The organism is Mycobacterium asiaticum DSM 44297 (genome assembly GCF_000613245.1).
In the GTDB taxonomy this organism is placed as follows: domain Bacteria; phylum Actinomycetota; class Actinomycetes; order Mycobacteriales; family Mycobacteriaceae; genus Mycobacterium; species Mycobacterium asiaticum.
This window is the reverse complement of sequence record NZ_HG964938.1, coordinates 932,198-989,868: the sequence shown is the minus strand read 5'-3', so window position 1 is coordinate 989,868 and position 57,671 is coordinate 932,198. Positions and strand designations below refer to the sequence as shown.

Genomic DNA, 57,671 nt, shown 5'->3' with positions numbered 1-57,671 from the left:
GCCGTGCAGATCGTCGGGGCGCTGCTGGTGATGTCGTTGCTGATCACACCGGCGGCCGCGGCCGCGCGCGTGATCACCGCGCCCCCGTTGGCGATAGCAACATCGGTGCTGTTCGCCGAGGTCGCCGCGGTCGGCGGGATCGTGCTGTCCCTCGCGCCGGGAGTTCCCGTCTCGGTTTTTGTGGCCACCATTTCGTTTGTCATCTACCTGTTTTGCTGGATGCTGGGGAAATACCGCGTGTCGCGGCACTAAGCTGGAGAGTCGGTAGGGGAACCGCCAGCTCGTGAGGGTGGGGAGGAAATCACGTGCGCCAGCGAATCGTCGCGATCGCCGCGCTGGCCGGCGCCTGCTTGCTCGCCGCCGGCTGCACGGATGTGGTGGACGGCAGCGCGCTTGCCGGCGAGAAAGCCGGCCTGGCTAACCAGCGGCCCGTTCCCGTCAACGCCCTGGAGGGGCTGTTGCTGGACTCCAGCCAGATCAACAGCGCGTTGGGCGCCACCTCGATGAAGGTTTGGTTTCCTGCCAAGGGGATGTGGGACTGGAGCAAGAACGTGTCCGACAAGGATTGCCTGGCCGTTGACGGTGCCGCCCAGGACAAGGTCTATGCGGGCACCGGGTGGACCGCCATGCGCGGACAGCGCCTCGACGACAGCATCGACGACTCCAAGAAGCGCAAGCACTACGCCATCCAAGCGGTGGTGGCATTCCCGAATGCCCAAGACGCCAGCAACTTTTACCGGGCTTCCGTCCAGAGCTGGAAGGCCTGCTCGAACCGTAGATTCAACGACGTCAGCCCGACTCAGCCCGACACCATCTGGTCGGTGGGCGACGTGACCGACGACAATGGCATTCTGACCAGCTCGCAAACCCAGGAAGCCGGCAACGGCTGGGCCTGCCAGCGGGCCCTGACGGTGCGCAACAACCTTGCGATCGACATCGTGGCGTGCTCCTACGACCAAATGGGCTCGGCCGCAGTCGAGATCGCCAACAAGATCGCGGGCAACATCGCGAAGCTATAAGCCCGTGGCAAGGGCCTGACCCCAATTGCCCACCTGCTCCTCCCGCCGCCAGCGGCGCGCATCCTCGGCGGGCCTAAGCTGAACCAGTGGCACGTATCGATCTCAACGCCGACCTCGGCGAGGGGTTCGGCGTCTGGCGACTGGGCGACGATGACGCGATGCTCGATATCGTCACCAGCGCCAACGTGGCATGCGGCTTTCATGCCGGTGACCCGTCCGGACTGTTGCGGGTATGCCGTTCGGCCGCCGACCGCGGCGTACGTATCGGCGCCCAGGTCAGTTACCGGGACCTGGCGGGCTTCGGTCGCCGCTTCATCGACGTCGCGGGCGAGGATCTGCTCGCTGACGTCATATACCAGATCGGTGCACTACAGGCGCTGGCGCAGGCGGCCGGTTCGGTGGTGTCCTATGTCAAACCCCATGGCGCGCTGTACAACACGATCGTGAACAACCATGAGCAGGCCGCCGCGGTCGCCGAGGCGGTGGACAGCGTCGACGCCGCGCTGCCGGTACTCGGCATGACAGGATCGGCCTTCTTCGAGGAAGCAGAGCGCCTGGGCCTACGCACCGTCGCCGAAGCTTTCGCCGACCGCGCCTACCGGCCCGACGGAAGCTTGGTCTCCCGTCGTGAACCGAATGCGGTGCTGCACGATCCGAGGACGATCGCGCAGCGGGTGGTGCGCATGGTGTCCGACGGACAGGTCACCGCGATCGATGGGACCACAATCCCGATAAGCCTGAAATCCATTTGCGTGCACGGTGATTCGCCGGGCGCCGTGGATATCGCCCGCACGGTGCGTGCTGAACTAGAAGCCGCCGGCGTCGAGCTCGGAGCGTTCTGCTGATGCGGCTGAAACTCGGTCGCCCGGACCTCGCACGCTATGCCGATCGCTTCAATGTCCCAGTGGCAAGCGCAGATTCACCGCTTTCGGTGACATGGATGGGTGTGGCGACGCTGCTGGTCGACGACGGATCATCCCCACCACTGCTGACCGACGGCTATTTCTCCCGTCCGGGCTTAGCCCAAGTGGCGGCAGGCAAGGTGGCGCCGTCGGCGGCCCGGGTCGACGGTTGTCTGGCGCGGGCCAAGCTATCTCGGCTTTCCGCGGTGATTCCCGTGCACACCCACATCGACCATGTGCTGGATTCGCCGCTGGTCGCCGAACGCACCGGCGCCCCACTGGTCGGCGGGGAGTCGGCGGCCAATGTGGGACGCGGACACGGGTTGCCGGAGGACCGACTTGTCGTGGTGGTATCTGGTACGCCAATGACGTTGGGCGCCTTCGAGGTGACGCTCCTCGAGTCACACCATTGCCCGCCGGACCGCTTCCCCGGGGTGATCAGCGCACCGGTCCGCCCGCCGGTGAAGGCCTCGGCCTACCGCTGCGGCGAGTCCTGGTCGACGCTGATCCACCATCGCCCATCAGACCGGCGACTGCTGATCCAAGGCAGCGCCGGCTACATCACCGGGGCGCTGGCGGGTATACGCGCCGACGCCGTCTATCTCAGCGTGGGACAACTGGGCCTGCAGCCTCGGTCCTATATCGTCGAGTACTGGAACGAGACCGTACGAGCGGTGGGAGCACGGCGCGTGGTCCTCGTACATTGGGACGACTTCTTCCGCCCGCTGTCAAAGCCGTTGCGGGCCTTGCCCTATGCCGGGGACGACCTGGATGTCTCCATCCGGGTGCTGGACGAGTTGGCCGCCGAGGACGGGATTGTGGTGCAGATGCCGACGGTCTGGCAGCGCGAGGACCCCTGGGCCTGACACGTTGATACTGACCCTTTCGCTGGTACTGCTGGCTGTCGTCCTCGGCTTCGCGGTCGCGCGCCCACGGGGCTGGCCGGAGGCTGCGGCGGCCGTTCCCGCGGCGGCCATCCTGATTGCGACCGGGGCGATCTCCACGCACCAGGCCGGGGCCCAGATCGCGGGGCTCGGCCGGGTGGTCGGTTTTCTGGGCGCGGTGCTGGTGCTGGCAAAGCTGTGCGACGACGAGGGATTGTTCGAGGCGGCCGGTGCGGCAATGGCGCGCGGCAGCTCCGGGTCGCACGGGCTGTTGCGCCAGGTATTCGTCATCTCCGGAGTCATCACCGCGGTACTCAGCCTGGACGCGACGGTCGTGCTGCTGACCCCGGTGGTACTGGTCACCGTGCGCCAGTTACGCACTGCGGCCCCGCCGTACGCGTATGCCACGGCGCATCTGGCCAACTCGGCGTCGCTGCTGCTTCCGGTGTCGAATCTGACCAACCTGCTGGTCTTTCGCAGTGCGCACATCTCATTTGTCAAGTTCACGCTGGTCATGGCGTTACCGTGGCTGTCCGCGATAGCCGCGGTGTACATCGTCTTCCGGTGGTTCTTCGCCCGCGACCTGCGCACCCAGCCCGACCGCACCGACCTTGGTCCGCCCCCGACTCCCCCAATATTCGTGCTGGTGGTGGTCGGGCTGACCCTGGCCGGGTTCGCCGTCGCCGAATGGCTGGACGTCGCCCCGGCGTGGGCGGCGCTGGCCGGCGCTTCGGTGTTGGCGGTACGCAGTCTGCGCCGCCGGCACACCTCCCTGGCCGAGATCGTGCGCTCGGCGAACGTGCCGTTCCTGGTGTTCGTCCCTGCGCTGGGCATCGTCGTACAAGCGGTGATGCTCAACGGGATGACCGCCAAGATGTCGTCGCTGGTGCCTTCCGGAACCGGCCTGCCGGCCCTGCTGGGGATCGCCGCCCTGGCCGCGGTGCTGGCCAACGTGGTGAACAACCTGCCCGCGACGCTGGTGTTGGTGCCGCTGGTCGCGGCCAGCGGACCCCCGGCCGTACTGGCCACGCTGATCGGGGTCAACATCGGCCCCAACCTGACCTACGTCGGTTCGCTGTCGAATCTGCTGTGGCGCCGGGTGCTGCGCCAGCACAACGTCGCACCGAGCGTGGGCGAATACACCCGCCTGGGTTTGTGCACCGTGCCCGCGGCTCTGGTGATTGCGGTCGTCGCGCTCTGGGTGAGCTGGCGTGTCGTTGGCACCTAACCCTGGCCGCGCCAGCTAACGGCGGCGCTGGCGGGCGATCTCGGCCAGCACCACGCCCGCGGCCACCGCGGCGTTCAGCGACTCGGTCTTGCCGGCCATCGGGATGGACACCACGTGGTCACAGTTCTCGCGTACCAGCCGCGACAAGCCCTTGCCCTCCGAACCGACCACCATCACCAGCGGGTCGGTGCCGTCAAGATCGTCCAGCGCGGTGTCACCGCCGGCGTCCAGTCCGATCACCTGCAGCCCGCGGTCGGCCCAATCCTTAAGCGTCCGTGTCAGATTGGTCGCCCGCGCCACCGGAATCCGGGCAGCTGCCCCGGCGCTGGTACGCCATGCCACCGCGGTCACCGAGGCGGAGCGGCGCTGCGGGATCACCACGCCGTGGCCACCGAACGCCGCCACCGACCGCACGATCGCGCCGAGGTTGCGCGGGTCGGAGATGTTGTCCAGCGCGACGAGCAGCGCGGGCGGTGACTCGATGGCGTCGGCAACCAAATCGTCGGGGTGAGCGTAGTTGTACGGCGGAACCTGCAGCGCGATCCCCTGATGCAGGTGATTGGCCGTCATCCGGTCCAGATCACTGCGCGGCACCTCGAGGATGGCGATACCCGAATCGGCCGCGCGTGCAACGGATTCCGTGAGCCGCTCGTCGGCGTCAGTGCCCAGCGCAACGTAGAGAGCGGTTGCCGGCACACCGGCGCGCAGACATTCCAGCACCGGGTTGCGCCCGAGCACGGTTTCGGCTTCCTCGACGCGCTTGGTCGGCCGGCGCGGCTGCTGTGCACCGGCCCGCTTGGCGGCCGGATGATTGGGACGCAGGTGTGCGGGCGGGGTGGGGCCGCGCCCTTCCAGGCCGCGCCTGCGTTGGCCGCCCGAGCCGACCTTGGGCCCCTTCTTGGTGCCGGCTTTGCGTATCGCCCCGCGGCGCTGGGAGTTTCCGGCCATCTACTTGCCGTCGCCGCCCAACGTCCACTGCGGGCCGTCGGCGGTGTCGGTGACCTCAATGCCGGCCTGCTTCAGCCGGTCCCGGATCTCGTCGGCCAGCGCCCAGTTGCGCTGCTCGCGAGCCTTCTGCCGATTCTGAATCTCCGCTTGCACCAACACATCTACGGCAGCCAGCGCGGCCGATGTCTCGTCGCGGGTTTCCCACCGTTCGTCCAGCGGGTCGCAGCCCAGGATCCCCATCATGGCGCGGATGGAGCCGGCACTTTGCAGCGCGGCCTCGTGATCGCCGGCGTCGAGGGCCCGGTTGCCGTCGGCTCGGGCCTGGTGGATCTCGGCCAACGCGACCGGCACCGACAAGTCATCGTCGAGCGCCTCGGCGAAGCGCGGCGTCCACTGCCCGGGCAGGACGGCACCCACCCGGCGGCGCACGCGGTGCAGAAACTCTTCGACGCCGACGTAGGCCTTGACCGCGTCCTGCAACGCGGCCTCGGAGAACTCCAGCATCGACCGGTAGTGCGCGCTGCCCAGGTAGTACCGCAGTTCGGCCGGCCGGACCCGCTGCAGCATGGCCGGAATGGCCACGACGTTGCCGAGCGACTTGCTCATCTTTTCGCCGCCCATCGTCACCCAGCCGTTGTGCAGCCATAACTGGGCGAACCCGTCGCCGGCCGCGCGACTTTGCGCGATCTCGTTCTCGTGGTGCGGGAAGATCAGATCCATCCCGCCGCAGTGGATGTCGAACTCGGGTCCCAGGTAGGTGCGGGCCATGGCCGAGCATTCGATGTGCCAGCCCGGCCGCCCGCGGCCCCACGGCGATGGCCACGACGGTTCACCGGGCTTCTCGCCCTTCCACAGGGTGAAGTCGCGCTGATCACGCTTGCCGGTGGCCACGCCTTCGCCCTGGTGGACATCGTCGATTCGATGGCCGGACAGCTGGCCGTAGTCCGGATAGCTGAGCACATCGAAGTAGACGTCGCCCGCGGCGGCATAGGCGTGCCCTTTTTCGATCAGCCGTTCCATTAATTCGATCATCTGGGTGATATGGCCGGTGGCCCGGGGCTCTGCCGACGGCGGCAGCACATCCAGCGCGTCGTAGGCGGCCGTGAAGGCACGCTCGTGGGTCGCGGCCCACTCCCACCACGGCCGTCCCGCCGCGGCCGCCTTGGCCAGGATCTTGTCTTCGATGTCGGTGACGTTGCGGATGAACGCCACGTCGTAACCGCGCGCGATCAACCAGCGGCGGAGGATGTCGAAGGCCACGCCGCTGCGGACATGCCCGATGTGCGGCAGCCCCTGCGGGGTGGCGCCGCATTGGTAAATGGAGACGTGCCCGGCACGCAGCGGCACGAAGTCACGGACGACACCGGTCGCCGTGTCATGTAGCCGCAGGCGGGCACGATCGGTCACGACGTGCCAGCTTACTGCCTCAGCCATACGGCCCTGCCCCGCGCGGGTGCTATCGCAGCGAAACCACCAACGCCGTGGCGATCGCGGCCAGGCCCTCACCTCGCCCGGTCAGGCCCAGGCCGTCGGTGGTGGTTGCCGCCACCGAGACCGGCGCGTTCAGCAAGCGGGAAAGCACCGCCTGCGCCTCGTAGCGCCGCCAGCCGATCTTCGGCCGGTTGCCGATCACCTGCACCGCGGCGTTCCCCACCCGGTACCCGTGTTCGGCGAGGAGCCCAACAACGTGCCGCAGCATGTCGGCGCCGCTGACGGCCTCCCAGCGCGGATCGTCGACCCCGAAAACGCCACCGATGTCGCCTAGCCCGGCGGCGGACAGCACGGCGTCACACAGCGCGTGGATGGCGACGTCGCCGTCGGAATGGCCCGAACACCCATCGGCACTGGGGAACAGCAGACCCACCAACCAGCACGGCCGACCCGGTTCGATCGGATGCACGTCAACACCCAGGCCCACGCGGGGCAGCTCCATCACTGGCGCACTATAGCGTTGGCCAGCAACAGGTCCAGTGGAGTCGTGATTTTGAACGCCAGGGGATCACCGTCGACCACGTGAACCTGGCCGCCGATCTGCTCGACCAGCGACGCATCGTCGGTGAACTCGGCGGTCCCGGCGCGTTGATACGCGCGCAACAGCATGTCGGTGGCAAAGCCCTGTGGGGTCTGCACCGCACGCAGGCCGGCCCGCTCCGGGGTGCCCAGCACCACTCCGTTTGCGTCGACGGCCTTGACGGTGTCCGACACCGCGACTCCGGGCACGACCGCCTGGTGACCGGCCCGCAACGCCGCCACCACCCGCACCACCAGGGCCGGTGGCGTCAGCGCGCGGGCGGCGTCGTGAACCAGCACGAACTCGGGTGCGCCCGCCGCTGACTCGGTGACCGCGGCCAGGGCCTTGCTCACCGACTCCGAACGGCTGGCGCCGCCGGCCACGATGGTGGCGATATGGCCCAGGATGAGCTTGGCTTCGTCGGTGCGACCCGGCGGCACCGCCACGACTACGGCGTCGACCACACCGGAATCACGCAGACCCGTCACGGCCCGCTCGACCAGCGAGTGCCCTTCGAGCTGATAGAACGCCTTGGGGACGCCGGCAGATAGTCGCTGGCCCGACCCTGCGGCCGGGACCACCGCGACTACATTGCCGTTACCCGCGCCCACCTAAGCGTCTCGGGCTATTCAGGAAGCGGCGGCCAGCACCTCGTCCAGAATGGTCGACGCCTTGGCGTCGTCAGTGCTTTCGGCCAACGCCAGCTCACCGACCAGGATCTGACGTGCCTTGGCCAGCATGCGCTTCTCGCCCGCGGACAGACCGCGCTCCTGGTCGCGACGCCACAGGTCGCGCACAACCTCGGCGACCTTGTTCACGTCACCCGAGGCGAGCTTCTCCAAGTTGGCCTTGTACCGACGCGACCAGTTGGTGGGTTCTTCGGTGTGCGGAGCGCGCAGGACCTGGAAAACCTTATCGAGGCCTTCCTGGCCAACGACATCGCGAACACCGACGTACTCGGCGTTGTCAGCGGGCACTCGAACGGTCAGGTCGCCCTGCGCAACTTTCAAGACGAGATACTCTTTTTGCTCCCCTTTGATGGTTCGAGTCTCAATCGCCTCGACTAACGCAGCACCGTGGTGTGGGTAGACAACGGTGTCACCGACCTTGAAGATCATCTGATTCGAGCCCCTTTCGTTAATTAAGTCTAACACGCGGGCCCGACGCGTGCGGATCAACGGTGCAGGTCAGAGGCACGTGACGCCCAGAATGGGGGTTGACAGGCGGGCCCAGACATGCAGGGGGTGATGGTTTCTCGTGCGTCCGGACCCTTGGGCACGAGCCCGAAAGCGTCTCTAAGAATAGCCCTTCGGCAACCCCGGATTTCACCCGGGATCACGTCGCGACGACCGCCGGTCGACATCGGGTAGCCCGCCGCTACCGTCCGCGGCACCGTGCTACTACTCTGCATAGTTGAATCCGATGGGCCCGAGCAGGAGGCATTGAGTGAAGCGCTTGAACATCCGCCTGCCATTCCGCCTGGCCAGGATCACCGCCTGGCTGGCCGCCGCGATTGTGGCCGTGCTGGCGCTCAGTGGTTGCGGAACCGGTCAGATCTCGCAGACCGCGGCGCAAGAGCCCGCGGTCAACGGCAACCGGGTCACCATCAAGAACGTCGTGCTGCGCGACATCCGGATCCAGGCCAAGCAGACCGGCGACTTCCTGCAGCCGGGCCGCACCGTGGACCTGGTTCTGGTGGCGGTGAACAACAACTCCGACACCGGCGACCGTCTGACCGGCATCACCAGCGACATCGGCAACGTGACGCTGTCCGGGGACGCGAAGCTGCCGGCCGGCGGGATGCTGTTCATCGGAACCCCCGACGGTCAGGCTGTCGCGCCGGGCCCAGCCCCGTCCACCGGCGCCGCCAAGGCGACCGTCGCCCTGAGCAAGCCGATCACCAACGGCCTGACCTACAACTTCACGTTCAAGTTCGAGAAGGCCGGCGAGGCCACCGTGGATGTGCCCATCTCGGCCGGGGTGGCGCAACCGGGCGAGCACTCCAACCACGCCTGAGCGCACCTGGCGGCGTTTCCTTCCAGGGATCTGTCGGTACCTGTCGATACGGTCACGGTTGTGGCCAACGCGCGTTCGCAGTATCGGTGCTCGGAATGCCGCCATCTCAGCGCCAAGTGGGTAGGACGCTGCCTGGAGTGTGGTTCCTGGGGGACCGTGGAAGAGGTTGCCGTGCTGGCCGCTGTCGGCAACGGCAGACGCTCGGCGGCTACCGGGTCGCCGGCGGTGCCGATCAGCGCCGTGGAGCCGAATAAGAGCCGGCATCGCCGCAGTGGCGTCGACGAGCTGGACCGGGTTCTGGGCGGGGGTGTGGTTCCCGGCTCGGTGACGCTGCTGGCGGGCGAACCCGGGGTCGGCAAATCGACGCTGCTGCTCGAGGTCGCGCACCGCTGGGCGCAGCAGGGCCAACGCGCGCTGTACATCTCCGGCGAGGAATCCGCCGGGCAAATCCGGCTGCGGGCCGACCGGATCGGGTGCGCCGGTGACGATGTCTACCTGGCCGCCGAATCCGACCTGCACACCGTGTTGCACCACATCGAGACCGTGCGGCCCGCGCTGGTCATCGTCGACTCGGTGCAGACCATGTCCACCAGCGAGGCCGACGGCGTCGCCGGTGGGGTCACCCAGGTGCGTGCGGTGACGGCCGCGTTGACCGCCGCGGCCAAGGCAAACGGTGTCGCGATGATTCTGGTCGGGCACGTCACAAAGGACGGCGCCATCGCCGGGCCCCGATCGCTGGAGCACCTCGTCGACGTGGTGCTGCATTTCGAAGGTGACCGCAACGGCGCGCTACGGATGGTCCGCGGGATCAAGAACCGGTTCGGCGCCGCGGACGAGGTGGGATGTTTCCTGTTGCACGACAACGGAATCGAAGGTGTCGCCGACCCGTCCAACCTGTTCCTGGACCAGCGCCCGGCACCGGTTCCGGGCACTGCGATCACCGTAACCCTGGACGGGAAGAGGCCGCTGATCGGCGAAGTCCAAGCGTTGCTGGCCACCCCCAACGGCGGCTCACCACGGCGGGCGGTCAGCGGCATCGACCACGCGAGGGCCGCGATGATCACGGCGGTGCTGGAAAAGCATGCCCGGCTGGGGTTGGGCGCCAACGACATTTACCTGTCGACCGTGGGCGGCATGCGCTTGACCGACCCGTCGTCGGACCTCGCGGTGGCGGTCGCCCTGGCCTCGGCGGACACCAACCTGCCGCTGCCCACCACCGCGGTGATGATCGGCGAAGTTGGGCTGGCGGGCGATCTACGGCGGGTGCACGGGATGGAGCGACGGCTGGCCGAAGCGGCCCGGCAGGGCTTCACCATCGCCCTGGTGCCACCGGGCTGCAAGTCGATTCCGGCGGGCCTGCGGGCCCTGTGCGCATCCACCATCGTCGAGGCGTTGCATCACATGATCAACATCGCCGAGCATCACGCCCGGGCGCCCGCGACTCTGCATGCCGTGAATAACTCGCACTAGAGTCCCCACCGAACCACCCGCCATAGCAGAATGCTGGCTGTGACTCGTCCGACCCTGCGTGAGGCTGTCGCCCGCCTGGCTCCCGGTACCGGGCTGCGCGACGGCCTGGAGCGCATCCTGCGCGGCCGTACTGGTGCCCTGATCGTGCTCGGTCACGACGAGAATGTCGAGGCGATCTGTGACGGCGGTTTCTCCCTCGACGTCCGCTACGCACCGACCAGGCTGCGCGAGCTGTGCAAGATGGACGGCGCGGTGGTGCTGTCCACCGACGGCAGCCGCATCGTGCGGGCCAATGTGCAGCTCGTTCCGGACCCTTCGATCCCCACCGACGAATCGGGAACCCGGCACCGCTCGGCGGAGCGGGCCGCGATCCAAACCGGTTACCCGGTGATCTCGGTCAGCCATTCGATGAACATCGTGACCGTCTACGTGTGCGGTGAGCGCCATGTCCTGACCGACTCCGCGACCATCCTGTCGCGGGCCAACCAGGCGATCGCCACCTTGGAGCGCTATAAGACCCGGCTGGACGAGGTCAGCCGCCAACTGTCCCGGGCCGAGATCGAGGACTTCGTCACGCTGCGCGACGTCCTGACCGTGGTGCAGCGGCTGGAACTGGTCCGCCGCATCGGCCTGGCCATCGACTACGACGCGGTGGAGCTGGGCACCGACGGGCGCCAGCTGCGCCTGCAGTTGGAAGAATTGCTAGGCGGCAACGACACCGCTAGGGAACTGATCGTGCGGGACTATCACGCCAATCCCGAGCCGCCGTCCCAGGACCAGATCGTGGCGACGCTGGACGAATTGGACGCGCTGTCGGACACCGAGTTACTGGACTTCACCTCGCTGGCCAAGGTGCTCGGTTATCCGACGACGGCCGAAGCGCAGGATTCGGCGCTCAGCCCGCGCGGCTACCGCGCGATGGCCGGTATCCCCCGCTTGCAGTTCGCCCATGTCGACCTGCTGGTGCGGGCGTTCGGAACGCTGCAGGGCCTGTTGGCGGCCAGCGCCAATGACCTGCAATCGGTCGAGGGTATCGGCGCCATGTGGGCGCGGCACGTTCGCGAGGGTCTGTCCCAGCTGGCCGAGTCGACCATCACCGACCAGTAGTTAGCCGCCCTGGACGGGAGGCGCCTCCGGCGGGGGCGCCTGCGCGGGCCCCGGTGCGGGCACCGGGCCGGGCGGTTGCGGCGGCTGGTTCAGCACGAATGGAACCGACAGGGACCGCAGGTTGCCCAGCTGCACAACCAGGTTGTAGGTCCCCGGCCCGATTGCCGGCCGCGGCAGCGGGCATTTGGGTGCCGAACCCATGCCCGTCCAGGTCACCGCGGTGGTCACCTGCTCGCCCGGGGTGAACGTCTTCACCAGGGTTTCGTTGGACGGCGCGCAGTCCAGGTTGGACCACAGCCGCTTGTTGTCCAGCGAGTACACGTATGCCGCCAGCACCGCGGCGCCGACGTCGCGTTTGCACGAAACCAGCCCGATGTTGGTGACAACCATCGTGAATTTCGGCTGGTCACCGATGTAGTACTGCGGTGAGTTGGTCAGGCCCTTGACCGCCAGCGTCGAATCCGGGCAGTCGTCGCCATCCTTGAGCACGGGCGGCGGTTGCACGGCGGCGGTCGGGGTGGGGGACTCGGGGTTCACAATGCCGGGCGGCGCCCCCGGCGCGGGCGCTTCGGTCTGCCCCGCCGGCTGCGGCCCCGGCGGCGCTTGCGGGGCATTCGAGCCCGGATGGCCTTGCGCGGAGGCAGGCTTGTCGGCGGGTTTGGCCCCGGCGTTACTGCTTACGAAGGCGATGACGGTGGCGACGGCGATCCCGATCACGACGACCGCGATGCCCAGGGCAAGCCCCCTGCGCCGCCAATAAATCTCAGTAGGTAGCGGGCCCCGCGGTTCTAGATCCAGCACATTTACACGGTAGGGCCAGGTCACGCCGTCTTGGTTGACCCCGGTCGGCGTGTCGCGGGGTTTGCTGGGCCGCCGAGTGGCCTATTCGCCGATGTCGCCGATGTGGTCGACCAGCTCGGCCTTGCCGTCCGCGAGCTTGTAGGTGACGCCGGCGAGCGCCAGGTCCCCCGCGTCGACCCCGTCCGAGATGGCCGATGAACGGGACACCAGTTGCGCCAGCGTCTCGCTCACATGCCGCGCCTCGAACTCGTCCACCCTGCTCAGGCCGTCGCGGCGGCCCGCCAGCACCGACGGCACCACCCGTTCCACCACGTCGCGTACGAACCCGCCGGGAATCGCACCCTCGTCGATGGCGCTGATGGTGGCCTTAACGGCGCCGCAGCTGTTGTGGCCGAGGACGACAATCAGCGGGACTTTGAGAACGGTGACCGCGTACTCGATGGAGCCCAGCACCGCCGAATCGATCGCCTGCCCAGCGGTACGGACCACGAACACGTCCCCGAGACCCTGGTCGAAGATGAGCTCGGCGGCCACCCGGCTGTCCGAGCAGCCGAAGATGACCGCAGTCGGCTTTTGCCCGTTGGCCAGGCTGGCGCGGTGCTCCACGCTCTGGCTCGGGTGCGCCGGCTGGCCGGCCACGAACCGCTCGTTACCCTCTTTGAGTGCTTTCCACGCCGATACCGGGTTGCTATTGGGCATGCCTGACATTGTGCCGCACCGGCCGGTGACTGGCGCGCTCCACATACCAGTCACAGATCTTTTGGACTGGTATCGCCGATCCCAACGCGACCTGCCCTGGCGCCAACCCGGGGTCAGCGCGTGGCAGATCCTGGTCAGCGAATTCATGCTTCAGCAGACGCCGGTCGCTCGGGTGCTGCCGATCTGGACCGATTGGGTAGGCCGATGGCCGACACCCTCGGACACGGCCGCCGCCAGCGCCGCCGACGTGCTGCGGGCCTGGGGCAAACTCGGTTACCCGCGCCGGGCCAAACGCCTGCATGAATGCGCCATCGTGATCGCGCGCGAGCACAACGACGTGGTGCCCGACGACGTCGACGTCCTGCTGACCCTGCCCGGTATCGGCAGCTACACCGCGCGGGCGATCGCCTGCTTCGCGTACCAGCACCGGGTGCCGGTGGTGGACACCAATGTGCGTCGGGTGGTGGCCCGCGCCGTGCACGGCCGTGCCGATGCCGGCAACCCATCGGCCACCCGTGACCACGCCGACGTCGAAGCACTGCTGCCCGACGACGAGTCGGCGCCGCAATTTTCGGTGGCGTTGATGGAACTGGGCGCGACGGTATGCACGGCCCGGTCGCCGCGGTGCGGTTTGTGCCCGCTGGACGGCTGCGCCTGGCGGCAGGCCGGATATCCGCCGGCGACAGGTCCGGCCCGGCGGGTGCAGACCTACGCCGGAACAGATCGCCAAGTGCGCGGACGACTACTGGATGTGTTGCGCGACAACGCTGCACCGGTGACTCGCGCGCAACTGGACGTCGCGTGGCTGACCGATACCGCGCAGCGCGACCGGGCGCTGTTTTCGCTGCTCGATGATGGCCTGGTGACGCAGACCGCGGACGGCCGGTTCGCGCTGGCCGGCGAAGGGTAGCCGGTCACGCTGTGGTTGCCGCCAGGAAGGCTTCCACCGCTTTACGGTACAACTCCGGGGCGTCGTCGTGAATTAGATGACCGGCGCCGGGGACATTCAAAAAATCTGTGACGCAGTCATTTTCGGCCATGCGGCGCATCTGTCCCGGTGGGGTTACCGAGTTTCCGGCCTCGATGAGCAGGGTCGGCGCACGTACCGCTTGCCACTGCGCCCAGTAGTCGCGGGTGCCCCATTCGGCGGCGATCTCAATCCAACGAGCGGTGTGGCCGTGCAGCCGCCAGCCCGTCTCGGTGCGGTCGAACGCCTCCAGGAAGTACTGTCCCGCGACCGGTCCAAACTCCGCGAAAACCCTTTCACTGGAATTGAATTCGACGGGCAGAGCGTGCAGCCAGGGCTCCCAGGGGCCCGTGGTTCGGCCGACGAAGTCCGGGGCCATGTCCTCCACCACCAGCGCTGTCACCAGATCCGGGCGCTCGGCCGCCAGACACCAGGAATGCAGACCACCCATTGAATGCCCGATGAGCGTTACCGGCACCCTCAAGGCGCCGACCGCCTCGCCGAGGTCGGCTACGAAGCGCTCAGTGCTGATCGGGTAGGGATCGTCGACATCGCGGCCGCGGTGCCAAGGCGCGTCGTAGGTGTAGACCGCGCCGATCCGGGTGAGCCAGGGCAGCTGACGTGACCAGGTGGTCCCGCGGCCCATCAGTCCGTGCACCAGAACCAGCGGCCTGCCGCGTCCACCGCGATGGGTCAGCAGATCCGAGGGCATGCCGGGCACGGTAACCTAGCCCCATGCCAGTGGTGAAGATCAACGCAATCGAGGTGCCGCCCGACGCTGGCCCTGAGCTGGAGAAGCGGTTCGCGCATCGCGCGCACGCGGTCGAGAACTCGCCCGGGTTCCTCGGCTTTCAGCTGCTGCGTCCGGTCAAGGGCGAGGACCGGTACTTCGTGGTGACGCACTGGGAGTCCGACGAGGCTTTCCAGGCTTGGGCGAGCGGGCCCGCCATTCAGGCGCATGCTGGTCAGCGTGCCAATCCGGTGGCCACCGGTGCTTCGCTCTTGGAATTCGAGGTCGTGCTCGACGTTGCTGGGAACACTTCGGCGCAATAGCCGGCGTGCGGCGCGGCGCCGTGTGGTGGCCCTGAGCGCCGCCGCCGCGCTGGTCGTCACGCTTACTTCGAGTTGCTCGTCCTCGCCAACCCCATCGGCCAATGCGGCCAATGCCGGGCAGCGGATCGACACCACCACACCGCCGGGTCTGCGGGCTCAGCAGACCATGGACATGCTGAATTCCGATTGGCCGATCGGGCCGGTGGGCGTACGCACCCTGGCAGCGGCGGATCAGGTGGAATCGGTCGAAGCCACCATGGAGACGCTGTGGTGGGATCGCCCGTTCAGGTTGAGTGGGATCTACGTCGGCGCCAACGTCGCGACATTGCAGCTTGTCTCCTCCTACGGCGCGCGCCAGGACATCCGCATCCACACCAATGACCTGGGTGAGGTGGACCGGTTCGAACTGGAGACCCAGCCGCCGCCCCCGATCAACTCGTGGCACGACATCGAGGCGGTGCTGAACACCACCGGCGCCCGCTACTCGTATCAGGTCGCCAAGGTCGACAACGGCAAGTGTGATCCGGTAGCCGGCGCCAATGCCGACGTATCTTTACCGCTGGCTTCCATTTTCAAGCTTTACGTGCTGCACGCCCTGGCGGGTGCGATTCAGCGTGGGACGGTGTCCTGGGACGACCAGCTGACGGTCACCGAGAAGAGCAAAGCGGTCGGCTCGTCGGGCCTGGAACTCGCCCCCGGCGAACAGGTTTCGATTCGTACCGCGGCCGAGAAGATGATTGCCACCAGCGACAACATGGCCACCGACCTGCTGATCGGCAAGCTGGGGACCCGGGCCATCGAAGAGGCTCTGGCCACCGCCGGCCACCATGACCCGGCCAGCATGACACCGTTCCCGACCATGTACGAGCTGTTTTCGGTCGGTTGGGGCCAGCCCGATCTGCGGGAGCGTTGGAAGCACGCCACGCAACAAGAGCGAGCGGCGCTGCTGGAGCAGGCGAATTCCACTCCGTATCAACCTGATCCGACCCGGGCGCACACTCCCGCGTCCAACTACGGCGCGGAATGGTATGGAAATGCGCAGGATATCTGCCGAGTGCATGTGGCGCTGCAGGCCGACGCCGTCGGCCGGGCTGCGCCGGTCCGCCAAATCCTCTCGGCCGTATCCGGGATTCAGCTGGACCGTCAAGTGTGGCCGTATATCGGCGCGAAAGCCGGTGGCCTACCGGGGGATTTGACATTCAGCTGGTACGCGGTCGACAAGACCGGACAGCCGTACGTGGTCAGCTTCCAGCTGAACTGGCCGCGTGATCACGGGCCGACGGTGACCAGCTGGATGTTGAAGGTCGCGAAGCAGGCCTTCGCGATGGTGGCTCCGCGCTAGGGCTGCATCAGTTCGTCGAAGCGCGTGAGCGCGCGACCGACGTCCGCCTCGTCGAAGACTTCGCATCGGCTGATCTTGTTGTCGTCGAACTTCAGCAGTGCCACTTCCCGCCACTCGGCGTCCAGACCGTCTCGCGATGTCGCATGAACCACGTGGGTGACCACCGCTCCCGAGGCGCTCAGTCGATGCACCGCCTCGACGCGGATTGTCGCCTGCGGCACGAGGTCCCAGACGGCGCGCAGCGACCGGCCAAGGTCACCCTTTTGCACCGCAACCAGCGGTCGATGGTCGACATCCGCCCAGTCTGCTGTCGTCTCGGGGAGTTCGTGCCGATTGAGCGCGGCGTACCCACTCATAACGAGCGACCAGGTGTGCGCGTACTCGGCCGCTTCGCCCGCAAGGTACCGGGCGTCGAGTTCTGCGATCGCGCGGTCGATGTCATCGACGTCGAACAGGAAGCGTTTCGCGAGCCGGCCCTCGGCGTCGACCTCGGCAATGCCCAGCATCTCGCTGTGGAATGCCTCTGGCCGCGGGTCTCGTCCTGTCAGGACGAAATGGCACAGCGCCAGACGCTGTGCGCGTGTCGCGACGACCGTCACCGCTGCCTTCTTGGTTCCGGTGGCCACTATCGCCTGCATATCGGCGATTTCGGCATCTTTACCGTGACGGACACCGGCGTTGACGATCCGCCGTCGATCGTCGGAGCAGATGTCGTCGGTCACTGAGGTACCCAACGCTACCCAGTCGTGTGCGGCGACATGAGCCCAGAAGCGCTCGGTCATCGAGCTCGCCAAGTTTTGCAGCCGAGGCGTCTGTCGCGCCTGTTCCTCGAACCGCCCGATCGCGAGGTCGACGTCCGCTTCGTCGAAGATCTCGCAACGGCTGATGAGGTCGCCCTCGACGGCGATCAGATTGATTCCGCGAAACTCGACCTCCGCACCGTCCTGTGACTTCCCATGGCCGTACCAGGTGATGACTGCTCCGAGATCGGTGAGCCGATGCACTGTCTCGATGCAGAAGGCGCCGTTGGACAAGTCACCGCCCGCAAACGCGATGCCTCGCCGGTGGTCGATATTGACCCAGTCTGGCGTCGTCGGGAACAGCTCGCTTCGGCTCAGAGTGGCGCAAGCTCTTGCGATGGTCGACCAGGTGCGCGCATGCGGCGCCGCTTCGCCGGCAAGGTAGCGCGCGTCGAGTTCCGCCCGCGCGGCATCGATGTCGTCACCGTCAAACCAAACCCGCGAAATGATGCGCGCGTCCTCGTTGATTTCGACGACGCACAGTGCGTCGGTATGGAATTCCTCGACTTGATCGGCCCAACGCCATTGGGACCGACTAAGGACCAAGCGCTCGCCGCGAGTTGCAAGCGGAGATGGCTTGGTGAACGTGATTCCGAGTTCTGCACTTGCCCTTAGGTTTTCGATCGCGATGTCGCGCCCCTGCCGGGTCCCGGCGTTCACAATGGGTCGGCGGTCGTCGCTGTAGTATTCGTCAGCCAGGACCGCGCTGAATCCCGCCCAGTCGCGCGCCGCAAAACACGCATAGCCCCGCTCATCGGCCCGGCTTGCCGCATTCTCCAATCGCCGCGTCTGCCGCTGCAATTCATCAAATTGGGCCAGCGCCGCGTCCCGGTCTGACTCGTCGAACATCTCGAACCGGGTGACCAGGTCGCCCTCGACGGTGATGATGTCGACTCCGCGCCATTCGGCGTCGAAGCCCTGTCCGGACGTTCCGTCGGCCACCCAGGTGACGACGGCTCCGAGGTCGCTGAGTTGATCTACTGTTTCGAAGTAGACCCTTCGGTTCGGGGTGAGTTCCCAGGAGGCTTGGATGTAGGCGATCACCTCACCCGGCGGGAAGGCCGTACCCCGCCGGTGGTCAATATTCACCCAGTCCGGTGTAGTTCCAACGAGTTCGTGTCGGTTGACACCCGCCAGGGCACTCAAGATCGCTGTCCACGCCTGCGCGTGTGCCGCTGCCTCGCCGGCCAGATACCGCGCGTCGAGTTCGGCGAAGGCTGCGTCCACGTCGTCGATGTCGAAGGCGATGTGGGCCGTCATCCGGCCGTCGCAGTCGGTTTCGACCAACACGAGCGCCTCGGCATCGAATCGCTCGGACCTCGTGTCGCCGCCCGAGAACCGAGTTTTGTTCAGCACCAGACGATCCCCGCGAACCGCCAAGGCGTTCGATTCGATGCTGGTCGCTCCCAGCCCCGCAATCGCACGCAGATCAGCGATTACCGAGTCGCGGCCGCGCCGGCGTCCTGCACTAACGACGCGACGGCGGTCATCGGTGATCACATTGTTGGCCAACGCATCCGCGATCGCGTCCCAATCGCGGGCCGTAAAGGCTGCCCCGAACCGCGCACAGGCCTGGCTCGCGACGTTGTGCACTCGCCGCGGCTGCCGCTGCAATTCCTTGAATCGTGTGAGCGCGTTGTCAAGGTCGGCGTGATCGAACAGCTCGCAGCGATTGATCAAATCGCCGCTAACCGTTGAAAGGGTGACCTCACGCCACTCGGCCTCAAAGCCGTGATCGGAGGTGCCAAGGGCAGCGAAAGTGACGACGGCGCCCTGCTTACCCAACCGGTGAACGGCCTCCACGAAGAGCTGGACGTGCGCTAGCTCCTTCCCCGCCCGGATGTATGCCAACATCTGGCCCGGCGCGAATGCGGCCGCTCGGCGGTGATCGATGGTCACGCAGTCGGCGGTCAGCGCGGGAAGCTTGCGCTCATCGACGGCCGCGTATGCGCCGGTGATCGTTTTCCAGGTATTTGCGTAGGGCGCTGCCTCGCCGGACACGAAGCGCGCATCAAGTTCGGCCAGGGCCGCTCGGAAGTCGTTCGCCTCGAAGAAAACACATGCGGCGATCCGTTCGTCGGTGTTGAGTTCCAGGATTCCGAGTACTTCTGTGGAAAAGGCCGTTGATCCGTCGTCACGACTGGAGAAACAGAGCCGTTCTAGGACCAATCGCTCGCCGCGCACCGCCAGAGCGCTCGCAGCTACATTCGCGGGCCAGAGTTCGGCTACCGCACGCAAATTCGCGATCTGCTCGTCCCGACCGATTCGGACCTCGCTGACTACCGGCCGGCGATCGTCGTTGCAGAAATCGGTGGCGAACAAGCCGGCGAGGGTGTCCCACTCACCGGCCGCGAGGTGCGCCAGTAAGCGTTCTCCCATCCGGCTGGCCGCATTCTGCAACCGTCGTACCTCAGGCTGGAGTTCGGCGAAACGGGCCAGCGCGGTTTCCAGATCCGCCTCGTCGAAAACCTCGGAGCGACTGACCAGATCACCTTCGACCATCAGCAGATTGACACCGCGCCATTCGGCGTCGAAGCCTTCGCGCGAGCTGCCGAGCGCGGCATGGGTGACGAGGGCCCCCGTGTCAGTCAGCCGATGCACGACCTCGACGTAGGTGGTAATCCGTTGGTCGAGCTCCCAGCCGGCGCGCACGTATGCGATCAGCTCCCCAGGTGCGTACCGGGCCGTGCGGCGATGATCGATACTGACCAAACCTGGCGACGCTTCGGGCAGTTCACGGCGATTCAGACGGGCATAGCCATCGGTTATAACCGACCAGATGTGCTTGTGCGCGGCCGCTTCACCCGCGAGGTAACGCGCGTCCAGCTCGGTGACCGCCGCGGCAAAGTCCTTGATGTCGAACACAACTCGAGCAGTGATCCGCCCGTCGACATCGACCTCGGTGACGTCGAACACATCGGTGTGGAACGCCTCGGGTCGTTGGTCGCGGCCCCAGGTTTGGGTACGGCAAAGGACCAGGCGCTCGCCGCGGGTGGCGATGACCTCCGCGGTCACGCTTTCAACCCCGATATCGACCAGTGCCGCCAACTCCTCGAGCGCGGCGTTCCTGCCCTGGCGTCGGCCGGCATTCACCACCGGCCGACGGTCCTCGGACCAGAATTCCTCCGCCACCATCGCCGCCGTGCCGGCCCAATCACGGGCCGAAAAAAGCGCTCGCAGCCGATCTCCAGTTCGGCTGGCCGAGTTTTCCAGCGCAGACGCCTGCCTTTGAGGCTGCACGTCCACCGCATCGAGTTCGGCGATCGCGGCTTCCATGTCGTCCACGTCGAACCAGACGGACCGGGCAAGACACCCTTCCCCGTCGAGGCTCACCACATGCAGCATCTCGTCTCGGGGCGCACCAGGGCCAACATCGGCAGTTCCCACTTCGACATGGACGAGGGCAAATCGCTCACCCCGCACGGCGAGGACCTCGTAGCGGTAATGAGTGCTGCCCACCTCACGCGGAAGACGCCTCAGCTCTTCTGCCCAGCTACGTGCGGACCGATCGTCGCGCGAGAAACCGACTATCCGACGGCGACTTTCGATTTCGATGTCGCTGGCCATCACTTGCTCGACTTCACCCCACGCCTCGCTGTTCAGCGCGGCAATGAGCCGTCCGATAGCCCGTACGCACTCGTTGTCCGAATCGACGGCCGGCGACTTTGGTAGGGCCGCGGTGGCAGATGGCACCGCAACGCCCAGCACCGCCCTGGCCTTCTCGGCCAGTGCCACGGCACCTTTGCGGTCATACAAGCCGACCGCCTGCTGCGCGGCGGCCCGCGCACCGGCCGCGTCACCGGCGGCGGCGCACACCATCGCCAGCGTCAGGAAAGCATCACCGTGATCGATGAGAGCGTCGGTGCGTCCGGCGAGGGCAACGGCATCCTGAGCGATGCGCCGCGCTTGCACGTAATCCCCGGCGTGCGAAAGCAATTGGGCGCGCAGAGTACGCCACGCGATCGACGCCTTCAACGCGTGGCCGGCGAGACGCTCGCTCTGGGCGCATAATTCGAAAGCATCGGAATCCCGATTCAGAGCAAGGCATGCGCGTCCCAGCATCGCGGCCGTCTCGGCGGTGTCGGCGTCAAGGCCCATCCGACGAAACCCGTTGTAGGCATGACGCAAATGCGGCTCTGCCGCAACCGGGTCGTCGGCGATGAGTTCGACGATCCCGGCAAACTGTTCGACCTCCAGCAGCGCGTGGCGTAGACCGAGTTCGGTGACGGTGCGCCGGGCCGAGTCCATCATTCGGCGGGCCGCGCCCGCGCGGCCACGGAATGCTTCCAACACTGCCTGGCAACGGGTCGAGGTGGCCTCGACGGCAGGCGAGTCGGTCGTGATCCGAAGCAGTCGCACGACATCGAGGCACCGGCCGCCGGCCCGCGGAACGGGATTCGGGCCCCATAGGGCGGCAACTGGCGCACCGGCCAGCACGGCGTTGACCCGGCGGTGGTCGTGTGCGCGTCGTGCCGCGGTCAGGGCGTCGTCCAGCGCGATTTCGCAGCCGGCGAACCGGCCGAGGCGAGCCAGACAGCCGGCCCGCACGGTGTGCGCCTTGGCTTCCCCTGCGGCATCGTCCAACTCGGCCAGTTGACGCGCAGCCGAAGCCAATGCGACTTCGGTATCGTCCAGTCGTTCGGGATGGATGAGCATCGACAGCTGGCCGTCGAAACACGTCGCCCACGCCGCCAACCGGACCGAATCCTTTGTCACGCCCTGTAATTGCGCGATCGCATCCGCTGCCAAAACCATGTCACCGGCGGCCAATAGCGCTTCACAGCGGGCCACCAGCAGCTCGGCGGCCTGCTCATCGCGGTCCGGCAGTTCGTCGTCCAGCTCCTCCAGCGCGTGCAGCGCGTGATCGTAGAGGTCGGCAGCGCCTTCGTAGGCGAGGCGGGCCATCGCCTGGTCCGCGGCGCGCCGGCAGTACTCGACGGCTTTGACGGCGTTGCCCGCCCATGCGCATTCGAAGTAGTGATGAGCCAGCTCCGCCAGCAGCTCATCACCGGCGCCGGGCCGGGTTTCCAAGGTGGTGGCAATGCGCTGGTGCAGCCGCATCCGCCGGACCGAGGCGAGTTCGGCCAGCAGCGACTGGCGGACCAGGGCGTGGTTGAAGCGATAGTGACCACCGGGTTCCTCGACCAGGATGCCGGCCTGGCACGCTTCATCGAACGCATCGACCAGGTCGCTGCCAACCACCTGCTCGACCAGGTCAACGGCGAATCGGCTGCCGACGACGGCGGCCGCGGCAAGAGCTTTGTTGGTTGCGGCGGGCAGCCGCGAAAGTCTGCGGCTGACCGCCTCGCGGACCCCTTGGGGCAGCGTCGTCTGATCCCACACGCCGCCACTCTCGTCAACGTGGCGCAGGGCCTCGATCAGGAAAAAGGGGTTGCCACCCGTCACCGACGCCAGTGCGCGGGCGAGTTCCTCGTCGTCGTACCCGGCTTCGGCCACGTATGCGGTCACGTCGTGCTCGTCGAGCCCGCTGAGGCTGAGGCGGTGGGCACTGCCGTCGCGGTGCAGGTCGGCGAGCATCGCTGCCAACGGGTGGGAACGGTCCAGGTCGGTGCTGCGGTAGGTGCCGATGACCTGCAGGCGGGCGCGCTCGCCGAAGCGCAGCACATGCCGCAGCAACAGCAGCGTCGACTTGGCCGCCCAGTGCAGGTCGTCGAGAACCAGGACCACCGGCGCGGTCCGGGAGGCTATTTCCAGCAGGGCGACGACGGCGTCGAAGAGTGCGTAGCGTTCGGTGTCCGGGTCGAAACGGGGCGGGTTGGCGAGATCGGGTACGACGTCGCTCAAACCGGGCACCAGCGCAAGTAGCGCCTCGACGCCGCGCAACTCCCGCAGGCGCTTGGCGCCAAGAGACGGCACGAGCGAGCGTAGGCCCTCCGCGAACGGCTGGTAGGGAGCGCCCAGGTCCTCGTCGCAACGCCCGTACAGCACCACCGCTCCCTGGCCGTAGGCCCGCTGCGACCACTCGCCCGCCAGGCGCGTCTTACCGACGCCCGGCTCGCCCGCGATCAGGACGGCGCACGCTCCGCCGCCCGATGCGGTCTGCCATGTCGACAGCAGCTTCTCCAGTTCAGCGCCGCGCCCGACGAACGGCCCGCGACCTAGCAGTACCGCAGGAAGGTCGGGGCGCTGCAACGGCGCATCGGTTGCCTGCGGCCCCGCGAGATCGGCAGCGGCGCCCAGACGCAGCTCGAAGACATGCTCGGGACGCGCTAGGTTGCGCAACTGACGCATGCCCAGATCGGCGAGCTCGACATCGTCCGGCAGTGTGTCGATGACCAGTCCGGCGGTCGCTCCCGAGCACAGGATCTGACCACCCTCGGCCAGCGACCGCAGCCTGGCGGCGCGGTTCACCGCGCGACCGAAATAGTCACCGTCGCGCAGCTCGACCTCGCCGGTATGCAAAGCGACGCGGATCCGCATAGGTGCGGGCAACGCCCAAGGCTCGTGACCGATCGCTTCTTGTAAATCGATGGCCGCGGCCGCTGCCGCGGATGGCCGGTCGAACACCGAGAACGTCGCATCACCTTCGCCGCGGGTCTTGACCAACCGTCCCCCGCGCGAGGTGACCACCTGCAGGACCAGCTCGTCGTGCCGCGCGAGCGCCACCGCCATCGCTTCGGCGTCGGCCTCCCAGGCGGCGGTTGATCCTTCGATGTCGGTCAGCAGGAACGTCACCGCGCGGGTGACCGACGAGAGTTGTTGCTCGGCAACATGATCCAACGAGGGGTCCTGGGCGACGATCGCTGCCTCCAGCCGGCGCAGCTCCGGTCCCGGATCCATCCCGAGCTCGTCGGCCAAAAGCGACCGGGCCCGCTGGAAGGCGCCGAGCGCCTCGCCCTGCCTGCCGGACCGGTAGAGGGCCAGCATCAGTTGGCCCCAGCGCCTTTCACGCAGCGGCGCATCGGCCACGGCGGCCTCGAGATCACCGATGACCTCGGCGGCACGGCCCGTAGCCAGTACCGCATCCGCACGGTCCTCGACCAGTGCGGCATAGCCTTCGATCCAGCGGGTTTTCTCGGACAACCCGCGCCGTCCTTCGGGCAATTCCGGGATCCCGCGCCACAGCCGCAACGCTTCCTCGAAGCGGGCCACCGCCTGGCTGGTGTCGCCGGCCGTTGCGGCCTCGCGTCCCATCTTGGCCGCCGTCCGGAAACGCGAAGCGTCGACTTCGGCCCCATTCAACGTCCAGCCCGCACCCGCGGTCACCACAACTCCGTCGCCGAGTGTCCGGCGCAGCGACGAGATGTGCGTCTGCAGGGCCTTGGCGGCGGTGCGCGGCGGGTTGTCACCCCACAACAGTTCGATCAGCGTGTCGGCCGATACCACCGATCCTTCGTGCAACCCGAGCAACGTGAGGATGGCGCGCGGCTTGGCGCCCGGGATCGTGACGGGCGCTCCGCGCCGCCAGACTTGGAGAGGTCCCAAAACCCCCAGTTCCACCGATGGAAGCGTACTCACACCGGTCATCGTCGGTAAGACGATTCAATAGCTGGTCAAGATCGAGTAAAGGTTTACAGCCGCAGTGTCCAGGCCGCCCCGCGAAAATGCAGCACCGTGCGGCTTACCGGTGCCACATCGATCCGCCAGAACGATGCCGGTGGGGCGTCCAGGGCCAGCAGGATCGCCGCTCGGACGACGGCCGGATGCGTGACGGCAACGGTCGGCCTCGGAGCGGTCGCTGCCGGCAACGATGCCAGCCACCCCGCCACCCGGTCGCGTAGATCGAGCACCGACTCTCCGCCATGGGGTTTGGCCGCCGGATCGGTGAGCCATGGCTCCAGCTCGCCATCGCCGAGATCGTCCAGCGACAGTCCGCGCCAACCGCCGCAGTCCAGGTCGGCCAACCGCCGCTCAGTGGCCGGCTTCAGTCCCAGCAACTGGGCGGTCTGCTGAGTGCGGTGTTCGGGCGCGGCCACCGGGTGGACCTCACCGCGCAACCCGAGTGCCCTGGTGACCCGGACCGCGTCGACCTGGCGGCGTCCCAGCTCACTGAGCGGTTCGTCAACCGGGAAACGCCCGACCGCCATCGCATCGGTCATCGCGTGCGAGACCAACGTCAACCGGAGAACGCCGGTCACGCCGCCAAACTCGTCGGCCGCGCAGTGCGCTCGCCCAGCAACCGGGCGGCCAGCGTCGAGAAAACCAGCCCGATACTCACCCACAGCACCAACTGGGTGCCCAGCGAGACCAGGCGAAAGTCATAAAGCACATCAGCGGGGAAATCCGCCGGGGTCTCGTGCACCGTCGGTAACGCCAGTGCCACCACCGCAATTGCTCCGAGGTACGCACCGACCCCGAGCAGACCAGCACTCCATGCACCCACTCGCGCCGACAGCCGTCGGGCAAGCCAGGCGGCTCCGATCGCCAGCACTCCCGAGGCCGCCACCAGCACCAGATACCACCCGGTACGCGATCCGATGGTGCCGGACTGGCCGACCGCCGGCGGGTTCGCCGGGTATTTCAAAAACGGCACCAGATAGAGCACGGTGAACGCCACCGCCGCCAGCTGCATTGAAAACACTTGCGGCGCAACGGCCCCGATCCGCCCGTGGGCAACACAGAACAGCACCGCAAAAAGCACACCGATCGCGACGCCAAAGATCAGGACCCCGAAGCCCAGCCCGGCGTTGCCCTGCACACCGCGGCTGAACAACTCAGCGCCGTGTTCGTGCACCCCAGAGGCAGCCTCGGCGCGGCGTTCCTCGAATTCGATCGCCCGACCGATCACGGGTTCAGCGACCAGGCGGGCGAAGACGAATGCCGCCACGGCACCTACCGCACCGGCCAGCAGGCCGCGCAGGATCAGCCGCTTCTCCATTGCCTCAGCCCGTCGGCGCTAGTGGCAAGGGAAACCGAGCAAATGCCTTGCGTCGTGGAAGAACTCGTGTACGTGCGCGTCACTGCCGAACAGGGACACCGCCCCTTGGTCGATGCCGACGAAGTAGATCGCCAGCAGTGCCAGCACGGTTGTCGCGGCCAGCCAAAGCGCCGCGCTCGCCGCCGACAGATCAACCGCGCCATCCCGGGCAGTCGGTGCATTCGTCACGATCGAACTCCTTCTGGGATTTCCGCGTCCCGCTGGTAGTTGGCGACGGCTACGGGTCTGACTGTAGACAGTGGCGCGACCGTTCTGGAATTTCACCAGATTCCGTAGCTCGTCAGCTGGGCCGGTGGGTACCGGCCTGGCTTATCCCGACGTGCTGGGACCGCCGGCACCGGCCTTCGCCAAGTCTGGCTCCGCCGGTGGCTTGCGGGTGCCGGTGAAGGTGAAGACCGCATCCTCGCCGGCACCTTCGCCGTCCCAGTTGTCCACATCGACCGTCACGACCTGGCCGGGACCGATCTCGTCGAACAGGATCTTCTCCGAGAGCTGGTCCTCGATCTCGCGCTGGATGGTGCGGCGCAACGGCCGGGCACCCAGCACCGGGTCGAAGCCGCGCTTGGCCAGCAGCGACTTGGCCTTGTCGGTCAGCTCGAGAGCCATGTCCTTGCTCTTGAGCTGAGTGGACACCCGGTTGATCATCAGGTCGACCATCCGGATGATCTCGTCGCGAGTCAGCTGGTGGAAGACGATGATGTCGTCGATGCGGTTGAGGAACTCCGGGCGGAAGTGCTTCTTCAGCTCGTCGTTGACCTTCTGCTTCATCCGCTCGTAGTTGTTGTCGCCGCCGGTCTGGCTGAACCCGAGGCCGACGGGCTTGGAGATGTCGGATGTCCCCAGGTTCGACGTGAAGATCAGGACGGTGTTCTTGAAGTCCACCGTGCGACCCTGACCGTCGGTGAGCCGACCGTCCTCGAGAACCTGCAGCAGGCTGTTGTAGATCTCCTGGTGCGCCTTCTCGATCTCGTCGAACAGCACCACGCTGAACGGCTTGCGGCGAACCTTCTCGGTGAGCTGGCCGCCCTCTTCGTAACCGACGTATCCGGGTGGGGCACCGAAGAGCCGAGACGCGGTGAACCGGTCGTGGAACTCACCCATGTCGATCTGAATGAGCGCGTCGTCGTCACCGAAGAGGAAGTTGGCCAGCGCCTTGGACAGCTCGGTCTTACCGACACCGGACGGGCCGGCGAAGATGAACGAGCCCGAGGGACGCTTGGGGTCCTTCAGCCCGGCACGGGTACGGCGGATCGCCTTGGAGACCGCCTTGACGGCGTCCTCCTGGCCGATGATCCGCTTGTGCAGCTCGTCCTCCATGCGCAGCAGCCGGGTGGTCTCGGCCTCGGTGAGCTTGAACACCGGAATACCGGTCCAGTTACCAAGCACCTCGGCGATCTGCTCGTCGTCGACCTCGGCGACCACGTCCAGATCACCGGAACGCCACTGCTTTTCCCGCTCGGCACGCTGCGCGACGAGGGTCTTCTCGCGGTCGCGCAGGCTGGCGGCCTTCTCGAAGTCCTGGGCGTCGATCGCCGATTCCTTCTCCCGGCGCGCCTCGGCGATCTTCTCGTCGAACTCGCGCAGGTCTGGCGGCGCCGTCATGCGACGGATGCGCATGCGGGCCCCGGCCTCGTCGATCAGGTCGATCGCCTTGTCCGGCAGGAACCGGTCGTTGATGTAACGGTCGGCCAGCGTCGCCGCCGCCACCAGGGCCGGGTCGGTGATGGACACGCGGTGGTGCGCCTCGTAGCGGTCGCGCAGACCCTTCAGGATCTCGATCGTGTGCTCCACCGTGGGCTCGCCCACCTGGACCGGCTGGAAGCGGCGCTCCAGTGCGGCGTCCTTCTCGATGTACTTGCGGTACTCGTCGAGCGTGGTGGCGCCGATGGTCTGCAGCTCCCCGCGAGCCAGCTTCGGCTTCAGGATGCTGGCTGCGTCGATGGCACCCTCGGCGGCACCCGCACCGACCAACGTGTGCAGCTCGTCGATGAACAGGATGATGTCGCCGCGCGTGTTGATCTCCTTGAGCACCTTCTTCAAGCGCTCCTCGAAATCACCGCGGTAGCGGGAGCCGGCGACCAGCGAACCCAGGTCCAGGGTGTAGAGCTGCTTGTCCTTGAGCGTCTCGGGCACCTCGCCGTGCACAATGGCCTGCGCCAAGCCCTCGACGACAGCGGTCTTGCCGACGCCCGGCTCGCCGATCAGCACCGGGTTGTTCTTGGTGCGCCGGCTCAGCACCTGCATCACCCGCTCGATTTCCTTCTCGCGGCCGATGACCGGGTCCAGCTTGCCCTCCATCGCGGCCGCGGTCAGGTTGCGGCCGAACTGGTCGAGCACCAGCGACGTCGACGGACTGCCGGACTCGCCCCCGCGGCCGCCGGTACCGGCTTCCGCGGCTTCCTTGCCCTGGTAGCCGGACAGCAACTGGATCACCTGCTGGCGCACCCGGGTCAGCTCAGCGCCCAGCTTGACCAGCACCTGCGCCGCCACGCCCTCACCCTCGCGGATCAGGCCCAGCAGGATGTGCTCGGTGCCGATGTAGTTGTGGCCCAGCTGCAGCGCCTCACGAAGGCTCAGCTCGAGGACCTTCTTGGCACGCGGGGTGAACGGGATGTGCCCGGACGGGGCCTGCTGGCCCTGGCCGATGATCTCCTCGACCTGGCTGCGCACGCCTTCCAGCGAGATGCCCAGCGACTCCAGCGACTTGGCTGCGACGCCTTCACCTTCGTGGATAAGACCCAACAGAATGTGCTCGGTGCCGATGTAGTTGTGGTTGAGCATCCTGGCCTCTTCTTGAGCCAAGACGACCACCCTGCGGGCACGGTCGGTAAATCTCTCGAACATCCGCGGTTACCTGCTCTCCCTCACCATTCGGTACTCCCTCATTGTCGGTACAAGGCCGACAGCGTGCACCTCTAACCACTGTAATGGTCGGCCTGCCAGGGTTCCTAACCTCGCAGTGCGCCGCGGTGCCGGAGCGCAACAGAATAACGAGGAAATACCCCAATGCGTTTCCCGCACCAGCCCTGGATCGCTTCGCCTCAAGCGAAACCGAGAGAAATGGGAAAAAACCGGCGCCCGAGCCGTCCGGCCCGGGCGCCAGTAAGCGATGGCTAGGTTGCCGCGTGGAATGCGTCGATGACGTCGGCCGGGATGCGGCCACGGGTCGACACGTTGTGACCGTTGCGGCGCGCCCATTCCCGGATCGCTGCGCTTTGTTCGCGGTCGATGGCGCCGCGGCCCCGACCCGAACCGGAACGCCCGCGCCGCCTACCGCCGACCCGCCGGCCGGCCGCGACCCATTGCTTCAGGTCGTTCCGCAGTTTTGCCGCATTCTTACTGGAAAGGTCGATCTCATAGGTCACCCCGTCAAGCCCGAATTCGACCGTTTCGTCGGCGGCGCCGGCACCGTCGAAATCATCGACCAAGGTGACGGTCACTTTCTTCGCCATTGGCTTACCCTCGCGTTTCTACCTGCGCAGTTACAGGTCCAGTTTGTTTAGACTCCCCGCTTACTAATCTGCCATAGCAGCGGAAAATCCTCAATCCGAGCGCAACTTGCGCAGTTCAGTTGGCGTGTGGTCTAACAATCGGGAACAAAACAGTCTCCCTAATTGACAGCCCGGTCAAACACATCAACAAGCGGTCGATACCCATTCCCGTTCCGGTGCACGGTGGCATCCCGAACTCGAGAGCGGCGAGAAAATCTTCGTCGAGTTGCATCGCCTCGTCATCACCGGCCGCGGCGGCTCGGGCTTGATCGGCGAACCTATCGCGTTGCACTACCGGGTCGTTTAATTCCGAGTATCCGGTCGCCAACTCCATTCCCCGCACGTAGAGGTCCCACTTCTCGGTGACGCCGCGGATACTGCGGTGTTGGCGCGTCAAAGGCGTTGTCTCGACCGGAAAATCCCTGACGAACGTCGGTGCGGTCAGGCTGTTGCCGACCGTGTGTTCCCACAATTCCTCGACGAGTTTGCCGTGGCCGAAGCCACGGTCCTGAGGAATCTCGACCGAGAGTCGGTCGGCGATCGAGCGCAACCGTTCGACCGTGGTGTCGGGTGTGATCTCTTCGCCCAGTGCGTCCGAGAGGGACGAATACATCTGCAGAGTTGCCCATTCTCCGTCGATGTTGTAGACGCTGCCATCGGGCATCGGCAGTTCTCTGGTACCGATCGCCTCGTCGGCCACCTCTTGAATAAGCTCTCTTGTGACGACCGCCGAATCGTCATAGGTGGCATAGGTCTGATACGTCTCCAACATGGAGAATTCCGGTGAATGCGTGGAATCCGTGCCTTCGTTTCGGAACACCCGATTAAGTTCGAAGACCTTGTCAAAACCTCCGACGATGCAGCGCTTGAGGAACAGTTCCGGCGCGATACGCAGGTAAAGGTCGATGTCCAACGCATTGGAATGCGTGACGAAGGGCCGCGCCGCCGCGCCACCGGCCAGCGTCTGCAGGATCGGCGTTTCGACTTCGAAGAACCCACGCCGTTCCAGTGCATTCCTAATCGCGCGGATAACCGCAATACGCTGCCGGGCGACTTGACGTGCTTGCGGACGAACGATCAAGTCGACATAGCGCTGCCGCACCCTGGCTTCTTCGCTCATCTCCTTATGCGCGACAGGAAGCGGGCGCAGCGACTTGGCGCCCATCTGCCAGGAATCGGCCAGTACGGACAATTCGCCGCGTCGTGAGCTGATCACGGTGCCGTGCACGAAAACGATGTCGCCGAGGTCGACATCCGCTTTCCAGGCGTCCAGTGATTGCTGACCGACCTTGTCGAGGCTGACCATGGCCTGCAGTTGGGTGCCGTCGCCGTCCTGCAGCGTGGCGAAACACAGTTTTCCGGTGTTGCGGGCGAAGACGACCCGGCCGGCCACTCCCACAACATCGTCGGTGGCGGTGTCAACCGGCAGATCAGGGTAGGCGGCGCGGATCTCGGCCAAGGTATGGGTGCGCTGGACGGCCACCGGATAAGGATCGTGGCCTTCGGCCAGCAGACGAGCGCGCTTGTCCCGCCGAATCCGGAACTGCTCGGGAAGGTCCTCGTCAGGGTCTCGATCGGCGGCACTCACGACGTGCCAGCTTAAATGAACTCTTCGGAGCGCTCAGTGGGCGGTCTTGAGCCGACCGCGCTGGGCGTCCCGGTTGCGCTCGAAGACCAGCCGCAGTCCCTGCAGGGTCAGGTGCTGGTCGTAGTGCTCGACGGTGTGCAGTTCGGGGAGCAGCAGTGGTGCGGTGTGCCCGGTGGCGACGACCGCGACGTCGTCGCCGGCAGAGAAGCCCTTCACGTCCTCGCGGATGCGCCCGACCAGACCGTCGACCAATCCGGCGAAACCGAACACCGCACCCGACTGCATGCACTCCACCGTGTTCTTGCCCACCACCGACCGGGGCCGGGCCAGTTCGACTCGACGCAGCGCCGCCGAGCGCGCCGCGGCGGCGTCGGAGGACACCTGCACACCGGGCGCGATGGCGCCGCCGAGGAATTCTCCCTTGGCCGAGACCACGTCGACACAGATCGACGATCCGAAGTCCACGACGATAGCCGCCTTGCCGAATTTATTGAACGCCGCCAGGCAGTTCACAATTCGGTCGGCGCCGACCTCTTTCGGGTTGTCGACCAGCAGTGGGATTCCGGTGCGCACGCCGGGCTCTATCAACACGTGCGGCACCGACGGCCAGTACTGATCCAGCATGATCCGCACCTCATGCAGCACCGAGGGCACCGTGGACAGCGCCGCGGTGCCGGTCAACCGTTCGGCATCGTCTCCGATCAGGCCGTCGATGGTGAGGGCAAGCTCGTCCGCAGTGACCTCGGACTCGGTGCGTATCCGCCACTGCTGCACCACTTTTGCGTGTTCTTTGCCCCCCGAGAGCAAACCGACGACGGTGTGGGTGTTGCGGACGTCGATCGCCAGCAGCACGGCTACCGCACGCCGATGCGCGGGTCGAGCAGTTCATCGACGCCGTCGGGTACGTAAGCGGGGTCGCTGCCGAGGTCGATCTGCTTGTTCTGGGCGTCGACGAACACGATCCGCGGCTGGTAGGCCCGCGCTTCGGCGTCCTCCATGGTCCCGTAGGCGATCAGGATCACCAGGTCGCCCGGATGCACCAGATGCGCTGCGGCTCCGTTGATTCCGATCACTCCGCTGCCGCGTTCACCGGTGATCGCGTAGGTGACCAGCCGGGCCCCGTTGTCGATGTCGACGATGGTGACCTGTTCACCTTCGAGCAGGTCGGCGGCGTCCATCAGGTCGGCGTCGATGGTCACCGACCCGACGTAGTGCAGGTCGGCCTGGGTGACGGTGGCGCGGTGAATCTTCGACTTCAGCATCGTCCGTAACATCAGTTCCTCCATTGGTTTTGGTTGTACTCGTCCAGCCCGGAGGTGCCGGCGAGGTTACCGATTTGGATAGCGACGTTGTCCAGAAGTCTGGTGCTGCCCAGCCGGGCGGCGATCAACAGCCGGCCGGATCCGTTGCGCGGCACGGGACCCAGCTCGGTGTCGCGCAGCTGCAGGTAGTCGACCGCCAGTCCGGGCGTGGCATCGAGCACCGCGCGGGCCGCGTCCAGGGCTGCCTGTCCGCCGTGCCCGGCGGCGTGCGCACCGGCGGTCAGCGCCGCCGAGAGCGCCACGGCCAGTTCCCGCTGCTGCGGATCCAGATAGCGGTTGCGCGACGACAAGGCCAACCCGTCGGCTTCCCGCACGGTCGGCACACCGAACACTTGGACATCAATGTTGAGGTCGGTGACCATCTGCCGGATCAGGACCAGTTGCTGGTAGTCCTTCTCGCCGAAGAAGGCGCGATCCGGGCGCACGATCTGCAGCAGCTTCAGCACCACGGTCAGCATCCCCGCGAAATGCGTTGGGCGGGCCGCGCCTTCGAGCTCGGCGGCCAGCGGACCGGGCTGCACCGTGGTGCGCATGCCGTCGGGGTACATCGCCGCGGCGCTGGGTGCGAACACGATGTCCACGCCCTCCTCACGCAGCAGCGCGAGGTCGTCGTCCAGGGTGCGTGGATAGGCGTCGAGATCCTCACCGGCCCCGAACTGCAGCGGGTTGACGAAGATCGATACCACGACCACCGAGCCCGGCACCCGTTTGGCGGCGCGAACCAGCGAAAGGTGTCCAGCGTGCAGCGCACCCATGGTCGGCACCAGCATCACCCGCCGGCCGGTGTGACGCAGTGCACGGGTGACGTCGCTCACTTCCCGGGGCACCGAGTACAGGTTGAGTTCGCCCGGGTTGAATTTGCGCGGCGGTCCGAGTTTCACCGAGCCAGCACCTCGAGCACTTCTTCGGGGGCGTGGGCGCGCCGCGCGGTCCGCAGCGCGTTCACCCGATACGCCTGCGCCAGTTGCGGGTCGGCGTCCTGCAGGGCGCGCAGATGGCCGGCGACGGCCTCGGCGTCCCCGCGGGCTACCGGACCGGTCAGCGCGGCCTGACCGCGTTGCAGCGTGTTCTCCAGGGCCGCCCGGGCCAGCGGGCCCACGATGCGTTCGGCGAGCCCGCCCGGCTGGTTGTCGATGCGTTGCTGCCCGAGTAGTTCGTCACCGCGCAGCGCCGCCCGCAGGGCCTCGAGGGCGTCGGCCAGCACCGTGACCAGGTGGTTGGAAGCGTGGGCCAGCGCGGCGTGGTAGAGGATGCGGGCGTCCTCGCGCACGTAGAACGGCTCGCCGCCCATTTCCAGCACCAGCGACTGGCCGATGGCATAGCCGATGTCGTCAGAAGCGGTAACCCCGAAGCAGGTGTCGGGCAACCGCGCGATGTCCTCGTCCGCGCCGGTGAACGTCATCGCGGGGTGGATCGCCAGCGCAATGCAGCCCTGCTCGGTCAGCGGAGCCAGTACGGAGATGCCGTTGGCGCCGGAGGTGTGGACCACGATCGTGCCCGGACGCACCGCGGAGGTGGCGGCCAACCCGGCCACCAGGCCGGCCAATTCGCTGTCGGGAACCGCCAACAGCAGCAGTTCCGCGCCGGCGGCCACGTCCGGCGGCGGCAGTACCGAGGTGTCGGGCAGACGGCGCTGCGCCCGCTGCCGGGACTCGTGGGAGATGGCACTGCATGCCACGACGACGTGGTCGGCGCGCTCCAGCGCGACTCCGAGCGCGGTACCCACTCGACCGGCGGAGACGATCCCCACCTTGAGTCTGGCCGGGCGTAAACCGTCGAACTGCCCCATCGCAGACGACCTCACAGATTTCTACGTTGCGTTCCAGTCCCGATTGTCGGGTACCGGACGGTCACTATGACTGTAGTCGATTCGGCGGCGGGGACCCAGTTCACTCGTCCCGGCGGCGACGTCGGCCGCCTCCGCTCGGCTGAACCTGCAGCCGAGCCAGCAGGTCGGCGACGGTCTGGCCGCCACTCGGCGGTTCGTTCTCGTCGGCTTGCTGCTGCAGCTCCTCGGCACTGCGGTGCCGGGGTGCGGGCGCCGGTGGCGGGGCCAGTCGGGGAGGCAGCGCGGGCTCGTCCGGTACCGCCTCGGGGTCGCGGGCGAGGCTGTTCACCCCGTGCTCGCGGTACTCCGTCGAGTGCCGCGAGCGGGAGCGGCGACCGCCGCCGTACTGGACCGCGAAGTCGCTGAGGGTCTCGCCGCTCTCGCTGGTGTCGTCGGCCTCGGCATCCCGGTAGCGCCTCCTGCGGCCCTGGGTCTGGCTGGGCGGCTGGGGCGGTGGGGGCGGTTCGGGCTGCCAGTGGCTGCCCGCTGTTCCCGGCGGCAACCACTGCCCGGCGGCGGTGACCGGCTGCCACTCGGTCGGCCGCGGCTCGGGCTGTGGGTCCGGCGCGGGCGGTGGCTGTGGCTGAAACTGCGGCTGCGGCGGGGGCGGGGGCGGGGGCGGCGCGGGCCGGTGGCGCGGTTCGGGCTGCATCGGTGGCGCGTACTCCTGTACGGGCGCCGGCTGCCGCGGCGGCACCAGCGGTTCCTCCGGGACGTCGATGATCGCGACCTCGTCGGTCCGGGTGAGCGGATCTTCGTCGCGGCGGACCGCCGTGACCCGATCGCTGGGCACCCAGTCGGCGGGCGGGACCTCGCCGTTCTGCGCGCCGTTGCGACCGCGGTCCGTCAACGCCCGTGCGGCGTCCCCGCCCAGCGTCTCGAGCGCTGGGCGCTGTTCCAGATCGGTGTCGAACAGGATCTCGAGGTTGGTTCGCAATGCGGACAGTTCCGCGCGCAGTGCGGCGATCTCGTCGGCGGCCTGCGCGCGCAGCTCGGCGGCCAGTTCGCGGCGCAGTTGCGACTCGACGGTCAGCTCGTATTCACGGCGGGCCGAGATCTCCCGATCCAGCTGCAGGTCGTAGACCAGCTTCATGTCGCGCGCCCGCGCCTGATCCGCCTCGGCCTGGCGGCGGTACAGCACCGACACGAAGGCGCCGGCGACGGCGGCCCACAGCGCCAGGATCACAGCGAGCTTGAGGAGTTCCACCCGATCGGTGAAAACCAGCGCGGAACTGGCCCCGATTGCCAGGACCAGCAACGTCGTCAAGAGCACCCAACCCGGCCTGCGGCCGCCGCGCCGTACCCGGGCGCCGCGGGACAGAACGGTCATGGCCCCTGACTGTACCGGGCGAGGTCAGTTGGCGTGTCGCGGCTGCGCGGCGATTCTCGCGCCGAGTTGCCGAGCGGCTAGGTCTCCGCTCCTTCACCCTGCTCGCCCGGTTCCTGGGGCGGCGACTTGCAGCAATGCTGCAGCCACAGCGCGGCCACCAACAGGGCCAACGCACTGACGGCAGCCACCACCGCCCCGCCGGTGTCCTCCGCGGCCGCACGCATCCAGGACCGCCGCGGCAGGAAATACACCAGCACGCCCAGCCACCACCCCAGCATCACCGCGCCCACCCAGGCCGACGCCTTGGCGACCATCAGGCTGCGGGCCACCGCAAGCGGATGTAGCCAGCCGGGGGCGTCACCGATTTCGCCATCGTTGATCTTGGCTCGCACGTTGCGGGCCCACAGGCCCTCGGCGACGGCGACCAGCAGCAGCGATACCCCACTCCACACGGTGATCGGCGGGAAGTACCGGTACAGCACCGTGATCAACAGGTAGCCCAGCACGGCGGCAGCGAAGACCACCGCGGTCAGATCGCGTTTGCGGGTGGGGCCCATCAGGTGTCCAGGGTCCACGTCGTCGGGCGTACCCCGGCGCGCTCGTCGGGGTCGAGTTCGGCCAGGAGCTCTCGCACCGGCCTGCTCAGTTCGGCGGCCGGGTCGGCGTCCAGCCACGGCACCAGGACGAATGCCCGCACCTGCGCGCGCGGATGCGGCAACGTCAGGTCGGGCTCATCCAGCGTGATCTCGTGGTGCGCGTCGAAGCAGGCGATCAGGTCCACATCCAGGGTGCGCGGCCCCCAGCGCACCTCCCGTACGCGGCCCGCGGCACGTTCCAACTCCTGCGCCAGGCGCAGCCACGCACGGGCGTCGCGCGCCGGATCCTCGGCAATCACCACGGCATTGAGGAACGGGTCCTGCTCGACCCCGCCCCACGGGTTGGTCTCATACACCGACGACACCGCGGTCACCGTGTCACCCAGGCCGTCTACCGCCGACTGCAGCCGGGCCATCCGGTCGCCCAAGTTGGAGCCGATGGACAGCACGATGCGGGTCATGAGCGCCGCTCCGCGCGGGTCATACCGCCCCGCTCGCCGGGATCACCGAGCCCCGACCACCCCGCCGGGACCGGCGCGTCACCACCGCCACGTCGTCGAACCCGTGCGGGATGGGCGCCTGCGGCTTGTGCACCGTCACCTCGACGGCGTGTAGTCGCTCGTCCTTGATCACCTCGTCGGCGATGTTCGCCCCGACGGTTTCGATCAGGTTGCGCGGCGTTCCGCCGACGATGTCGACGGCCAACTGGGCCAGTTCCGCATAGTTGTAGGTGTCGGACAGGTCGTCGCTGGCGGCCGCGGCCGCGAGGTCCATCCACACCGTGATGTCGACGACGAAGTCCTGCCCGTCCCGCCGCTCATGTTCGAACACCCCGTGCCGGCCACGGACTGTCAAGCCCCGCAACTCAATTCGATCAGCCATCGCGCCCGTCCCCTTCCCCGCCCTGCCAAGCCGCCACGACCTTGCGGGCGTCGACCGAAGCACGCACGTCGTGCACCCGAACACCCCAGGCGCCATGCAGCGCCGCCAGGGCCGAAATCACCGCCGTCGCGGTTTCCCGGCCGTCGGCCGCTCGCGGCGCACCGTCCGGTCCGGCTAGCAACGCGCCCAGGAACCGTTTGCGCGAGGCCCCGATCAACACCGGGAACCCAGTGGCCACCAACTCTGGCAGGGCGCGCAGCAACGCCCAATTATGTTGGCCCGTCTTGGCGAATCCCAGCCCGGGATCAATCAACACCTTGTCGCTGTCGACGCCCGCGGCCACCGCGTCCTCCACGCTGGCGAGCAGGTCGGCGCGAACGTCGGCGACCACATCCCGGTAAGCCGGTACCCGGTGCGGGTTGTCGGCCGAGACCGGACGCCAGTGCATCAGCACCCACGGAACTCGTGCCTCGGCCAGTAGCGGCGCCATCGCCGGGTCAGCCCGACCACCCGAGACGTCATTCACCAGCTGGGCGCCGTTCTCCAGCGCCACGCGCGCAACCTGCGCGTGCATGGTATCGATACTGACGGTGATATGTTGCGCCGCAAGGGCTTTGATGACCGGGACGACGCGGGCCGCTTCGACATCGGGCGCCACTCTGGCGGCTCCGGGTCGCGTCGATTCCCCGCCGACGTCGACGATGTCGGCGCCTTCGGCGGCCAACGCCAGGCCGTGCCGGACCGCGTCGTCGGCATCGAGGTAGCGGCCGCCGTCAGAGAATGAGTCGTCCGTGACGTTGAGCACCCCCATAACCTGCACGGGCGCCAAACTCACTTACGCAGAATGAGATCGAGCGCTTCGGCTCGGGAGGCGGCGTCGGTCTTGAACTGACCGCGCACCGCCGAGGTCGTCGTGACAGCGCCCGGCTTGCGGACCCCGCGCATCGCCATGCACAGGTGCTCGGCTTCCACCACCACGATCACCCCAAGCGGGTCCAGCCGCTGCACCATCGCATCGGCAATCTGGCTGGTCAGGCGCTCTTGGACCTGCGGGCGCTTGGCGAAAAGATCAACCAGGCGAGCGATTTTCGACAACCCGGTCACCCGGCCGTCCGCGCCCGGAATGTAGCCCACATGCGCCACCCCGTGAAACGACACCAGATGGTGTTCGCAGGTGGAATACAACGGGATCTCTTTGACGATCACCAGTTCGTTGTGGTCCTCGTCGAACATGGTGTTCAGCACCGAGGCTGGATCGGTATAGAGCCCGGCGAAAACCTCCTTGTAGGCGCGGGCCACCCTGGCCGGCGTCTCGCGCAGGCCCTCCCGGTCGGGGTCTTCTCCAAGCGCGATCAGCAGTTCACGGACGGCGGCCTCAGCGCGTTCCTGGTCGAACACGTGCACCCGGGTACCCCTGGCATCCAGTTGCGTCATCCGAACCTCCCGCCGCGCTGATCGGACGGCTCGTCGGATTCTTGGTCCTCGGTATCCGGGGCGGGACGGCTCGGCGTTTGGTTCGACGGCCGCGGCGGCCAGCCCGGCGCGTGCCAGTCGGCCGGGGCGCCGTAGTCGGGCTGGGTGGGTCCATGCGATCCGTTGGCGCCGCGCGAGGCGCTGTCACCATTGCCCTGCGACTCCCCCTTGGCCTCCTCGGCGGCCTTGCTGGCCTGAGCGATAGCCGCCTTGAACGCCGGCTCCGGCACCGGCTGCGGCCACGGCTCGCCCCGCTCGATCGCCAGCTCCCCGGGCGTCTTGATCGGCGGTTTGTCCGACGGGATCCGGCCGCCGAAGTCGTCGAAGATGGTCAGCCTCGGCCGCTTTTCGACATCACCGAAGATCGCTTCCAGCTCGGGCCGGTGCAGCGTCTCCTTCTCCAGCAGCTCGCCGGCCAACGTGTCCAGCACGTCCCGGTATTCGGTGAGAATCTCCCACGCCTCGGTGTGTGCGGCCTCGATGAGCTTGCGGATCTCCTCATCGATTTCGCGGGCGACCTCGTGCGAGTAGTCGGCCTGGTTGCCCATCGTGCGGCCCAGGAACGGGTCACCGTGTTCGGTGCCATACTTCACCGCGCCCAGGCGCGCGCTCATGCCGTATTCGGTGACCATGGCGCGGGCCACCTTGGTCGCCTGCTCGATGTCGGACACCGCTCCCGTGGTGGGCTCGCGGAACACCAGTTCTTCGGCCGCGCGTCCGCCCATCGCGAACACCAGCTGGGCGATCATCTCCGAGCGGGTGCGCAGGCCCTTGTCCTCCTCCGGAACGGCCACGGCGTGCCCGCCGGTGCGACCGCGGGCCAGGATGGTCACCTTGTACACCGGGTCGATGTCGGGCATTGCCCACGCCGCCAGGGTGTGTCCGCCCTCGTGGTAGGCGGTGATCTTCTTCTCTTGCTCGCTGATGATGCGGCCCTTGCGCCGCGGGCCGCCGATGACCCGGTCGACGGCTTCCTCCAGCGCCGGGCCGGTAATCACCGTGCCGTTCTCCCGGGCGGTCAGCAGCGCCGCCTCGTTCACCACGTTGGCGAGGTCGGCGCCGGTCATGCCGACGGTTCGCTTGGCCAGCCCGTCTAGGTCGGCGTCATCGGCGATTGGCTTGCCCTTGGAGTGCACCCGCAGGACGGCCCGGCGACCCGCCAGATCGGGATTCGAGACCGGGATCTGCCGGTCGAACCGGCCCGGCCGCAGCAGCGCCGGGTCCAGGATGTCCGGCCGGTTGGTGGCCGCGATCAGGATGACCCCGGCACGATCACCGAAGCCGTCCATCTCGACCAGCAGCTGGTTCAGCGTCTGTTCGCGCTCGTCGTGGCCGCCACCGAGCCCAGCGCCGCGCTGGCGCCCCACCGCGTCGATCTCGTCGACGAAGATGATGCAGGGGCTGTTTTGTTTTGCCTGTTCGAACAGGTCGCGGACGCGCGAGGCGCCGACGCCGACGAACATCTCGACGAAGTCGGAACCCGAGATGGTGAAGAACGGCACGCCGGCTTCGCCGGCGACGGCGCGGGCGAGCAGAGTCTTGCCGGTACCAGGCGGACCGTAGAGCAGCACGCCCTTGGGGATCTTGGCACCGAGTGCCTGGTACCTGGACGGGTTCTGCAAAAAGTCCTTGATCTCGTAGAGCTCCTCGACCGCCTCGTCGACGCCCGCGACGTCGGCAAAGGTGGTCTTGGGCATGTCTTTGGAGAGCTGTTTGGCTCGGGACTTGCCGAAGCCGAAGCCCATCCGGGCGCCGCCCTGCATGCGGGAGAACATCACGAACAGCCCCACCAGCAACAACAACGGCAGCACATACACCAGCAGTTCGCCGACGATGCTGCCCTCGTTCACGACCGTGGCGACCTTGGCGTTCTTGGCGGTCAGCGCGTTGAACAGGTCGACGCCGTAGCCGGTGGGGTATTTGGTGATGACCTTGTCGGAGTTCTCGGTGTCGTTGTTGCCCTTCTTCAGCGTCAGCCGGAGCTGTTGTTCGCGGTCGTCGATCTGCGCGGACTTGACGTTGTCGCTGGTGATCTGGGCCATCGCCACCGAGGTGTCGACCGGCTTGTACCCGCGGGTGTCGTCGCTGAAATAGAAGAACGACCAGCCGAGCAACACCAGTACGGCGACTGCCGTCATCGTGCGGATCACGTTTTTACGGTTCATCGCTCACGGCCGAGTCGGCCAGGTCCTTCCCAATACGCTCAGCTGGAAATGTCCAGGTTACCGCCCACGGCGATCGCCGGGCTCCAACGGACCAACGATCGAGGGTTCCCGAAACCCCGCCGGCTTCGATTTGCCACAGGGATCACTCGTAATACCGCGCCTCGATCACGTTGCCGTCCGGGTCGGGGAAGTAGTACCCCTGCGGGGCCCAGCCTTGCGCACCGAAGGAATTGTCGAGCCGCGCGCTGGTGTCTATTCCGGCTGCCTGCAGCCGCCGATCCAATTCGTCATACTCCGACTTCGACATTGAGATACAGACGTGGTTGACGCGATGGCCCGCGCTTCCCGCTACCTTCGTCATCGATTCGGTGACGGGCGCGCCTTCGGCCGCCATCAGATCGATGATCGAGTCCTCGCTCACCCGCACGCTGGGGAACGGCGCCGCACCGGCCTCGAACTCGTCGAAACGCACCGGCGCCAGCCCCACCACCCGGGTGTAGAAGTCCATCGCTGCTCGCACGTCTTTCGTCCACAGCACCACATGGTCGAGTCGCATGGCTCACCATCATCCGCGGCAGCCCTGCCGATATCCACTAGCCAAGCCTTCTCAGCCCGCTGCTGTTGTGATTTGGTGTGACGATGGGCTCCTCTACCGAACGGTTAGTTGACACCAACGGGGTGCGGTTGCGGGTGATCGAGGCCGGCGACCGTGGAGCGCCAGTGGTGGTGCTGTGCCACGGGTTTCCGGAGCTGGCCTACTCGTGGCGACGCCAGATCCCGGCGCTGGCCGAGGCCGGTTATCACGTGTTGGCACCGGATCAGCGCGGCTATGGCGGCTCGTCGCGGCCGGAGGCGATCGAGGCCTACGACATCCACCACCTGACGGCCGACATCACCGGCTTGCTCGACGACGTGGGCGTCGAGCGAGCCGCGTGGGTCGGCCACGACTGGGGCGCCATGGTGGTGTGGAACGCGCCACTGCTGCACCCCGACCGGGTCGGCGCGGTAGCCGCCCTGAGCGTGCCACCGGTGCCCCGCGCGAAACGGCCCGTCACCGTGGCTCTGAAGCGGACGTTCGGCGACAACTTCTTTTACATCCTGTATTTCCAGGAGCCCGGTGTCGCCGACGCCGAGCTCAACGGTGATCCCGCCCGCACGATGCGCCGGATGATGGGCAGTCTGGTGCTATCGGTTGACCAGGACGCAGCGCAGCGCATGTTCGCGCCAGGGCCCGAGGGATTGATCGACCGCCTGCCCGAGCCCGACGGGCTCCCCGACTGGATCACTCAGGACGAACTCGACCGCTACATCAGCGAATTCAGCCGGACGGGATTCACCGGCGGGCTGAATTGGTACCGGAACATGGACCGCAACTGGGAGACCACCGCGGACCTGGACGGCGCCACGATCGACGTACCGTGCCTGTTCATCGGGGGCACGGCCGATCCTGTGTTGACCTTCACCCGCAAAGACCGGGCCGCAGAGGTGGTCAGCGGTCCGTATCGCGAGCTGATGATCGACGGCGCCGGCCACTGGTTGCAGCAGGAGCGGCCCGACGAAGTGAACGCTGCATTGTTGGAATTCCTTGAAGGAGTGGAATGGTGAATGCACCAATGCGATTCGGCGTTTTCATCACGCCGTTTCACCCCACCGGCCAATCCCCAACGGTGGCGCTGGAATATGACATGGAGCGTGTCGTCGCACTGGACCGCTTGGGTTACGACGAGGCGTGGTTCGGTGAACACCACTCCGGCGGTTACGAATTGATCGCCTGCCCGGAGGTATTCATCGCGGCCGCCGCGGAGCGGACCAAGCACATCCGGCTGGGCACCGGCGTGGTCTCGCTGCCCTATCACCACCCGCTGATGGTCGCCGACCGCTGGGTGCTGCTGGATCACCTCACCCGGGGACGCGTGATGTTCGGCACGGGCCCCGGGGCGCTGCCGTCGGACGCCTACATGATGGGCATCGATCCCGTCGACCAGCGACGCATGATGCAGGAATCCCTCGAGGCGATCCTGGCGCTGTTCCGCGCCGCGCCCGAGGAACGCATCGACCGCCACACCGAGTGGTTCACCCTGCGCGACGCACAGTTGCACATCCGTCCCTACACCTGGCCGTACCCGGAGATATCCACGGCCGCAATGATTTCACCGTCGGGACCTCGGCTGGCCGGGGCGCTGGGCACCTCGCTGCTGTCGCTGTCTATGTCGGTGCCCGGCGGTTACGCCGCGCTGGAGAACACCTGGGAGGTGGTGCGCGAACAGGCCGCCAAAGCGGGGCGGGCCGAACCCGACCGCACCGACTGGCGGGTGTTGAGCATCATGCACATCGCCGAAACCCGCGACCAGGCGATCGAGGACTGCACGTACGGGCTGATGGACTTCGCCAAGTACTTCGGAGCCGCCGGATTCGTGCCGCTGGCCAACACGGTGGAAGGCGCGCAGTCACCCCGGGAGTTCGTCGAAGACTATGCGGCCAAGGGGAACTGCTGTATCGGAACGCCGGAGGACGCGATCGCCCACATCGAGGATCTACTGGAGCGCTCGGGCGGCTTCGGCACATTGCTGCTGCTGGGCCACGACTGGGCCTCGCCACAGGCGACCTTCCACTCCTACGACCTGTTCGCCCGCAAAGTGATTCCCTACTTCAAAGGTCAACTCGAAGCGCCCCGCGCCTCGCACGAATGGGCCAAGGACAAGCGCGAAGAGCTGATCGGACGCGCCGGTCAGGCAGTGGTGCAGGCCATCACCCAGCATGTCGCCGAGCACGACGGCGCCGAAAACTGATGCGCGCGGCGGTATTGCGTGGCGGGCGGATGGTTTACCGCGACGATGTGCCGGAACCCGTACCGGGGCCGGGACAGGTCCTGGTCGCGGTCCGCGCGTGCGGGATCTGCGGCTCCGACCTGCATTTCGCCGCTCACGGCGCAAAGGTGGTAGCGCTGAGCAACGAGTTGGCCCGCGGTCGCGGTGGCATGGATCTCGACTTGGAGCGAGACGTCTTCATGGGCCATGAGTTCAGCGCCGAAGTGCTCGAGGCTGGACCCGACACCGAGACCCATCCGCCCGGGACCCTGGTCACTTCGCTGCCGATCCTGCTCTCGGACAAGGGCGTTCAGCCGATCGTCTTCAGCAACACCGCGCTGGGCGGCTACGCCGAGCGGATGCTGCTCTCCGCCCCGCTTCTACTGCCCATCCCGGACGGAGTCGATGTCAGGCACGCCGCCCTGGCCGAACCGATGGCAGTGGGGTTGCACGCGGTCAACAAGTCAGGAATCCGGGCCGACGAGCCAGCCTTAGTGATCGGCTGTGGACCCATCGGAATCGCCATCATCGCCGCACTGCGTGTCCGGGGCGTCGAAACCTTTGTGGCATCAGACTTCTCACCGAAGCGGCGGGAGCTGGCGGCGACGATGGGTGCGCACCAGACGGTGGACCCCGCTCAGAACTCGCCATTTGACTCCGTGAAGGCCCGCGTGGTGTTCGAGGCGGTGGGCGTTCCCGGCATCATCGACGACGTGATGCGGCGTGCCCGCAACGGAACCCGGCTGGTCGTCGCGGGGGTATGCATGGAGCCGGACCCGATTCACCCGTTCTTCGGCACCGCCAAGGAAATCAATTTGCAGTTCGTCAATGCCTACACACCCGAGGAGTTCGGGGACGCGTTGCGGGCGATCGCCGAGGGCGACATCGACGTCGGCCCGTTGATCACCGGCGAAGTGGGCCTGGATCAGGTCGGGACGGCTTTTGATGATTTAGCGGATCCGGAGCGGCACTGCAAGATCCTGGTGACGCCATAGCCGGCGTCCTGAGAGCTCTACCCCGCGAACGGTGGACGCGTCATCACTGTGGGATGGAAGCCGTAGCGCGGCGCGTTGGCCGCACCCATGCCTCGTCCGAGCCCGCCGGTCAGCGGCATGCCGCCCAGCATGTGCTGACTGGGTTCGGGCACCACCGCCGCGTTCGCGCCGGCACCGCTGAACGGCAGCGTGGCCACCCGGCCGAGGCCGGGCGTCGCCGACGCCCAGGCGTTGGGCACCGACAGACCGCCGATCTGCGCGGCCTGGCCGATTCCGCTCACGCCGCCCAAGCCGCCCAATCCGCCCAGGCCGCCCAGATTGCCCAGACCGGCTGCGGCGCCTTCCGCGGCCTTGGCCGCGCCTTCGGCCGCGTGGGCGGCCGCCGGGAAGAAACTGTGGCCTAGGCCGTCGAGGTCTTTCATCGCCGTTGTGGTCAGACGAACCGGAGAGATCATCCTGATGTAGGTGTCGGCGAAAACGCTGGCATCCAACGTTGCCGAGCCGGTCAGACCCTCCATGAGGTCCCCGATTACACCCTGGAACACCAGTCCGTCGCCGTTGGAATTCCAGGTCGTGTTACCCAGCCCGAGCACGGCCAGCGGATCCTTGAGGAACGGCGGCGCGTTGGTCAGCCCGGACAGTCCGGCAAGCGCCTTGTTGACCGAACTGTTCATGTTCGTGACGAAATCCTGCACGGTTGAGGCCACGGAGGACGCTGAGGCCTGCGCGACCGCAGCGGCCTGGCTCGCCAGACCGGTTGGGGTGGTCACCTGCGGCGGCAGGCTGAACGGCGTCAGCGCCGTCGCTTCCGCCGACGAACCGGCGTAGCCGTACATCACACCGGCATCCTGGGCCCACATCTCCGCGTAGTCAGCCTCGACGACGGCTATTGCGGGGGTGTTCTGGCCGAAGATGTTGGTGGCCACCAACTGCATCAGCAGCGCACGATTCGCCGCGACCTCCGCCGGCGGTACCGTCCCGGCGAACGCCGCTTCGTACGCGGCGGCCGCGCCAGCCGCCTGGGCGCCGGCTTGCTCGGCCAGCAGCGCGGTGCTGTCCAGCCAGGTCAAGTGCGGTGCGACCGCCGCGGACATCGCCGCCGCGGCAGGTCCCAACCACGGACCGGCGGTCAGACCGGACAACAGTGTCCGGTAGGAGCCCGCCGTCGCGTGGAGTTCAGCGGCCAGCGATTGCCATGCGGTGGCCGCGGCCAGCATCGAGCCGGCGCCCGGACCGGAGTACATCAACGTGGAGTTGACCTCCGGCGGGAGTGATGCGAAATCCACTGTTACTCCACCCCACCTAGGCGATGCTGGCGGCGTTGGCGGCCTCGGTGTCCGCGTAAGAGCCCGCGGTGACGGCGAGCGTGGTTGCGAGCTGCTCCTGCACAGCCGCCGCCTGGACGCTGATCGCCTGATACAGGCGTGCGTGCGCCGCGAACTGCGCCGCGGTCAGCTGCGACACCACGTCGGCGGCTGCGGGAACCACCCCGGTTGTCGGCGCTGCCGCGAGTTCGTCCCCTGCCCGCGCCATTGCGTTGATGGACTGCAGTTCCCCGGCGACGCCCGCCACGATTTCGGGCCGAGCGATCACGAGTGACATTTGTGTTCCTCCCTCAGAGCACTTGCGTCAGTGACTTCCAGCAACTGGTCGTCACCAACGCGCATCCTCCGTCAGGTTAGGCAGCCACGGGCGCGCAACACAGGCCTCAGCAAGCCTGTTCACTGTCGAGTTATCAATTGTTCATTTGCTACCGGGGATTTGCTGAGTGTTTTGAATTCTTTCTATGAGTCTTATCGGAGACAAATATGTTTTGAGTTTTATGTGAGTCGACAATGTTCATCGCTCCGATCAATCCGAAATATGCAATGCGTCCCACTCCAAGGCCTGGCTGTGATCTGCGTTACTTTCAAATGCACTGATAGGCAACAAAACTGGGGCTGTGTCGAACGAGTGCGCGGTCGCTCGGACACGCGCTGGCGGCTTCCATCGTTGCGTTCCTGGTCATGCGTATACTTCACACGCGACGCTTCACTCGCGCCGCCCAGAATGCTGCTTGATGTGATCGACGTCCGCGCAGATGTGGGCCGCCGAAGCAGCAATTGCGCTCAAAATCCTTTGCTCGCCAGATATCGCGGGGTCAACGTCGCGATAACACAACGGTGAACGGCCGCGACCGCGATCGCCCGGCCATAGAGGCTAAGGTCCGAGCCATGCCGATTGCAAACCGCACCCGCAAATTTTTCGTCGCGGTGGCCGCCGGCCTGGCACTGGTCACCGCGTCGGCCTGTGACGCGCCAGCCCCTGCCACCGCTCCCCCGGCCAATCCACGTCAGGTGACCGTGCTCGGATCCGGTCAAGTCCAGGGCGTCCCGGACACCCTGACCGCCGTCGTCGGTATCGAATTCATCGCCGCCGATGCGACCGCGGCGATGAACCAGACGAACGATCGGCAACAAGCGGTGATCGACGCGCTGGTCGGCGCCGGCCTAGACCGGCGGGACATTCGGACCACACAAGTCGCGTTGCAGCCGCAGTACACCGCGGCGGTGCCCACCGAAACCGGCGCGGTCGCCGGCTACCGGGCCGACAACACGATCGAAGTCAGAATTCACCCCACCGACGCCGCCTCGAAGCTGCTGGACCTCGTCGTGAGCACCGGCGGCAACGCCACCCGGATCCGCTCGGTGGACTACTCGATCGCCGACGATTCGCAATTGGTCAAGGACGCGCGTGCCCGCGCCTTCGAAGACGCCAAAACGCGGGCCCAGCAGTACGCCCAACTGTCCGGACTCAAGTTGGGCAAGGTGCTGTCCATTTCCGAGGCCGCCGGCACCCCGCCCACTCCCGGTCCGCCCGCACCCCGCGCCTCAATGGCGCCGCTCGAGCCGGGTCAGCAGACGGTTAAGTTCTCGGTGACCGCCGTCTGGGAACTGACCTGACTACTACTGGTAAACCCGCGGATCCAACGTCCCGATGTAAGACAGGTCGCGGTAACGCTCGTCGTAGTCCAGGCCGTAACCGACGACGAAGTCGTTCGGGATGTCGAAGCCCACGTAGGTGATGTCGACGTTGGCGCCCACCGCTTCCGGCTTGCGCAGCAGGGTGCATACCCGCAGCGAGCGTGGATGCCGGCTGCTGAGGTTGCGCAACAGCCAGGACAGCGTCAGGCCGGAGTCGACCACGTCTTCGACGATCAGCACATCGCGGTCGTGGATGTCGCGGTCGAGGTCCTTGAGAATCCGCACCACGCCCGATGAGGACGTCGAGGAACCGTAGGAGCTCACCGCCATGAACTCGAACTGAGTGGGTAGCGGAATGGCGCGGGCCAGGTCCGTGACGAACAGCACCGCACCTTTGAGGACGGTGATCAACAGCAGATCCTGGCCGGTCGTTGCCGCCAGGTCGCGGTAGTCCTCGCCGATCTGTCCAGCGAGCTCGGCGATGCGAGCCTGAATCTGCTCCTGGGTGAGCAGCACCGACTTGATGTCCCCCGGGTACAGCTCGGCCGTCACGTGCACAGCGTGCCATGCCTACCTGTGAGGAACCAACGCAGGCGTCAAATTGCCTCCTGGCGCAACGTAAGTAGGCCATCCCGGCGACCCGCCACCAGGCGTCGGCCGCGCAGTGTGGAACCCACTGCCACCCCACCCTGACCCCGCCACCCGGTTACCAGCATGTCCACCCCGCGGATCTGCTTGTCGGTCAGGTTGATCGCGCCACCGCCCAGCAGCCACGCTCGGATCACCCGCCGTCGCACCGGTGCCGACAACTCAGACAGGGCGGCCGTGTCGAGTCCGTCTCCGGTGGTGACCTCTGGCAGCGCGGCGGCGGCGACCGCGTCGATCAGATCGGTGTCTTCCCGCAGGGCGGTCGCGGTGCGCGCCAGCGCTTCGGCCACGCCGCCGCCAAGGACCTCTTCCAGCAGCGGTAGCACTTCGTTGCGCAGCCGGGCCCGGGTGAAGCGGGGGTCTCGGTTGTGCGGATCCCACCACGGGTCGAGCCCGAGCTCGGCGCAGGCGGCCTGAGTCAGCCGCCGGCGCACCCCGAGCAACGGGCGAGCCCAGGGCGGATCGTAGGGCCGCATGCCGGCGATCGACCGGGCTCCCGAGCCTCGGCCCAGACCTAGCAGCACCGTTTCGGCCTGATCGTCGAGAGTGTGGGCCAACAGCACGGGGCCGTCGCGATGGTGGTCCAGTGCGGCGTAACGCGCACTACGGGCCGCGGCCTCCGGGCCGCCGTCACCGCCGACTTCGACGCGTAGCACCCGCGCCTGCTCACATCCCAATGAAATCGCTTGCGCGCGTGCGGTTTCCGCGATCTCAGCCGAGGCGGGCTGCAACCCGTGGTCCACGATCAGCGCGGTTGTGGGCCGCAGCTGTGCGGCAACCGCGGTGAGCGCCAACGAGTCCGGGCCGCCGGACAATCCCACGCACCACCGCGCGTCCGTATCGGCCAGCTGCTTCTGCGCGAATTCTGCTACAGCCCTGCGCAGTTGGGCTACAGCACCCTGTCGATCCATCGTTGGGGCTGGTCGATCTCGGCGGGCAACGGCAACGTTTCGGGGCTCGTCCAGACGGTGTTGAACCGCTTCATGCCGACCCGCTCCACCACCTGGTCGACGAACACCTTGCCGCGGGTGTACTGACTGAGCTTCGCCTCGACGCCCAGCAGCGCACGCACCAGTCGCGCCAGCGGCGGTTGCTTGCGCTGACGGCGTTCGTCGAACCTGCGCCGGATGGTGGCAACCGAGGGAACCACCATCGGTCCCACGGCGTCCATCACGTGTTCGGCATGGCCTTCGAGCAGCGTGCCCAGCACCAGGAGCTGGTCGAGGGCTTTGCGTTGTGGCTCGGATTGCACCGCGCGCATCAAGCCAAGGATCCCGGTGGCGTTGGTGTCGTCCGAATCGTTGCCGCGCGACCGCACGTATTCGGCGAGCCGGCCGGCCACCTCGCGGATGTCGTCGGCGGGCTCCTGGGTCAACAGGCCCAGTGAGCTCGACATGTAATCCGCAATCCATGGATTGGCGGTGAACTGCACTCGGTGGGTGACCTCGTGCAGACACACCCACAACCGGAAGTCAGACGGGTCGACCTTCAGCTGGCGCTCGACGGCGATGACGTTGGGATACACCAGCAGCAGCGTTCCGGTGCGCTGATCGTGGTGGCCGTTGAGCGAATTGAACGGGTCGTACTGCCCGAGGATGCCGGAGGACACGAACGCCAGCACCGCACCGGTCTGGGCCCCGGTGAGCCGCCCGGTGATGAAGCCGCGCGGCTTTTCACTGCCGTTGGTCATGGCGCGCATCGATTGCGCGGCGGCCCGGATCCATTCGGGGCGGTCGACGACCCGGGCCGGCGGCACCGGGCCCTCGGTGATCAGGCCGGTGACGTCGCGAACCGGTGGCTCGGCCTGTTCGGCCGCCGTCATCAACTGCGCCATCACCTGGCGGCGGGTGTAGTCGGAGGTCACCGGTCCGCCTCGGGCCAGCTTCTCGCCCACGGTGGCCGCAAACCCCCAGTCCACGGCGTTGCCCATGGTGAGTCCGGAGGACCCCGAGGACGAAGACGAGGCTTGGGTCACGTCGCACACCCGCAGAACCACAATCTGGTGGCCAGCGCGTCGAGTGCGTTGCGGCCGTTCGGGCCGGCGTCGTTGGACACGAAAGCGAACGTCAGCACCCGGCCGCTGGCATCCGTGAGCAGCCCGACCAGGGAGTTCACCGCGGTGAGCGATCCGGTCTTGGCGCGCAACCAGCCCGCCGGGCCCTGATCGGTGGACCGGTCCAGGAAACGTTCCCCGAGCGTGCCGCTGCCACCGGCGATGGGCAGCAGATCCAGCAGGGCGCGCAGCGACGACTGGTCTGGTCCCGCGGCGGCCTGCACCGTGCCGTCCAGTGTGCGGGCGGTCAGCCGGTTGTTCACCGACAGCCCGCTGGAATCCACCAGCGCGGTCCCGCTGGTGTCGACGTGCGCGGTGCTGAGCCGGCTGGTGACGGCGTCAACCGCACCCGTGAAACTGCGCGGCCGGTTGATCGCGGCCGCCACCTCGCGGCCGATGCACTCGGCCATCACGTTGTCGGAGGCGTTCATCATCTGGGACAGCCGTTGAATCAGCGGCGGCGACTGCACGACGGCCAGCTGCCGGGCGCCGGAGGGGGCCGAACCGATCGTCACCGCGCCCGGATCCAGGCCCAGCCCGATGGCCAACTCCCGTCCGGCGTCCAGCGCCGGGGTCCGGGACCGTCGCGAGTTGACGGTGGTGGGTTGAATGCGGCCCGCGTCGATCATCGCCGCCTCGATCGGCGCGACGTCTCCGTTGTCGACGTCTGCGGGGTCCCAGCCCGGCGCCAGGGTCGGACCGCTGAACGCGGAGATGTCCACCTGCACAGCCGTCGGCGTCACGCCGCTGCGGTGCACCTGTTCGACCAGATCGCTGATGCGCGCCGCCCCGTGATACCAGGTCTCCACTCCGGGGGCGCCGCCGACAACGTCGGGTCGCCAGCGCCCACCAGCACGACGGGGCCCTGCGCGTTCTGCGCGGACGCGACCACCCGGGTGCTGATCCTGGCCTGCCGGTCCAAGGTGAGCAGGGCCGCTGCGGCGGTGAGGACCTTGTTGGTCGACGCCGGGATCATCGGCTGGTCATCGAGCTGGCGCCACAGTTCTTTGCCGGTCAGGGCATCGGTGACCCGCCCGCCCAGCCTGCCCAGGTTGGGATCGGCGGCGGCGGCGGCCAGTGCCGCGGCCACGCCACCTGCGCTGGGTGTGTCGGCGTTGTCGGCGACCGGTGAGACCGCCGCCTTGACCGTAGGAGGCCGCGGCGGCGGCACCGGTGACCGCGCGCCGCTGGTGCCGTGACCGCCCGTGGTGAACAGCACCGCCGCCGCCACCACCGCAGCGACGAACACAAGCACCACCAACCCGATCAGCACGTGGGTGGACTTGCGCCAGCTTTTGGGGCCCATAGAGATCGTCGAACTCCTGTCGTCGCGTCCCATTCTGCCGAACCGGCCGCAAAGCATCCCCGCGGCACCCGCTGGATTAGGGTGTAGCCGTGCAATTCGACGTGACCATCGAAATTCCAAAGGGCCAGCGCAACAAGTACGAGGTCGACCACGAGACCGGCCGGGTACGCCTGGACCGCTACCTCTACACGCCGATGGCCTACCCCACCGACTACGGATTCATCGAGGACACCCTCGGAGAAGACGGTGACCCGCTGGACGCGCTGGTGCTGCTGCCGCAGCCGTTGTTCCCCGGCGTGCTGGTCGAGGTGCGGCCGGTCGGCATGTTCCGGATGGTCGACGAGGCCGGCGGCGACGACAAGGTGCTGTGCGTTCCGGCCGGTGACAATCGGTGGGACCACATCCAGGACATCGGCGACGTGCCGGGGTACGAACTGGAAGCCATCAAGCACTTCTTTGTGCACTACAAGGACCTCGAACCGGGCAAGTACGTGAAGGCCGCCGACTGGGTCGGCCGTGCGGAAGCCGAGGCCGAAGTGCAGCGTTCGGTGGAGCGGTTCAAGACCGAAGGGCACTGAACCGTAGTGTCGCCACGGTGACGGACGGCGCGGCCACACCGGCAGCCGCGGGCGCCTCGGTCGGCCCGATCGCGCGCAGCAGCGTCGTCCGGGTCGGTATCGCAACGGCGCTGACCGCGCTGTGTGGCTACGCGGTGGTCTATCTGGCCGCTCGGAACCTCTCCCCGAGCGGGTTCTCCATTTTCGGGGTGTTCTGGGGTGCGTTCGGCCTGGTCGGCGGGGCCGCCAACGGCTTGCTGCAGGAAACCACCCGGGAAGTCCGAGCTATGCAGTACCTGGACGCCCCCGGTGAATCCCGGATCCGTCCGCTGCGTGTTGCCGGGATGGTCGGCCTGATCTCGGCCGCCTTGATCGCCGGCAGTTCGCCGCTGTGGGGCGGGCGTGTGTTCGTCGAGGCGCGCGGGGTGTCGATCGTGCTCCTCAGCGTCGGATTGGCCGGCATCTGCCTGCATTCGACCCTGCTTGGCATGCTGGCCGGTCTCGATCGGTGGGGGCAGTACGGGGCGCTGATGGTGACCGATGCGGTGATGCGGGTGACGGTCGCCGCGGTCACGTTCGTGGTCGGCTGGGGGTTGGTCGGGTACCTATGGGCCACCGTCGCCGGATCGGTGGCGTGGCTGATCATGCTCGTCGCCTCGCCGAAGGCGCGCGCGGCGGCGCGCGTGCAGACCCCGGGGAACACCTCGACGTTCCTGCGCGGCGCCGCCCACTCCATCACGGCGTCGGGTGCCAGCGCGATTCTGGTCATGGGTTTCCCGGTGTTGCTGAAGCTGACCTCAACCGACCTGGGTGCCGCGGGCGGCGTGATCATCCTGGCCGTGACGCTGACCCGGGCGCCGCTGCTGGTGCCGCTTTTTGCGATGCAGGGCAATCTGATCGCCCACTTCGTCGACGAACGCAGCCACCGGTTGCGTGCGCTGGTGGCTCCCGCGCTGCTGGTCGCGGGGATCGGCGGGCTGGGTGTGCTGCTGGCCGGCTTGGTGGGGCCCTGGCTGCTGCGGTCCGCGTTCGGGTCGGACTATCAGGCCAGCAGCGCGCTGTTGGCCTGGCTGACGGCCGCCGCGGTGGCCATCGCCCTGCTCACGCTCACCGGTTCGGCCGCCGTCGCGGCCGCGCTGCACCGCGCGTACTCGCTCGGGTGGGTTGCCGCCACCGTCGCCGCCGGGTTGTTGCTCATGCTGCCGCTCGCGCTTCAGACCCGCACCGTGGTGGCCCTGTTCTGCGGTCCGCTGGTGGGAATCGCCGTCCATCTCCTCGCCCTGGGGCGTGGCGGACGCGTCGACGGCTGATCAGACCTGGTCCGACGTGTACTTTGTGGCTTGCAATGGGTTCTGATACACGCGACGTCTGGATCGTCGTCCCCAACTTCAACGAAGGCCCCGTCATCGGCGAGGTGATCTCCGAGCTGCGTTCGGTATTCGACAACGTCGTCTGCGTGGACGACGGCAGCTCCGACGGCAGCGGCGAGATCGCCCGGTTGGCCGGAGCCCACCTGGTGCGCCATCCGATCAACCTGGGCCAGGGCGCGGCCATCCAAACCGGGATCGAATACGCCCGCAACCAGCCCGGCGCCAAGGTCTTCGCCACCTTCGACGCCGACGGCCAACATCGGGTGAAGGACCTGTCCGCAATGGTGGACCGGCTTCTGGTCGGAGACGTCGACATCGTTATCGGCACTCGATTCGGCCGGCCGGTCGGCAGCCGGCCCCCGTTTCTCAAGCGGGTGGTGCTGCAGACCGCCGCGCGCCTGAGCCGGCGCGGCCGGCGGCTGGGCCTGACCGACACCAACAACGGTCTGCGGGTGTTCAACAAGACCGTCGCCGACGGGCTGAACATCACCATGAGCGGCATGAGCCACGCCACCGAGATCGTCATGATGATCGCCGAAAACCATTGGCGGGTAGCCGAAGAACCGGTAGAGGTGCTCTACACCGAGTACTCCAAATCGAAGGGTCAGCCGCTCCTGAACGGCGTCAACATCATTTTCGACGGGTTCCTGCGCGGGAGGATTCGGCGTTGACAAGGACGGAAAGATGAACTGGATCAAGGTGCTGCTGATCGGCTCGATCATCGCGTTGCTGATCTTCTTGCTGCGATCACGCCGCAGCGCGCGGGCGCGCGCGTGGGTCAAGGTCGGTTACGTGCTGTTCGTGCTGCTGGGCATCTACGCGGTGCTGCGACCGGACGACACCACGGTGGTGGCGCACTGGTTCGGCGTCAACCGCGGCACGGATTTGATGCTGTACGCCCTGATCATGGCGTTCAGCTTCACGACCTTGAGCACCTATATGCGGTTCAAGGACCTAGAGCTGCGCTATGCGCGGCTGGCGCGGGCCATCGCGTTGGAGAGTGCGCAGGTACCGGAGCCGCGTTAGGCTGCGTCAGGTTTGCGTGAGCAGACGCCCTAGGCCCGCTGGCTCCGGAAGAAATCCACCGTCCGGCGCACGCCCTCCTGCAGACCGACCTGCGGCCACCAGCCCAAAACCTGTGCCGCCAAACCGATATCAAGGCAGGACCGCCGCAGGTCGCCCAGCCGCGGCGGGTGAAACTCCGGGTCGTCTGGACCGCCGACCGCGGCGGCCACCGCCGAGTGCAGCTGGCGGTCCGAGGTCTCGATGCCGGTGCCGACATTGAACCGCTGACCGCCACCGGCGGCACCGGATGCCCGCACGAAGGCGTCCACCACGTCGTCGACGAACACGTAGTCGCGGGTATTGGAGCCGTCCCCGAAAACCTTCGTGGGCTTACCTTCCAGCAGCGCCTGCGCGAAGATCGCGACCACACCGGCCTCGCCGTGCGGGTCTTGGCGCGGGCCGTAAACGTTGGCCGGCGCGATGTGTGAACAATCCAGGCCATACAGGTGCCGGAAGGTGTTCAGGTAGATCTCGCCGGCCACCTTGCCTGCGGCATACGGCGACGCGGGGTCGGTCGGCACCGTCTCCGGTGTCGGGTACTGCGGCGGTACGCCGTAGATGGAACCGCCGGAGGAGGTGTGCACGACCTTGCGGACACCGGTGCGCCGGGCGGCTTCGGCGAGGCGCACGGTGCCGATTACGTTCACCGAGGCGTCGAACTGCGGGTCCGCCACCGAGTGCCGCACATCGATCTGAGCGGCCAGGTGAAAGACCACCTCAGGCTTGTGCTCGTCGAAAATCGACTCCAAGTCCGCGGACACGATGTCGGCCTCGACGAAGACGTGATCGCTGTTGCCCACCAGATGCTCGAGGTTGGTCGCGCGGCCGGTAGCGAAGTTGTCCAGGCTCACTACCGTGTGGCCGTCGGCCAGAAGACGGTCGACTAGCGTCGACCCGATGAAACCGGCTGCCCCGGTGACCAGTGCGCGCACCGGCCCACCATACCGAGTGGCGCTGGCGGCAGCCGCGCTGATCATGGCGCAGCTCGGGATTCGCGCGGCGCTGGCCTTCGGTGGCTATTTCTATTGGGACGATCTGATTCTCGTCGGCAGGGCCGGAACACAGGGGTTGCTGTCGCCGTCGTACTTGTTCGACGACCACGACGGACACGTGATGCCGGGTGCCTTCCTGCTGGCCGGGGCCATCATCCGGCTGGCGCCCCTGGTGTGGACGTGGCCGGCGGTCAGCCTGGTGGTATTGCAGCTGTTGGCGTCCCTGGCGTTGTTGCGGGCGCTGTACGTGATCCTGGGATGGCGGCCCGTGCTGCTGATCCCGTTGACGTTCGCGCTGTTCACTCCGCTGGGGGTGCCGGGGTTCGCGTGGTGGGCGGCCGCGCTGAACTCGCTGCCGATGCTGACCGCGATGGCCTGGGTGTGCGCCGACGCGGTGCTGCTGATCCGCACCGGCAACCAGCGCTACGCCGTCACCGGTGTGCTGGCCTACCTCGGCGGTCTGCTGTTCTTCGAGAAGGCCGCGGTGATCCCGTTTGTGGCGTTCGCGTTGGTGGGCCTGCTGTATCACGTGCAGGGAGAAGCGAACCCGCTGCGTACTGCGTGGCGAGCCGGTGTTCGACTCTGGGTGGTGTCGTTGGCGGTCACCGTCGGCTGGGTGGCGCTGTACCTGTCGGTGGTGAACCAGCGGCGCTGGAGTTCGGATCTGGCGATGACGTGGGCGCTGTTGCGCCGTTCGATCACGCACGGGATAGTGCCGGGTCTGGCCGGTGGGCCATGGGACTGGGCGCGCTGGGCGCCGGCCTCGCCGTGGGCCACGCCGCCGGTCTCGGTGATGGTGCTCGGGTGGCTGGTTTTGGCGGCGGCGCTTGCGGTTTCGCTGGTACGCAAGCAGCGGATCGGGCTGGTGTGGCTGACCGCGGCGGGCTATGCCGTCGCCTGCCAGGTGCCCATCTATCTGATGCGCTCGTCGCGGTTCACCGCCCTCGAACTGGCCCAGACGCTGCGGTATTTCCCCGATCTGGTGGTCGTGCTGGCGCTGCTGACGGCGGTCGCGTTCACCGCACCCAACCGGGAGTCGGCCCGCCGGCTCGATGCCTCCCCGCTGCGTACCGTGCTGACATGCGCTGCGGCGCTGCTGTTTTTGATCAGCAGCGGATATTCGACGGCCACGTTCCTCACCTCGTGGCGGGACAACCCGGCGGAGCCCTATCTGAAAAACGCCCAGGCCGGCCTGGCGAATACCAACAGGGCGGTGCCATTGCTGGACCAGGAAGTCGATCCGCTGGTACTGCAGCGAGTCGCCTGGCCGGAGAACTTGGCCAGCCACATGTTCGCGCTACTCCGTGACCGTCCCGAATTCGCTTCCGCGACAACACAATTACGGGTGCTAGATAGCAAGGGACGGCTGGTCGATGCCCGAGTGACCTGGGTGCGGACGATCGTGCCGGGTCCGGTGCCGCAATGCGGCTATTTCGTCCAGCCCGACCAGCCGGCCCGCTTGCTTCTCGACGGGCCGCTGTTGCCGGCGGAGTGGACCGTGGAACTCAACTACCTCGCCAATTCCGATGGTTCGATGGTGCTGGCGCTGTCCGAGGGCCGCGAGGTCAAGGTGCCCGTGCATCCGGGGCTGAACCGCATGTATGCCCGGCTGCCCGGCGCCGGGGATGCCATCGTGGCGCGCGCCACCACTACCGCGCTCTCGGTCTGCCTCGCGTCGGGACCGGTGGGTTTCCTGGCGCCCGTGTGAAACGACCCGCGCACCGCCGGCTGAAACGTTCTGCACGTAGATCTCGATACCTGGGTGTGTCGGAGTTGATCGCGGTCCCCGAGCTGATGGTCGCCGCCGCTACGCATCTGTCCCGCATGGGGTCGTCGCTGACCTCGGCCAACCTTGTCGCGGCCCAACCCACCTCGGCACTACCTGCCGCCGGAGCCGACGAGATCTCGGCCGCGGTGGCAGCGCTGTTCGCCAGACATGCGCGCGACTATCAAGAGCTCAGCGCCCAGGCGGCGGCGTTCCACCAACGGTTCGTGCAGCTGCTGACCGGCGGTGCCGCGTCGTATGCGGCCGCCGAGGCGGCCAACGCCGGGCCGCTGCAACCGGTGCTTGATCTGATCAATGCCCCGACCCAG

The 57,671-nt window shown here is 67.2% G+C and carries 53 protein-coding genes and 3 pseudogenes (1 of these 56 cut by a window edge); 21 read left to right on the top strand and 35 right to left on the bottom strand.

The features are described 5' to 3' along the window. The 5 genes from BN972_RS23580 to BN972_RS23560 form a co-directional block, all read left to right on the top strand. Positions 1–252: the 3' portion of a metal ABC transporter permease gene (locus BN972_RS23580; protein ID WP_036363877.1), read on the top strand. It extends 588 nt beyond the left edge of the window; only the last 252 of its 840 coding nucleotides appear in the window; its start codon lies beyond the left edge, outside the window; its stop codon occupies positions 250–252. 53 nt (positions 253–305) lie between these two features. Beyond that, on the top strand, positions 306–1,019 hold the full coding sequence (locus BN972_RS23575; RefSeq protein WP_036363166.1) for a sensor domain-containing protein: 714 nt from the start codon (positions 306–308) through the stop codon (positions 1,017–1,019). Positions 1,020–1,105: 86 nt separating this feature from the next. After that, positions 1,106–1,864, top strand: coding sequence for a LamB/YcsF family protein (locus BN972_RS23570; RefSeq protein WP_036363163.1), 759 nt, complete (start codon positions 1,106–1,108; stop codon positions 1,862–1,864). Next, positions 1,864–2,787: an MBL fold metallo-hydrolase gene (locus BN972_RS23565; RefSeq protein ID WP_036363159.1), complete on the top strand. Its 924-nt coding sequence runs from the start codon at positions 1,864–1,866 to the stop codon at positions 2,785–2,787. Before BN972_RS23570 ends, BN972_RS23565 begins: the two co-directional genes overlap by 1 nt. A 4-nt stretch (positions 2,788–2,791) precedes the next feature. Further along, on the top strand, positions 2,792–4,033 hold the full coding sequence (locus BN972_RS23560; protein ID WP_036363157.1) for an SLC13 family permease: 1,242 nt from the start codon (positions 2,792–2,794) through the stop codon (positions 4,031–4,033). Between the two features lie 15 nt (positions 4,034–4,048). Here BN972_RS23560 and rlmB read toward each other — a convergent pair whose 3' ends face one another. Genes rlmB through carD form a run of 5 tightly spaced genes read right to left on the bottom strand, consistent with a single transcriptional unit; the run spans position 4,049 to position 8,110 of the window. Continuing rightward, positions 4,049–4,981, bottom strand: a complete 933-nt coding sequence (gene rlmB, locus BN972_RS23555) for a 23S rRNA (guanosine(2251)-2'-O)-methyltransferase RlmB (protein ID WP_036363154.1) — start codon at positions 4,979–4,981, stop codon at positions 4,049–4,051. Next, a complete protein-coding gene (gene cysS / locus BN972_RS23550) occupies positions 4,982–6,388 on the bottom strand; it encodes a cysteine--tRNA ligase (RefSeq protein WP_036363873.1) in 1,407 nt (468 codons plus the stop codon). 49 nt (positions 6,389–6,437) lie between these two features. Continuing rightward, positions 6,438–6,917: a 2-C-methyl-D-erythritol 2,4-cyclodiphosphate synthase gene (ispF, locus tag BN972_RS23545; RefSeq protein WP_099051183.1), complete on the bottom strand. Its 480-nt coding sequence runs from the start codon at positions 6,915–6,917 to the stop codon at positions 6,438–6,440. Continuing rightward, on the bottom strand, positions 6,914–7,603 hold the full coding sequence (ispD, locus tag BN972_RS23540) for a 2-C-methyl-D-erythritol 4-phosphate cytidylyltransferase (protein ID WP_036363148.1): 690 nt from the start codon (positions 7,601–7,603) through the stop codon (positions 6,914–6,916). The genes ispF and ispD overlap by 4 nt, the downstream gene beginning before the upstream one ends. An 18-nt stretch (positions 7,604–7,621) precedes the next feature. After that, entirely contained in the window at positions 7,622–8,110 is a 489-nt protein-coding gene (gene carD / locus BN972_RS23535) for an RNA polymerase-binding transcription factor CarD (RefSeq protein ID WP_036363145.1), read from the bottom strand. Positions 8,111–8,438: 328 nt separating this feature from the next. Here carD and BN972_RS23530 point away from each other — a divergent pair, with 328 nt between their 5' ends. The 3 genes from BN972_RS23530 to disA are packed head-to-tail and all read left to right on the top strand — an operon-like array spanning position 8,439 to position 11,585. Further along, entirely contained in the window at positions 8,439–9,008 is a 570-nt protein-coding gene (locus BN972_RS23530) for a hypothetical protein (RefSeq protein ID WP_036363142.1), read from the top strand. A 60-nt stretch (positions 9,009–9,068) separates the two neighbouring features. Further along, a complete protein-coding gene (gene radA / locus BN972_RS23525; protein WP_036363137.1) occupies positions 9,069–10,478 on the top strand; it encodes a DNA repair protein RadA in 1,410 nt (469 codons plus the stop codon). Between the two features lie 30 nt (positions 10,479–10,508). Then, a complete protein-coding gene (gene disA / locus BN972_RS23520; RefSeq protein ID WP_099051182.1) occupies positions 10,509–11,585 on the top strand; it encodes a DNA integrity scanning diadenylate cyclase DisA in 1,077 nt (358 codons plus the stop codon). On the opposite strand, the gene BN972_RS23515 is transcribed toward disA, so the two are convergent. Together BN972_RS23515 and BN972_RS23510 are read right to left on the bottom strand one after the other, a co-directional pair. Further along, positions 11,586–12,386 carry a hypothetical protein gene (locus BN972_RS23515; protein ID WP_099051181.1) on the bottom strand — a complete coding sequence of 267 codons (801 nt, stop codon included), beginning with the start codon at positions 12,384–12,386 and terminating at the stop codon, positions 11,586–11,588. A gap of 81 nt (positions 12,387–12,467) precedes the next feature. Beyond that, entirely contained in the window at positions 12,468–13,085 is a 618-nt protein-coding gene (locus BN972_RS23510) for a carbonic anhydrase (RefSeq protein WP_036363130.1), read from the bottom strand. Here BN972_RS23510 and BN972_RS23505 point away from each other — a divergent pair. Then, the gene (locus BN972_RS23505; RefSeq protein ID WP_036363127.1) at positions 13,084–13,995 is read left to right on the top strand and encodes an HhH-GPD family protein; all 912 of its coding nucleotides are present in this window, start codon (positions 13,084–13,086) and stop codon (positions 13,993–13,995) included. The genes BN972_RS23510 and BN972_RS23505 overlap by 2 nt on opposite strands. Before the next feature lie 4 nt (positions 13,996–13,999). Here the strand turns inward: BN972_RS23505 and BN972_RS23500 are convergent, their stop codons facing one another. Then, complete coding sequence (locus BN972_RS23500) at positions 14,000–14,773, bottom strand: alpha/beta fold hydrolase (protein WP_099051180.1); 774 nt, start codon at positions 14,771–14,773, stop codon at positions 14,000–14,002. A 14-nt stretch (positions 14,774–14,787) separates the two neighbouring features. Between BN972_RS23500 and mhuD the strand changes: the two genes are divergently transcribed. Next, entirely contained in the window at positions 14,788–15,105 is a 318-nt protein-coding gene (gene mhuD, locus BN972_RS23495) for a mycobilin-forming heme oxygenase MhuD (protein WP_036363124.1), read from the top strand. After that, positions 15,080–16,447 carry a serine hydrolase gene (locus BN972_RS23490; RefSeq protein ID WP_051545743.1) on the top strand — a complete coding sequence of 456 codons (1,368 nt, stop codon included), beginning with the start codon at positions 15,080–15,082 and terminating at the stop codon, positions 16,445–16,447. Before mhuD ends, BN972_RS23490 begins: the two co-directional genes overlap by 26 nt. A 3,962-nt stretch (positions 16,448–20,409) precedes the next feature. Here the strand turns inward: BN972_RS23490 and BN972_RS31290 are convergent. From BN972_RS31290 to BN972_RS23395, 20 genes and pseudogenes are all read right to left on the bottom strand, one after another. Next, a pseudogene (locus tag BN972_RS31290) lies at positions 20,410–20,517 on the bottom strand (hypothetical protein); the annotation flags it as partial. A 2,328-nt stretch (positions 20,518–22,845) separates the two neighbouring features. Continuing rightward, positions 22,846–24,735: pseudogene (locus BN972_RS31285) on the bottom strand (BTAD domain-containing putative transcriptional regulator); the annotation flags it as partial. 44 nt (positions 24,736–24,779) lie between these two features. Further along, positions 24,780–25,346 carry a histidine phosphatase family protein gene (locus BN972_RS23480; protein ID WP_036363121.1) on the bottom strand — a complete coding sequence of 189 codons (567 nt, stop codon included), beginning with the start codon at positions 25,344–25,346 and terminating at the stop codon, positions 24,780–24,782. Continuing rightward, positions 25,343–26,086: a CbtA family protein gene (locus BN972_RS23475; protein ID WP_036363118.1), complete on the bottom strand. Its 744-nt coding sequence runs from the start codon at positions 26,084–26,086 to the stop codon at positions 25,343–25,345. Before BN972_RS23475 ends, BN972_RS23480 begins: the two co-directional genes overlap by 4 nt. 18 nt (positions 26,087–26,104) lie before the next feature. Then, positions 26,105–26,314: a CbtB domain-containing protein gene (locus BN972_RS23470; RefSeq protein ID WP_036363115.1), complete on the bottom strand. Its 210-nt coding sequence runs from the start codon at positions 26,312–26,314 to the stop codon at positions 26,105–26,107. A 141-nt stretch (positions 26,315–26,455) separates the two neighbouring features. After that, the gene (gene clpC1 / locus BN972_RS23465; RefSeq protein WP_036363112.1) at positions 26,456–28,990 is read right to left on the bottom strand and encodes an ATP-dependent protease ATP-binding subunit ClpC; all 2,535 of its coding nucleotides are present in this window, start codon (positions 28,988–28,990) and stop codon (positions 26,456–26,458) included. A gap of 269 nt (positions 28,991–29,259) precedes the next feature. Continuing rightward, positions 29,260–29,598, bottom strand: coding sequence for a histone-like nucleoid-structuring protein Lsr2 (lsr2, locus tag BN972_RS23460; RefSeq protein WP_036363110.1), 339 nt, complete (start codon positions 29,596–29,598; stop codon positions 29,260–29,262). A 115-nt stretch (positions 29,599–29,713) separates the two neighbouring features. Next, positions 29,714–31,225 carry a lysine--tRNA ligase gene (gene lysS, locus BN972_RS23455; protein WP_036363107.1) on the bottom strand — a complete coding sequence of 504 codons (1,512 nt, stop codon included), beginning with the start codon at positions 31,223–31,225 and terminating at the stop codon, positions 29,714–29,716. A gap of 33 nt (positions 31,226–31,258) precedes the next feature. Then, complete coding sequence (locus BN972_RS23450) at positions 31,259–32,077, bottom strand: type III pantothenate kinase (RefSeq protein ID WP_036363103.1); 819 nt, start codon at positions 32,075–32,077, stop codon at positions 31,259–31,261. Between the two features lie 2 nt (positions 32,078–32,079). Beyond that, positions 32,080–32,499 (bottom strand): aspartate 1-decarboxylase, encoded by a 420-nt coding sequence (panD, locus tag BN972_RS23445; RefSeq protein ID WP_036363858.1) that lies wholly within the window; start codon positions 32,497–32,499, stop codon positions 32,080–32,082. Further along, positions 32,499–33,428 carry a pantoate--beta-alanine ligase gene (gene panC, locus BN972_RS23440; protein ID WP_036363100.1) on the bottom strand — a complete coding sequence of 310 codons (930 nt, stop codon included), beginning with the start codon at positions 33,426–33,428 and terminating at the stop codon, positions 32,499–32,501. Before panC ends, panD begins: the two co-directional genes overlap by 1 nt. Then, positions 33,425–34,336 carry a Rossmann-like and DUF2520 domain-containing protein gene (locus BN972_RS23435; RefSeq protein ID WP_036363097.1) on the bottom strand — a complete coding sequence of 304 codons (912 nt, stop codon included), beginning with the start codon at positions 34,334–34,336 and terminating at the stop codon, positions 33,425–33,427. The genes panC and BN972_RS23435 overlap by 4 nt, the downstream gene beginning before the upstream one ends. A 100-nt stretch (positions 34,337–34,436) precedes the next feature. Beyond that, positions 34,437–35,705 carry a DUF6779 domain-containing protein gene (locus tag BN972_RS23430; RefSeq protein WP_036363093.1) on the bottom strand — a complete coding sequence of 423 codons (1,269 nt, stop codon included), beginning with the start codon at positions 35,703–35,705 and terminating at the stop codon, positions 34,437–34,439. Positions 35,706–35,782: 77 nt separating this feature from the next. Next, positions 35,783–36,262, bottom strand: coding sequence for a DUF3180 domain-containing protein (locus BN972_RS23425; RefSeq protein ID WP_036363090.1), 480 nt, complete (start codon positions 36,260–36,262; stop codon positions 35,783–35,785). Further along, the gene (gene folK, locus BN972_RS23420; protein WP_036363089.1) at positions 36,262–36,762 is read right to left on the bottom strand and encodes a 2-amino-4-hydroxy-6-hydroxymethyldihydropteridine diphosphokinase; all 501 of its coding nucleotides are present in this window, start codon (positions 36,760–36,762) and stop codon (positions 36,262–36,264) included. The genes BN972_RS23425 and folK overlap by 1 nt, the downstream gene beginning before the upstream one ends. 19 nt (positions 36,763–36,781) lie before the next feature. Beyond that, positions 36,782–37,183 (bottom strand): dihydroneopterin aldolase, encoded by a 402-nt coding sequence (gene folB / locus BN972_RS23415; protein WP_036363086.1) that lies wholly within the window; start codon positions 37,181–37,183, stop codon positions 36,782–36,784. Continuing rightward, positions 37,176–38,018: a dihydropteroate synthase gene (folP, locus tag BN972_RS23410; RefSeq protein WP_065138952.1), complete on the bottom strand. Its 843-nt coding sequence runs from the start codon at positions 38,016–38,018 to the stop codon at positions 37,176–37,178. Before folP ends, folB begins: the two co-directional genes overlap by 8 nt. Next, positions 38,015–38,617 carry a GTP cyclohydrolase I FolE gene (gene folE / locus BN972_RS23405; protein ID WP_036363080.1) on the bottom strand — a complete coding sequence of 201 codons (603 nt, stop codon included), beginning with the start codon at positions 38,615–38,617 and terminating at the stop codon, positions 38,015–38,017. The genes folP and folE overlap by 4 nt, the downstream gene beginning before the upstream one ends. Beyond that, positions 38,614–40,821: an ATP-dependent zinc metalloprotease FtsH gene (ftsH, locus tag BN972_RS23400; RefSeq protein ID WP_036363077.1), complete on the bottom strand. Its 2,208-nt coding sequence runs from the start codon at positions 40,819–40,821 to the stop codon at positions 38,614–38,616. The genes folE and ftsH overlap by 4 nt, the downstream gene beginning before the upstream one ends. A gap of 142 nt (positions 40,822–40,963) precedes the next feature. Next, positions 40,964–41,377, bottom strand: a complete 414-nt coding sequence (locus tag BN972_RS23395) for a VOC family protein (protein ID WP_036363074.1) — start codon at positions 41,375–41,377, stop codon at positions 40,964–40,966. Between the two features lie 83 nt (positions 41,378–41,460). On the opposite strand from BN972_RS23395, the gene BN972_RS23390 reads away from it, so the two are divergent. The 3 genes from BN972_RS23390 to BN972_RS23380 are packed head-to-tail and all read left to right on the top strand — an operon-like array spanning position 41,461 to position 44,623. Further along, positions 41,461–42,426 (top strand): alpha/beta fold hydrolase, encoded by a 966-nt coding sequence (locus BN972_RS23390; RefSeq protein WP_051545742.1) that lies wholly within the window; start codon positions 41,461–41,463, stop codon positions 42,424–42,426. Further along, positions 42,423–43,610, top strand: a complete 1,188-nt coding sequence (locus BN972_RS23385) for an LLM class flavin-dependent oxidoreductase (RefSeq protein WP_099051214.1) — start codon at positions 42,423–42,425, stop codon at positions 43,608–43,610. The genes BN972_RS23390 and BN972_RS23385 overlap by 4 nt, the downstream gene beginning before the upstream one ends. Further along, entirely contained in the window at positions 43,610–44,623 is a 1,014-nt protein-coding gene (locus BN972_RS23380) for a zinc-binding dehydrogenase (RefSeq protein WP_036363068.1), read from the top strand. The genes BN972_RS23385 and BN972_RS23380 overlap by 1 nt, the downstream gene beginning before the upstream one ends. A 17-nt stretch (positions 44,624–44,640) precedes the next feature. Here the strand turns inward: BN972_RS23380 and BN972_RS23375 are convergent, their stop codons facing one another. Next, positions 44,641–45,909, bottom strand: a complete 1,269-nt coding sequence (locus BN972_RS23375; RefSeq protein WP_036363065.1) for a PPE family protein — start codon at positions 45,907–45,909, stop codon at positions 44,641–44,643. Positions 45,910–45,925: 16 nt separating this feature from the next. Beyond that, a complete protein-coding gene (locus BN972_RS23370; RefSeq protein WP_036363062.1) occupies positions 45,926–46,225 on the bottom strand; it encodes a PE family protein in 300 nt (99 codons plus the stop codon). 611 nt (positions 46,226–46,836) lie between these two features. Between BN972_RS23370 and BN972_RS23365 the strand changes: the two genes are divergently transcribed. Next, positions 46,837–47,565 (top strand): SIMPL domain-containing protein, encoded by a 729-nt coding sequence (locus BN972_RS23365; protein WP_036363059.1) that lies wholly within the window; start codon positions 46,837–46,839, stop codon positions 47,563–47,565. Positions 47,566–47,568: 3 nt separating this feature from the next. Here BN972_RS23365 and hpt read toward each other — a convergent pair whose 3' ends face one another. From hpt to dacB, 4 genes and pseudogenes are all read right to left on the bottom strand, one after another. Beyond that, positions 47,569–48,144 (bottom strand): hypoxanthine phosphoribosyltransferase, encoded by a 576-nt coding sequence (hpt, locus tag BN972_RS23360; protein WP_036363057.1) that lies wholly within the window; start codon positions 48,142–48,144, stop codon positions 47,569–47,571. Between the two features lie 38 nt (positions 48,145–48,182). Continuing rightward, positions 48,183–49,145, bottom strand: a complete 963-nt coding sequence (gene tilS, locus BN972_RS23355) for a tRNA lysidine(34) synthetase TilS (RefSeq protein ID WP_036363055.1) — start codon at positions 49,143–49,145, stop codon at positions 48,183–48,185. Continuing rightward, positions 49,124–50,164, bottom strand: coding sequence for a zinc-dependent metalloprotease (locus BN972_RS23350; protein ID WP_036363052.1), 1,041 nt, complete (start codon positions 50,162–50,164; stop codon positions 49,124–49,126). The genes tilS and BN972_RS23350 overlap by 22 nt, the downstream gene beginning before the upstream one ends. A 41-nt stretch (positions 50,165–50,205) precedes the next feature. Beyond that, a pseudogene (dacB, locus tag BN972_RS23345) lies at positions 50,206–51,593 on the bottom strand (D-alanyl-D-alanine carboxypeptidase/D-alanyl-D-alanine endopeptidase). Positions 51,594–51,682: 89 nt separating this feature from the next. On the opposite strand from dacB, the gene BN972_RS23340 reads away from it, so the two are divergent. Genes BN972_RS23340 through BN972_RS23325 form a run of 4 tightly spaced genes read left to right on the top strand, consistent with a single transcriptional unit; the run spans position 51,683 to position 54,546 of the window. Further along, the gene (locus BN972_RS23340; protein ID WP_036363050.1) at positions 51,683–52,171 is read left to right on the top strand and encodes an inorganic diphosphatase; all 489 of its coding nucleotides are present in this window, start codon (positions 51,683–51,685) and stop codon (positions 52,169–52,171) included. Continuing rightward, positions 52,168–53,460, top strand: a complete 1,293-nt coding sequence (locus tag BN972_RS23335) for a hypothetical protein (protein WP_099051213.1) — start codon at positions 52,168–52,170, stop codon at positions 53,458–53,460. Before BN972_RS23340 ends, BN972_RS23335 begins: the two co-directional genes overlap by 4 nt. Positions 53,461–53,495: 35 nt before the next feature. Next, positions 53,496–54,191 carry a glycosyltransferase family 2 protein gene (locus BN972_RS23330; RefSeq protein ID WP_036363046.1) on the top strand — a complete coding sequence of 232 codons (696 nt, stop codon included), beginning with the start codon at positions 53,496–53,498 and terminating at the stop codon, positions 54,189–54,191. Between the two features lie 13 nt (positions 54,192–54,204). After that, positions 54,205–54,546 (top strand): DUF2304 domain-containing protein, encoded by a 342-nt coding sequence (locus BN972_RS23325; protein WP_036363044.1) that lies wholly within the window; start codon positions 54,205–54,207, stop codon positions 54,544–54,546. A gap of 29 nt (positions 54,547–54,575) precedes the next feature. Here the strand turns inward: BN972_RS23325 and BN972_RS23320 are convergent, their stop codons facing one another. Beyond that, entirely contained in the window at positions 54,576–55,517 is a 942-nt protein-coding gene (locus tag BN972_RS23320) for an NAD-dependent epimerase/dehydratase family protein (protein WP_036363848.1), read from the bottom strand. Between BN972_RS23320 and BN972_RS23315 the strand changes: the two genes are divergently transcribed. Together BN972_RS23315 and BN972_RS23310 are read left to right on the top strand one after the other, a co-directional pair. Beyond that, complete coding sequence (locus BN972_RS23315) at positions 55,483–57,285, top strand: hypothetical protein (RefSeq protein WP_036363041.1); 1,803 nt, start codon at positions 55,483–55,485, stop codon at positions 57,283–57,285. The genes BN972_RS23320 and BN972_RS23315 overlap by 35 nt on opposite strands. A gap of 56 nt (positions 57,286–57,341) precedes the next feature. After that, a partial coding sequence (locus BN972_RS23310; RefSeq protein ID WP_036363038.1) for a PE family protein occupies positions 57,342–57,671 on the top strand: 330 nt, incomplete at its 3' end.

Coding starts and splice junctions, on each gene's coding strand:
- rlmB (WP_036363154.1), bottom strand. CDS start 4,981: ATGGCCGGAAACTCCCAGCGCCGCGGGGCGATACGCAAAGCCGGCACC.
- BN972_RS23425 (WP_036363090.1), bottom strand. CDS start 36,262: ATGGGCCCCACCCGCAAACGCGATCTGACCGCGGTGGTCTTCGCTGCC.
- BN972_RS23330 (WP_036363046.1), top strand. CDS start 53,496: ATGGGTTCTGATACACGCGACGTCTGGATCGTCGTCCCCAACTTCAAC.
- disA (WP_099051182.1), top strand. CDS start 10,509: ATGCTGGCTGTGACTCGTCCGACCCTGCGTGAGGCTGTCGCCCGCCTG.
- BN972_RS23565 (WP_036363159.1), top strand. CDS start 1,864: ATGCGGCTGAAACTCGGTCGCCCGGACCTCGCACGCTATGCCGATCGC.
- folB (WP_036363086.1), bottom strand. CDS start 37,183: ATGGCTGATCGAATTGAGTTGCGGGGCTTGACAGTCCGTGGCCGGCAC.
- BN972_RS23365 (WP_036363059.1), top strand. CDS start 46,837: ATGCCGATTGCAAACCGCACCCGCAAATTTTTCGTCGCGGTGGCCGCC.
- BN972_RS23510 (WP_036363130.1), bottom strand. CDS start 13,085: ATGCCCAATAGCAACCCGGTATCGGCGTGGAAAGCACTCAAAGAGGGT.
- mhuD (WP_036363124.1), top strand. CDS start 14,788: ATGCCAGTGGTGAAGATCAACGCAATCGAGGTGCCGCCCGACGCTGGC.
- BN972_RS23380 (WP_036363068.1), top strand. CDS start 43,610: ATGCGCGCGGCGGTATTGCGTGGCGGGCGGATGGTTTACCGCGACGAT.
- BN972_RS23370 (WP_036363062.1), bottom strand. CDS start 46,225: ATGTCACTCGTGATCGCTCGGCCCGAAATCGTGGCGGGCGTCGCCGGG.
- BN972_RS23430 (WP_036363093.1), bottom strand. CDS start 35,705: ATGACCGTTCTGTCCCGCGGCGCCCGGGTACGGCGCGGCGGCCGCAGG.
- BN972_RS23395 (WP_036363074.1), bottom strand. CDS start 41,377: ATGCGACTCGACCATGTGGTGCTGTGGACGAAAGACGTGCGAGCAGCG.
- ftsH (WP_036363077.1), bottom strand. CDS start 40,821: ATGAACCGTAAAAACGTGATCCGCACGATGACGGCAGTCGCCGTACTG.
- BN972_RS23315 (WP_036363041.1), top strand. CDS start 55,483: ATGAAACCGGCTGCCCCGGTGACCAGTGCGCGCACCGGCCCACCATAC.
- folK (WP_036363089.1), bottom strand. CDS start 36,762: ATGACCCGCATCGTGCTGTCCATCGGCTCCAACTTGGGCGACCGGATG.
- BN972_RS23435 (WP_036363097.1), bottom strand. CDS start 34,336: ATGGGGCAGTTCGACGGTTTACGCCCGGCCAGACTCAAGGTGGGGATC.
- BN972_RS23390 (WP_051545742.1), top strand. CDS start 41,461: ATGGGCTCCTCTACCGAACGGTTAGTTGACACCAACGGGGTGCGGTTG.
- clpC1 (WP_036363112.1), bottom strand. CDS start 28,990: ATGTTCGAGAGATTTACCGACCGTGCCCGCAGGGTGGTCGTCTTGGCT.
- tilS (WP_036363055.1), bottom strand. CDS start 49,145: ATGGATCGACAGGGTGCTGTAGCCCAACTGCGCAGGGCTGTAGCAGAA.
- BN972_RS23350 (WP_036363052.1), bottom strand. CDS start 50,164: ATGGGCAACGCCGTGGACTGGGGGTTTGCGGCCACCGTGGGCGAGAAG.
- folE (WP_036363080.1), bottom strand. CDS start 38,617: ATGACGCAACTGGATGCCAGGGGTACCCGGGTGCACGTGTTCGACCAG.
- BN972_RS23505 (WP_036363127.1), top strand. CDS start 13,084: ATGCCTGACATTGTGCCGCACCGGCCGGTGACTGGCGCGCTCCACATA.
- panD (WP_036363858.1), bottom strand. CDS start 32,499: ATGTTACGGACGATGCTGAAGTCGAAGATTCACCGCGCCACCGTCACC.
- BN972_RS23475 (WP_036363118.1), bottom strand. CDS start 26,086: ATGGAGAAGCGGCTGATCCTGCGCGGCCTGCTGGCCGGTGCGGTAGGT.
- lsr2 (WP_036363110.1), bottom strand. CDS start 29,598: ATGGCGAAGAAAGTGACCGTCACCTTGGTCGATGATTTCGACGGTGCC.
- BN972_RS23325 (WP_036363044.1), top strand. CDS start 54,205: ATGAACTGGATCAAGGTGCTGCTGATCGGCTCGATCATCGCGTTGCTG.
- carD (WP_036363145.1), bottom strand. CDS start 8,110: ATGATCTTCAAGGTCGGTGACACCGTTGTCTACCCACACCACGGTGCT.